45 protein-coding genes, 8 tRNA genes and 1 riboswitch (1 of these 54 running past the window's edge) are annotated in these 57,548 nt (G+C 72.1%); of the genes, 22 read left to right on the forward strand and 31 right to left on the reverse strand.

Going from position 1 to position 57,548, the window contains the following annotated elements:
• Positions 1 to 529: 529 nt before the first annotated feature.
• Complete coding sequence (locus tag AB0917_RS09360; protein ID WP_366818900.1) at positions 530 to 1,087, reverse strand: MarR family transcriptional regulator; 558 nt, start codon at positions 1,085 to 1,087, stop codon at positions 530 to 532.
• Positions 1,088 to 1,219: 132 nt separating this feature from the next.
• Between AB0917_RS09360 and AB0917_RS09365 the strand changes: the two genes are divergently transcribed.
• The gene (locus AB0917_RS09365) at positions 1,220 to 2,569 is read left to right on the forward strand and encodes an MFS transporter (protein WP_366818947.1); all 1,350 of its coding nucleotides are present in this window, start codon (positions 1,220 to 1,222) and stop codon (positions 2,567 to 2,569) included.
• A 240-nt stretch (positions 2,570 to 2,809) separates the two neighbouring features.
• Here AB0917_RS09365 and AB0917_RS09370 read toward each other — a convergent pair whose 3' ends face one another.
• Positions 2,810 to 4,609: an ATP-binding SpoIIE family protein phosphatase gene (locus AB0917_RS09370; protein ID WP_366818901.1), complete on the reverse strand. Its 1,800-nt coding sequence runs from the start codon at positions 4,607 to 4,609 to the stop codon at positions 2,810 to 2,812.
• A 205-nt stretch (positions 4,610 to 4,814) separates the two neighbouring features.
• Positions 4,815 to 6,302, reverse strand: coding sequence for an NAD(P)/FAD-dependent oxidoreductase (locus AB0917_RS09375; RefSeq protein WP_366818902.1), 1,488 nt, complete (start codon positions 6,300 to 6,302; stop codon positions 4,815 to 4,817).
• A 414-nt stretch (positions 6,303 to 6,716) separates the two neighbouring features.
• On the opposite strand from AB0917_RS09375, the gene AB0917_RS09380 reads away from it, so the two are divergent.
• Together AB0917_RS09380 and AB0917_RS09385 are read left to right on the forward strand one after the other, a co-directional pair.
• Positions 6,717 to 7,568, forward strand: a complete 852-nt coding sequence (locus AB0917_RS09380; RefSeq protein WP_366818948.1) for a helix-turn-helix domain-containing protein — start codon at positions 6,717 to 6,719, stop codon at positions 7,566 to 7,568.
• 339 nt (positions 7,569 to 7,907) lie between these two features.
• Positions 7,908 to 10,028 (forward strand): sigma-70 family RNA polymerase sigma factor, encoded by a 2,121-nt coding sequence (locus tag AB0917_RS09385; RefSeq protein WP_366818903.1) that lies wholly within the window; start codon positions 7,908 to 7,910, stop codon positions 10,026 to 10,028.
• A 53-nt stretch (positions 10,029 to 10,081) separates the two neighbouring features.
• Here AB0917_RS09385 and AB0917_RS09390 read toward each other — a convergent pair whose 3' ends face one another.
• A complete protein-coding gene (locus AB0917_RS09390; protein ID WP_366818904.1) occupies positions 10,082 to 12,193 on the reverse strand; it encodes an asparagine synthase-related protein in 2,112 nt (703 codons plus the stop codon).
• Positions 12,194 to 13,062: 869 nt separating this feature from the next.
• Here AB0917_RS09390 and AB0917_RS09395 point away from each other — a divergent pair.
• The 4 genes from AB0917_RS09395 to AB0917_RS09410 all read left to right on the forward strand — a co-directional run bounded on the left by AB0917_RS09395 (position 13,063) and on the right by AB0917_RS09410 (position 18,599).
• Positions 13,063 to 14,637, forward strand: coding sequence for a sporulation protein (locus tag AB0917_RS09395; protein WP_366818905.1), 1,575 nt, complete (start codon positions 13,063 to 13,065; stop codon positions 14,635 to 14,637).
• 114 nt (positions 14,638 to 14,751) lie between these two features.
• Positions 14,752 to 16,008, forward strand: a complete 1,257-nt coding sequence (lhgO, locus tag AB0917_RS09400) for an L-2-hydroxyglutarate oxidase (RefSeq protein ID WP_366818906.1) — start codon at positions 14,752 to 14,754, stop codon at positions 16,006 to 16,008.
• Positions 16,001 to 17,002: a tRNA (guanosine(46)-N7)-methyltransferase TrmB gene (gene trmB, locus AB0917_RS09405; RefSeq protein ID WP_366818908.1), complete on the forward strand. Its 1,002-nt coding sequence runs from the start codon at positions 16,001 to 16,003 to the stop codon at positions 17,000 to 17,002. Before lhgO ends, trmB begins: the two co-directional genes overlap by 8 nt.
• 73 nt (positions 17,003 to 17,075) lie before the next feature.
• The gene (locus AB0917_RS09410) at positions 17,076 to 18,599 is read left to right on the forward strand and encodes a PrsW family intramembrane metalloprotease (protein ID WP_366818909.1); all 1,524 of its coding nucleotides are present in this window, start codon (positions 17,076 to 17,078) and stop codon (positions 18,597 to 18,599) included.
• Between the two features lie 20 nt (positions 18,600 to 18,619).
• On the opposite strand, the gene AB0917_RS09415 is transcribed toward AB0917_RS09410, so the two are convergent.
• The 6 genes from AB0917_RS09415 to AB0917_RS09440 form a co-directional block, all read right to left on the reverse strand.
• Positions 18,620 to 19,564 carry an aldo/keto reductase gene (locus AB0917_RS09415; RefSeq protein ID WP_366818910.1) on the reverse strand — a complete coding sequence of 315 codons (945 nt, stop codon included), beginning with the start codon at positions 19,562 to 19,564 and terminating at the stop codon, positions 18,620 to 18,622.
• Positions 19,565 to 19,861: 297 nt separating this feature from the next.
• Complete coding sequence (locus AB0917_RS09420) at positions 19,862 to 20,911, reverse strand: M23 family metallopeptidase (RefSeq protein WP_366818911.1); 1,050 nt, start codon at positions 20,909 to 20,911, stop codon at positions 19,862 to 19,864.
• An 11-nt stretch (positions 20,912 to 20,922) separates the two neighbouring features.
• A riboswitch (cyclic di-AMP (ydaO/yuaA leader) is annotated at positions 20,923 to 21,075 on the reverse strand.
• Between the two features lie 210 nt (positions 21,076 to 21,285).
• Positions 21,286 to 22,494, reverse strand: coding sequence for a PP2C family protein-serine/threonine phosphatase (locus AB0917_RS09425; RefSeq protein WP_366818912.1), 1,209 nt, complete (start codon positions 22,492 to 22,494; stop codon positions 21,286 to 21,288).
• A 259-nt stretch (positions 22,495 to 22,753) separates the two neighbouring features.
• On the reverse strand, positions 22,754 to 23,500 hold the full coding sequence (locus tag AB0917_RS09430) for a MerR family transcriptional regulator (RefSeq protein WP_366818913.1): 747 nt from the start codon (positions 23,498 to 23,500) through the stop codon (positions 22,754 to 22,756).
• A 114-nt stretch (positions 23,501 to 23,614) separates the two neighbouring features.
• A tRNA-Met gene (locus AB0917_RS09435) sits at positions 23,615 to 23,688 on the reverse strand.
• 186 nt (positions 23,689 to 23,874) lie between these two features.
• Complete coding sequence (locus AB0917_RS09440; protein WP_366818914.1) at positions 23,875 to 24,450, reverse strand: CGNR zinc finger domain-containing protein; 576 nt, start codon at positions 24,448 to 24,450, stop codon at positions 23,875 to 23,877.
• A gap of 84 nt (positions 24,451 to 24,534) precedes the next feature.
• On the opposite strand from AB0917_RS09440, the gene AB0917_RS09445 reads away from it, so the two are divergent.
• On the forward strand, positions 24,535 to 25,545 hold the full coding sequence (locus tag AB0917_RS09445; protein WP_366818915.1) for an alpha/beta hydrolase: 1,011 nt from the start codon (positions 24,535 to 24,537) through the stop codon (positions 25,543 to 25,545).
• Between the two features lie 22 nt (positions 25,546 to 25,567).
• Here AB0917_RS09445 and AB0917_RS09450 read toward each other — a convergent pair whose 3' ends face one another.
• Positions 25,568 to 26,110 (reverse strand): DapH/DapD/GlmU-related protein, encoded by a 543-nt coding sequence (locus AB0917_RS09450; RefSeq protein ID WP_366818949.1) that lies wholly within the window; start codon positions 26,108 to 26,110, stop codon positions 25,568 to 25,570.
• Between the two features lie 431 nt (positions 26,111 to 26,541).
• On the opposite strand from AB0917_RS09450, the gene AB0917_RS09455 reads away from it, so the two are divergent.
• Entirely contained in the window at positions 26,542 to 27,180 is a 639-nt protein-coding gene (locus AB0917_RS09455; protein WP_366818916.1) for a class IV adenylate cyclase, read from the forward strand.
• 252 nt (positions 27,181 to 27,432) lie between these two features.
• Here the strand turns inward: AB0917_RS09455 and AB0917_RS09460 are convergent.
• From AB0917_RS09460 to AB0917_RS09485, 6 genes are all read right to left on the reverse strand, one after another.
• A tRNA-Lys gene (locus tag AB0917_RS09460) sits at positions 27,433 to 27,506 on the reverse strand.
• A 222-nt stretch (positions 27,507 to 27,728) separates the two neighbouring features.
• A complete protein-coding gene (locus tag AB0917_RS09465) occupies positions 27,729 to 29,843 on the reverse strand; it encodes a DEAD/DEAH box helicase (RefSeq protein WP_366818950.1) in 2,115 nt (704 codons plus the stop codon).
• Between the two features lie 239 nt (positions 29,844 to 30,082).
• Complete coding sequence (locus AB0917_RS09470; RefSeq protein ID WP_366818917.1) at positions 30,083 to 30,688, reverse strand: hypothetical protein; 606 nt, start codon at positions 30,686 to 30,688, stop codon at positions 30,083 to 30,085.
• 256 nt (positions 30,689 to 30,944) lie between these two features.
• Positions 30,945 to 31,319: a CrcB family protein gene (locus tag AB0917_RS09475; RefSeq protein ID WP_366818918.1), complete on the reverse strand. Its 375-nt coding sequence runs from the start codon at positions 31,317 to 31,319 to the stop codon at positions 30,945 to 30,947.
• Complete coding sequence (locus tag AB0917_RS09480; RefSeq protein ID WP_366818919.1) at positions 31,316 to 31,783, reverse strand: CrcB family protein; 468 nt, start codon at positions 31,781 to 31,783, stop codon at positions 31,316 to 31,318. The genes AB0917_RS09475 and AB0917_RS09480 overlap by 4 nt, the downstream gene beginning before the upstream one ends.
• Complete coding sequence (locus AB0917_RS09485) at positions 31,780 to 32,130, reverse strand: metallopeptidase family protein (RefSeq protein ID WP_366818920.1); 351 nt, start codon at positions 32,128 to 32,130, stop codon at positions 31,780 to 31,782. Before AB0917_RS09485 ends, AB0917_RS09480 begins: the two co-directional genes overlap by 4 nt.
• A 111-nt stretch (positions 32,131 to 32,241) precedes the next feature.
• On the opposite strand from AB0917_RS09485, the gene AB0917_RS09490 reads away from it, so the two are divergent.
• The 4 genes from AB0917_RS09490 (at position 32,242) to AB0917_RS09505 (ending at position 34,373) form a co-directional block, all read left to right on the forward strand.
• The gene (locus AB0917_RS09490; protein ID WP_366818921.1) at positions 32,242 to 34,011 is read left to right on the forward strand and encodes a metallophosphoesterase; all 1,770 of its coding nucleotides are present in this window, start codon (positions 32,242 to 32,244) and stop codon (positions 34,009 to 34,011) included.
• Between the two features lie 80 nt (positions 34,012 to 34,091).
• Positions 34,092 to 34,164: transfer RNA gene (locus AB0917_RS09495), tRNA-Glu, on the forward strand.
• 38 nt (positions 34,165 to 34,202) lie between these two features.
• Positions 34,203 to 34,277 (forward strand) — tRNA-Asp (locus AB0917_RS09500).
• Positions 34,278 to 34,299: 22 nt separating this feature from the next.
• A tRNA-Phe gene (locus AB0917_RS09505) sits at positions 34,300 to 34,373 on the forward strand.
• A gap of 42 nt (positions 34,374 to 34,415) precedes the next feature.
• Here the strand turns inward: AB0917_RS09505 and AB0917_RS09510 are convergent.
• The 3 genes from AB0917_RS09510 to AB0917_RS09520 all read right to left on the reverse strand — a co-directional run bounded on the left by AB0917_RS09510 (position 34,416) and on the right by AB0917_RS09520 (position 36,902).
• Complete coding sequence (locus tag AB0917_RS09510) at positions 34,416 to 35,282, reverse strand: cytochrome c biogenesis CcdA family protein (RefSeq protein WP_366818922.1); 867 nt, start codon at positions 35,280 to 35,282, stop codon at positions 34,416 to 34,418.
• Entirely contained in the window at positions 35,279 to 36,232 is a 954-nt protein-coding gene (locus AB0917_RS09515) for a thioredoxin domain-containing protein (protein ID WP_366818923.1), read from the reverse strand. The genes AB0917_RS09510 and AB0917_RS09515 overlap by 4 nt, the downstream gene beginning before the upstream one ends.
• A gap of 64 nt (positions 36,233 to 36,296) precedes the next feature.
• Positions 36,297 to 36,902: a hypothetical protein gene (locus tag AB0917_RS09520; protein WP_366818924.1), complete on the reverse strand. Its 606-nt coding sequence runs from the start codon at positions 36,900 to 36,902 to the stop codon at positions 36,297 to 36,299.
• A gap of 232 nt (positions 36,903 to 37,134) precedes the next feature.
• Between AB0917_RS09520 and hrpA the strand changes: the two genes are divergently transcribed.
• From hrpA to AB0917_RS09535, 3 genes are all read left to right on the forward strand, one after another.
• Positions 37,135 to 41,067 (forward strand): ATP-dependent RNA helicase HrpA, encoded by a 3,933-nt coding sequence (gene hrpA, locus AB0917_RS09525; RefSeq protein WP_366818926.1) that lies wholly within the window; start codon positions 37,135 to 37,137, stop codon positions 41,065 to 41,067.
• 127 nt (positions 41,068 to 41,194) lie between these two features.
• Positions 41,195 to 41,269: transfer RNA gene (locus tag AB0917_RS09530), tRNA-Asp, on the forward strand.
• 139 nt (positions 41,270 to 41,408) lie between these two features.
• Complete coding sequence (locus tag AB0917_RS09535) at positions 41,409 to 41,765, forward strand: DUF6274 family protein (RefSeq protein ID WP_366818927.1); 357 nt, start codon at positions 41,409 to 41,411, stop codon at positions 41,763 to 41,765.
• A gap of 603 nt (positions 41,766 to 42,368) precedes the next feature.
• Here the strand turns inward: AB0917_RS09535 and bldC are convergent.
• Positions 42,369 to 42,575: a developmental transcriptional regulator BldC gene (gene bldC, locus AB0917_RS09540; protein WP_003949541.1), complete on the reverse strand. Its 207-nt coding sequence runs from the start codon at positions 42,573 to 42,575 to the stop codon at positions 42,369 to 42,371.
• 798 nt (positions 42,576 to 43,373) lie between these two features.
• The gene (locus tag AB0917_RS09545; RefSeq protein ID WP_366818928.1) at positions 43,374 to 44,237 is read right to left on the reverse strand and encodes a hypothetical protein; all 864 of its coding nucleotides are present in this window, start codon (positions 44,235 to 44,237) and stop codon (positions 43,374 to 43,376) included.
• Positions 44,238 to 44,412: 175 nt separating this feature from the next.
• Here AB0917_RS09545 and AB0917_RS09550 point away from each other — a divergent pair, with 175 nt between their 5' ends.
• The gene (locus AB0917_RS09550) at positions 44,413 to 45,495 is read left to right on the forward strand and encodes a Glu/Leu/Phe/Val dehydrogenase dimerization domain-containing protein (protein ID WP_366818929.1); all 1,083 of its coding nucleotides are present in this window, start codon (positions 44,413 to 44,415) and stop codon (positions 45,493 to 45,495) included.
• 281 nt (positions 45,496 to 45,776) lie between these two features.
• On the forward strand, positions 45,777 to 46,034 hold the full coding sequence (locus AB0917_RS09555; RefSeq protein WP_366818930.1) for a DUF3073 domain-containing protein: 258 nt from the start codon (positions 45,777 to 45,779) through the stop codon (positions 46,032 to 46,034).
• 252 nt (positions 46,035 to 46,286) lie between these two features.
• Here the strand turns inward: AB0917_RS09555 and purM are convergent, their stop codons facing one another.
• From purM to purS, 9 genes are all read right to left on the reverse strand, one after another.
• Complete coding sequence (gene purM, locus AB0917_RS09560) at positions 46,287 to 47,360, reverse strand: phosphoribosylformylglycinamidine cyclo-ligase (protein WP_366818932.1); 1,074 nt, start codon at positions 47,358 to 47,360, stop codon at positions 46,287 to 46,289.
• Between the two features lie 60 nt (positions 47,361 to 47,420).
• Positions 47,421 to 48,947: an amidophosphoribosyltransferase gene (purF, locus tag AB0917_RS09565; RefSeq protein WP_366818934.1), complete on the reverse strand. Its 1,527-nt coding sequence runs from the start codon at positions 48,945 to 48,947 to the stop codon at positions 47,421 to 47,423.
• 466 nt (positions 48,948 to 49,413) lie between these two features.
• The gene (locus AB0917_RS09570) at positions 49,414 to 50,250 is read right to left on the reverse strand and encodes an META domain-containing protein (protein WP_366818935.1); all 837 of its coding nucleotides are present in this window, start codon (positions 50,248 to 50,250) and stop codon (positions 49,414 to 49,416) included.
• Positions 50,251 to 50,400: 150 nt separating this feature from the next.
• A complete protein-coding gene (locus AB0917_RS09575; protein ID WP_366818936.1) occupies positions 50,401 to 51,204 on the reverse strand; it encodes a sterol carrier family protein in 804 nt (267 codons plus the stop codon).
• 36 nt (positions 51,205 to 51,240) lie between these two features.
• Positions 51,241 to 52,080 carry a M23 family metallopeptidase gene (locus AB0917_RS09580; RefSeq protein WP_366818937.1) on the reverse strand — a complete coding sequence of 280 codons (840 nt, stop codon included), beginning with the start codon at positions 52,078 to 52,080 and terminating at the stop codon, positions 51,241 to 51,243.
• A 27-nt stretch (positions 52,081 to 52,107) separates the two neighbouring features.
• Entirely contained in the window at positions 52,108 to 52,680 is a 573-nt protein-coding gene (locus tag AB0917_RS09585; protein ID WP_366818938.1) for a winged helix-turn-helix domain-containing protein, read from the reverse strand.
• Between the two features lie 151 nt (positions 52,681 to 52,831).
• The gene (purL, locus tag AB0917_RS09590) at positions 52,832 to 55,081 is read right to left on the reverse strand and encodes a phosphoribosylformylglycinamidine synthase subunit PurL (protein ID WP_366818939.1); all 2,250 of its coding nucleotides are present in this window, start codon (positions 55,079 to 55,081) and stop codon (positions 52,832 to 52,834) included.
• The gene (gene purQ, locus AB0917_RS09595) at positions 55,078 to 55,758 is read right to left on the reverse strand and encodes a phosphoribosylformylglycinamidine synthase subunit PurQ (protein WP_366818940.1); all 681 of its coding nucleotides are present in this window, start codon (positions 55,756 to 55,758) and stop codon (positions 55,078 to 55,080) included. Before purQ ends, purL begins: the two co-directional genes overlap by 4 nt.
• Entirely contained in the window at positions 55,755 to 56,006 is a 252-nt protein-coding gene (gene purS / locus AB0917_RS09600; protein ID WP_366818941.1) for a phosphoribosylformylglycinamidine synthase subunit PurS, read from the reverse strand. Before purS ends, purQ begins: the two co-directional genes overlap by 4 nt.
• A 420-nt stretch (positions 56,007 to 56,426) precedes the next feature.
• Between purS and AB0917_RS09605 the strand changes: the two genes are divergently transcribed.
• The 4 genes from AB0917_RS09605 to AB0917_RS09620 all read left to right on the forward strand — a co-directional run.
• Complete coding sequence (locus AB0917_RS09605) at positions 56,427 to 56,762, forward strand: Lsr2 family protein (protein ID WP_366818942.1); 336 nt, start codon at positions 56,427 to 56,429, stop codon at positions 56,760 to 56,762.
• A gap of 394 nt (positions 56,763 to 57,156) precedes the next feature.
• Positions 57,157 to 57,228, forward strand: a tRNA-Gly gene (locus tag AB0917_RS09610).
• A 79-nt stretch (positions 57,229 to 57,307) separates the two neighbouring features.
• Positions 57,308 to 57,383 (forward strand) — tRNA-Gly (locus tag AB0917_RS09615).
• Between the two features lie 136 nt (positions 57,384 to 57,519).
• Positions 57,520 to 57,548: the 5' end (the start) of an ABC transporter ATP-binding protein gene (locus AB0917_RS09620; protein ID WP_366818943.1), read on the forward strand. The gene runs 1,027 nt beyond the window's last position; only the first 29 of its 1,056 coding nucleotides appear in the window; it begins with the start codon at positions 57,520 to 57,522; its stop codon lies off the right edge, out of view.

Raw genomic sequence — 57,548 nt, forward strand, 5'->3', positions numbered from 1 at the left:
TTTGGCACGCTGTTGAGTTCTCAAGGAACGGACGCTTCCTTCGGTCCCGTCTCACCGGGGCCCTCCGGGCGCTTCCCTTCGTTTTCTTCTTTCCTGCGTTTCCGACTCTATCAGACTCTTCCGTGTCCGATTCCCGGTCGAAGCGGGGCGCTTTCCAGGTTCTTCGCTTTCGCGTTTTCCCTTTCCGGCGAGTCCGACTCTATCAGATCCTTTCGGGCCTGACTCCCAGTCAGCGGGGCTTGTCTTCCCGGCCGTTGGGCCGTTCCGACGCTCAAACTCTAGCGGATTCTCCCGGCGGCTCATAATCGGGCCTTCGAAATGAATTCCGGCATGCCGAAATTCTCCCGACTGGGAGGTCGTGCTGAAGTTTGGTTGCCGCGTGTGCGGCGGGATCGGTTGTCGCAGAACCGTTCCGGCCCCGTGACAACTCGAAGAACCTTACGGATCGGGCGGGGGCGTGTCAACCCCACCCCGGGCCCGGACCTGAGCCGGGAGCCGGACCCGACTCCAAGCCCGGTTCCCGGCCCCTTCAGTCCAGGTCGGTGAGGCGGCCGCCGGCGTCCGGCTGGGCGTGCTCCACCCGGCGCAGGAGGCGGATCAGGAGCTCGCCGAGGACTCCGCGCTCCTCGCCGGAGAGGTCCTGGAGGAGGTCCTCCTCGAAGTCGGTGGCCATGCGCATCGCCTCCAGCCACTTCGCCCGGCCCTCGTCGGTCAGCTCGACGATGACGCGGACCCGGTTGTTCTCGTCGCGGTCCCGGGTGACCAGACCCTCGCCGGCCATCCGGTCGATGCGGTGGGTCATGGCGGCCGGCGTGAGGCCGAGGCGCTTCGCCAGTTCGCCAGGGCCCAGTCGATAGGGGGCTCCCGACAGGACAAGGGTCTTGAGGACCTCCCACTCGGCGTTGCTGATGCCGAGCGCGGCGACCTGTCTCCCGTACGCGACGTTCATCCGGCGGTTCAGGCGGCCCAGTGCGGAGACGACCTGTTCGACCTGGGGGTCGAGGTCGCGGAACTCGCGCTGGTAGGCGGCGATCTGTTCGTCGAGGCTCGGCTCGTGGGGGCCGGGCTCCTCGGTGCTCTCAGACATGGCGGGCAGTATGGCACGCCCCCAGCACCCTTGAAGTCCTTCAACCTGTAGTTTTCACCTTCTAACTTTAGTGCTAAAGTCTTCGAGTCTGATTTCTACGAGATCTTGAGGTAGGTGAGTGTGACCAGGGAGATGGGCGCAGCACTGCGGCGGATCCAGCTGGGCAGCGCGCTGAGCGCGTTCGGGCTCGGGTTCACCGTTCCGTATCTGTACGTCTACGTGGCGCAGGTGCGGGATCTGGGCGCCGGTACGGCGGGAGTCGTGCTGGCGGTCTTCGCGATGGCAGCGCTGGCCGTCCTGCCGTTCACCGGGCGGGCCATCGACCGGCGGGGCCCGCTGCCCGTGCTGGTGGTGGCCGCCGGCCTCGCCGCCGTGGGCGCCGCGGCCCTGGGGTACGCGAGCAGCGTGCCGGCCGCCGTGCTGTCGGCCGCGGTCCTCGGTGCGGGCACCGCCGTGATGCAGCCGGCCCTGGCCACGATGCTCGTCCGGTGCTCCGACGCCGCCACCCGTACGCGCGCCTTCGCCATGCAGTTCTTCTTGCAGAACCTGGGCCTCGGGCTCGGTGGCCTGGTCGGCGGGCAGATCGTGGACGTGAGCCGTCCGGCGAGCTTCACCCTGCTGTTCCTGATCGAGGCCGTGATGTTCGTGGTCCTCGGTGCCGTCGCGGTGAGCGTGCGGATGCCTCGTACGGCTCCGCTCGGGGACGCCCTGACGAAGGACGGTTCCGCCGCGCAGGGCGGCGGGATGCGGGCGCTGCTCTCGCACCGGGCCATGGTCCAGCTCTGCGTGCTGGGGTTCGTGCTCTTCTTCGCCTGCTACGGGCAGTTCGAGTCCGGCCTCGCCGCGTACGGCACCGAGGCCGCCGGGATCCAGCCCTCGACGCTCGGCTTCGCGCTGGCCGCCAACACCGCCGTCATCGTCATCGCCCAGTTCGTCGTGTTGCGGCTCGTCGAGCGCCGGCGGCGCTCCCGGGTCATCGCGGCGGTCGGCCTCATCTGGGCCTTCGCCTGGATCGTGGCAGGGTACGCGGGGCTCGGTCACGGCAGCCAGGCCATGGCGACGGCCGCGTTCATCTCGACGTACGCGCTGTTCGGGCTGGGCGAGGCGATGCTGTCGCCGACCGTGGCCCCGCTGGTCGCCGATCTGGCGCCGGAGTCGATGGTCGGGCAGTACAACTCGGCGTTCGCCCTGTGCAAGCAGCTCGCGCTCGCGGTCGGCCCCGCTGTCGGCGGGCCGATGGGGGCGGCGCTGCACGGCCCGTACATCGTGACGTTCGTGCTGTTCTCGCTGGGCATCACGGTGCTCGCGCTGCGGCTGGGGCGCCGGCTCACCCCCGTACAGGATCAGCCGTCGCTGGCCAACGTTCCCTCGCGGGTGGTGGCGGTGTCGCTGCCCGAGGGCGGGGAGAGCGCTGCGGAGGCGGCCGACCGGGCCGTGTCGGTCACCGCGCCGGCCGCCGCGGCCGCCACTGCCGGTCGCTGAGCCCGGCTCCGGCTCCCGGCTCCCGGCTCCCGGCTCCCGGCTCCCGGCTCCCGGCTCCCGGCTCCCGGTCAGAGACTCGCAGGGCCTTGGCCCCGCGGAGCCAAGCCACTGGGCCCGGGGCCCGGACCTGCGGAGCAACTGGGCCCGGGACCCGGATCCGCGGAATCACAGGGCCCGGAGCCCGGGTCCCGCCGAGTCACAGGGCCCCGAGCCCGCGCAGTCACAGAGCCCTGCTCCGCGTCAGCGGGGCAGGGCGAACTCGCACCAGACCGCCTTGCCGCCGCCCGGGGTGCGGCGGCTGCCCCAGGAGGTGGCGATCGACGCGATGATCTCGATACCGCGTCCCGCCTCGTCCGCCGGTTCGGCCTGGCGGCGGCGCGGCAGGTGGTCGTCGCCGTCGGTCACCTCGATGATCAGCCGCCGGTCCGTGCGGCGCAGCCCCAGGCGCATCGGCGGGGTGCCGTGCTGGAGCGAGTTGGCGACCAGCTCGCTGGCGGCGAGGACGCCGAGGTCGCGGAGCTCGTCGGGGAAGCGCCAGGAGGTCAGGACCCCGGTGGCGAAGGCGCGGGCGCGCGGGGTGGCCTCCATGCCTCCGAGGAGGTCGAGCGCCGCGTTGTGGAACAGCTCGGCGTTCGTCCCCGTACGGGCGGGGTGCTGGACCACCAGGACCGCCACGTCGTCGTCGTGCTCGGCGGTCACCCCCAGCGAGCGGATCAGCCGGTCGCAGACCACCTGCGGCGACCCCTTGGCGCCGGAGAGCGCGCGGGCGAGGGAGGCGACGCCCTCGTCGATGTCCTCGCTGCGCCGCTCGACCAGACCGTCGGTGTAGAGGACCGCGGTGGAACCGGGCGGTAGCGCGATCGTGCCCGAGGTGTGGATCCAGCCGCCGGTGCCGAGGGGTGGCCCCGTGGGGTCGGCGGCGCGGTCGACCGTGCCGTCCTCGTCGCGGACGAGGATCGGGAGGTGGCCGGCGGAGGCGTAGACGAGCTGTCCCTCGTTCGGGTCATGGACGGCGTAAACGCAGGTGGCGATCTGGCTGGCGTCGATCTCGGAGGCGAGGCCGTCGAGCAACTGGATCACCTCGTGCGGCGGGAGGTCGAGCCGGGCGTAGGCGCGGACCGCGGTACGGAGCTGGCCCATCACGGCGGCGGCCCGGACCCCGCGGCCCATGACGTCGCCGATCACCAGGGCGGTGCGGCCGGCGCCGAGGGTGATCACGTCGTACCAGTCGCCGCCGACGGCCGCGTCGGTGCCGCCGGGCTGGTAGGTGGCGGCGATCCGGAGGTCGTCGGGCTGCTCCAGCTCCTGCGGGAGCAGGGAGCGCTGGAGGGTGACGGCCGTTTCGCGGTGGCGGCGCTCGCTGGTGCGCAGGCGTTCGGCGGCTTCGGCGTGGTCGGTGACATCGGCCGCGTAGACGAGGACGCCGCCCTCTCCTCCTCTGCCGTCTCCCTTGTTCTCCTTGGTTCCTCTGCCGACCCTGCCGACCCTGCCGACCCTGCCGCTCTTGTCGGCCTTGTTGCTCGTGCCGCCCTCGGCCTCCGCAGCCTCCGCGCTGTTCCAGGCGGCGACCGGGGTGCAGGTCACCGTGTACGAACCGCCCTCGGCGGTCCTGCGGGACTTGACCGTACGGGCGGTGCCGCTGCGCAGGACCTGGTCCAGCAGGGGCAGCACGCTCAGCTCGGCGAGCTCGGGCAGGGCCTCGGCGGCGGGTACGCCGCAGGCGCGGGGGCCGAAGGCGGTCTCGTACGCCTCGTTGACGTACGCGACGCGGTGGTCCGGGCCGTGCAGCAGGGCGACGGCGACGGGGAGCCGGCCGAGGATCTCGCGGGCCGAGAGGTCGTCCAGGCCGGGGGCGGGGACGGCCGGAGCGGGGGCGGGGGTGGTTTCGGGTGGTACCGGAAGCGCGCCGTCCGGCAGGGTGGCCGCGGTCTGCGCCTGGGCGTACTCGGCGCGGGCCGCGGGCACGGGACTGCGGTCGTCCCGCGCGGCGGCTCGACGCTGCGTTCCGGGAAGGCGGGCGCTCCAACGCGTGAAGTTCACGGAATTTCTGGCCTCGTGTGTCGGTTCGGTGCGTCGCTGCTGGTCACTGTTGGTCACTGCCGGCCGGGTCACTCTGTGCAGGTGTGGGCCCACCTATGGTCACACGTCCAGTGTGACCGACCGTACTGACAGTTGCCGTCCGGTCGCTGTCCGGACGGGGTCCGAACGGTGTACGTCGGCGCCGAGGCGGTGGTCGGGCCGCCGGTCAGCGGGGGGTCTGCGGCGGCAGCCCGCCCGGCGGATCCTCCGGCCTCTCGTCGGCGCCGGGGCGTGGCGGAGTGCCGTCGGGGCGTGGCAGGGTGCCGGGGCGTTGCGGAGCCACCGAGCCACCACCGGCCGCGAGGGCGAACTCGGCCCGCGGGTGTTCGAGCGAGCCGAGGGAGACGATCTCCCGTTTGAAGAGTCCGGCCAGGGTCCATTCGGCAAGGACGCGCGCCTTCCGGTTGAACGTGGGCACCCGGCTGAGGTGGTACGTACGGTGCATCAGCCAGGCGGGGTAACCCTTGAGCTTGCGACCGTAGACGTGGGCGACGCCTTTGTGCAGGCCCAGGGAGGCGACCGATCCCGCGTACGTGTGCCGGTACTCCTTCAGGGGGCGCCCCGCGACCGTCGCGAGGACGTTGTCGGCGAGGACCCTCGCCTGGCGGACGGCGTGCTGGGCGTTGGGCGCGGTCTCCTTGCCCGGTTCGGCGGCGGTGAGGTCGGGGACGGCGGCGGCGTCGCCCGCGGCCCAGGCGTGCGGCATGCCCTCGACGCCGAGGGTGGCGGTGCAGCGGAGCCGGCCGCGCCCGGTGAGGGGCAGGTCGGTGTCGGCGAGGAGCGGCGCCGGCTTCACGCCCGCGGTCCACACGAGCGTGCGGGTGGGCAGGCGGGAACCGTCGCTCAGGACGGCGACGCGGTTCTCGCAGGTCTCCAGGCGTGTGTCGAGGCGTACGTCGACGCCGCGGCCGCGCAGCTCTCCGACGGCGTACCGGCCCATGGCCTCACCGACCTCGGGGAGGATGCGGTCGGAGGCCTCGACCAGGACCCATCTCAGGTCCGTGGGCTTGATGTTGTGGTGGTACCGCGCGGTGTAGCGGGCCATGTCCTCCAGCTCGGCGAGCGCCTCCACCCCCGCGTAACCGCCGCCGACGAAGACGAAGGTGAGTGCGGCGTCACGGATCTCGGGGTCGCGGGTGGCGGACGCGATGTCCATCTGTTCGATGACGTGGTTGCGCAGCCCGATGGCTTCCTCGACGGTCTTGAACCCGATGCCGAAGTCGGCGAGGCCGGGCACGGGGAGGGTGCGCGACACGGAGCCGGGGGCGATGACGATCTCGTCGTACCCGATCTCCAGGGCGCCGGTGCCGTCCTGTGCCGTGGCCAGGGTGGTGACGGTCGCCGTGCGCTTGGCGTGGTCGATGCGTTCGGCCCGGCCGATGACGATCGTGCAGCGGTTCAGGACGCGGCGCAGCGGCACGACCACGTGGCGCGGCGAGATCGAGCCGGCGGCCGCTTCGGGGAGGAAGGGCTGGTACGTCATGTACGGCTCGGGCGTGACGACCACGATCTCGGCGTCCCCGCTCCTGAGTCTCCGCTTCAACTTCCGCTGGAGACGCAGCGCTGTGTACATCCCGACGTAGCCGCCGCCGACGACGAGAATGCGCACACCTGGCCGGGTGCCGGGGGTCGTCCCCCGGGAATCTGGAGCCATCACCACCCCATGACGCAACGGAGTCGGTGGTTTGTCCACAGGCCCGGCAAATTGTGTGACCGGACGGTCCTGCGGGGCGGTCCCGTCCGGCAGGCCGGACGAGGGGGAAGCCATGCAGGTCAGGTGCTGTGCGGGGGACGAGCGGGCGGGGGCGGGCAGGGGATCGGCGCGCTCCTGCTCCGATCGGGGGGCTCACCATGCGGAACTACCCCCTTCTGAATTGACGCAGGCTCAACTATGTTCGTAACCCGTTGGGAGTCGGGTGCGGATTTCGTTGTGCTCACTCACCGACTGACACGGCGGGGAAGTCTCCGGGGGGAGACGCCATAACCGGGGGAAGTTATGCAGATTCAGGATTCACAGGGGCAGTCCACGCGCTCGCACACGTCCATGGACCACGGACGTCTGGGCTCCGTGGGAGCGCTCGGTCTCATGAGCTCGGCCGACGCGGTGCGCTCCGCGGCCGCGGTGAGCGCGGCGGCGATCGGAGCGGCCGCGACGGTATCGGCTCCGGCCGGTCCCGCTGCGAGCGGGCCGGCGCCCACTCCACCCGCGAGCGCTCCGCGTTCGGCTCCGCTGCGCGTCGACGCGCAGCGCAATCTGGAGCATGTGCTGCGGGCCGCGCGCGAGGTGTTCGGGGAGCTGGGGTACGGCGCCCCGATGGAGGACGTGGCACGCCGCGCCCGGGTCGGGGTCGGCACCGTCTACCGGCGGTTCCCCAGCAAGGACGTGCTGGTGCGGCGGATAGCCGAGGAGGAGACCTCCCGGCTGACCGAGCAGGCGCGTGCGGCTCTGGGGCAGGAGGAGGAGCCCTGGTCGGCGCTCTCCCGCTTCCTGCGGACGTCGGTGGCGTCGGGGGCGGGCAGGCTGCTGCCGCCGCAGGTGCTGCGGGTCGGGGTGGACGCGGAGGAGCCGGTTGCGGGTGAGGCGGGGGACGAGGCCCGTGTTCCGCAGCAGCGGCAGGGCGTGCCCCAGGCCGACTTCCGTGTCATCGGCCGGCGCACCGGGAGCGTGGACGGGAGCGGGGACGGGCTCGACGACCTCGGTGAGGATTCGGGCGCGGCCGAGCTGCTGGAGGTCGTGGGCCGGCTGGTGGACCGGGCGAGGGAGTCGGGTGAGCTGCGCGGGGATGTGACGGTGGCCGATGTGCTGCTGGTCATCGCCACGGCCGCCCCGTCGCTGCCGGACGCCGCCCAGCAGGCGGCGGCTTCGGCCCGGCTGCTGGACATCCTGCTGGAGGGACTGCGGTCCCGGCCCGCGGTCTGACGCTCTGTCGTCCTACCGCTCTGCCGTCCTACGCCGTTCTGCTGTCCTGCGCTGTTCTGCCGTCCTGCGCCGTTCCGCCGCTCCGGTGGACTGATGCCCTGCCGCTCCGGTGGACTGGCCCTCTGCCGGCCTGCCGCTGCCTGACGACCTGATGGCCTGTCTCATGTAGCGGTAGGAGAAACGGCGGGGAATCATTCCTCGAAAGGGGGAGGCTCTAGCACGCGCATTCGGAGAACACCCCGGATGAGTGGTTGGCAGGAGTGAGGGCCCATCGCGATTGAGCCATGTGGCACTCTTGGCCGGTATTCGGGTCCAAGGGTGTATACGGGGGCTTCCGCGATGGGCGGTAACGAGCAGCAGGAAGAGCCGCTCGGCGAGATCGCTGCGGCGGGCGGGGGCACGAAGGCCGACGGGACGCCGTCCGGGCAGGTGCCGGCCCAGGCAGGGCGTGGGCCGGCGGACGGTTCGGACGGTGGGGCCGAGGGCGGCACCGTACTGCCCGGTCCGTGGCCGGCCTTCGCCGAGGACGACGCCTCCGGTGGGGACGCACCCGGCGGAGGCGCGCCCGGCGGGCTCGGCGCGTACGCGGTGCCGTCCCAGCGTGAGGGCCGCGGCGGTCACCCCGACGCCGGGCAGTCCGACGCGGGACTGTCCGACGCCCAGCTGATCGAGGGCATGCGCAACGGGGACAACCTCGCCTACGAGGAGCTGTTCCGGCGCCACTCGGGCGCGGTTCGCCGGTATGCCCGCAGCTGCTGCCGGGACGGGCACACCGCCGACGACCTGACCGCCGAGGTGTTCGCGCGCACCCTCCAGGCCGTACGGGGCGGGAAGGGGCCGCAGGAGGCCGTCCGGGCCTACCTGATGACCGCCGTCCGCCATGTCGCCGCCGCCTGGACGAAGAGCGCCAGGCGGGAGCAACTCGTCGACGACTTCGCGGTGTTCGCCGCGCAGGCCTCCCGCACCTCGGAGCTCGCCGACGACGGCACCCTCGACCTGGGCGCCGATGTGCTGGCGATGCACGAGGCCGAGCAGTCGATGGCGATGGAGGCGTTCCGGAGCCTGCCGGAGCGCTGGCAGGCCGTGCTCTGGCACACCACGGTGGAGGAGGAGTCGCCCAGCGAGATCGCCCCGCTGTTCGGCCTGACCGCCAACGCCACCGCCGTACTGGCCAGTCGGGCCCGCGAAGGGCTCAAGCAGGCGTATCTCCAGGCCCATGTGAGCCAGGCGCTCACGTCCGGGGGCGACTGCGCGCGGTACGCCGACCGGCTCGGCGCCTATGCCCGGGGCGGGCTGCGGATACGGGCCGAGCGCGGGCTGCGCAAGCACCTCGACACGTGCGCGAAGTGCCGGGTGGCCGCGGGTGAGCTGGAGCATGTGAACGCCGGGATTCCGGCGCTGCTGCCGATCGCGGTCATCGGCTGGTTCGCCGCCGGGTACTCGCTCAAGGCCGCGGGCGTCGTGGCCGGCGGTGCCGTCGGCGCCGCCGGGGCGGGGGCCGCCGCCGCTGCCACCGGCCAGATCGCCGCCTCGGGTGGAGCCGCCACCGGATCGGGGTCCGCCGCGGGCTCCTCCGGGGGCGCCGCCGCCGCGGAAGGGCTCGGCGCGCCCGCCAAGGCCGGGATCGCGGCGGCCGTCGCCGTGGCCGCCGCCGCCGGTCTGGTGTGGGCGCTCGTCGGTGACGACCAGCCGGAGCCCAGGCCCGTCGCGAAGCCCCCGGTGGTGGCGCCCGCGATCCCGGCGCCGAAGCCGCCCGCGCCGAAGCCCGAGCCGGAGCCTCCGGTCGCGCCCGCCCCCGTACCCGTACCGCCCGCCTCACCCGCCCCGGAGCTCGCCCCGGAGCCGGAGCCGACGCCCCCCGAGGCGGAGCCGGCGCCGCCGCAGAGCCCCGCGCCCACGCGCTCCCCCGCGCCGCCGAGCCCCGCGCCCACGCCGTCCCCCGCGCCGCCGGAGCCCGCGCCGAGCCCGGAGCCCCCGCCGCCCGCGCCGAGCCCTGAGCCGCCGCCCCCGCCGCCGCCCGCCCCGACCGTCTACCAGGTCAGCGAGCTCGCGTACTCCCTGCTCGGCGACCACACCGAGCCGGAGGTGGTGGCGGGGCGGAGCAGCTGGGTCTGGCAGCGTACGAACCTGTCGATCGCCCAGACGCGGTACGCGCACGGGGTGACCGTGCACGCCCGGTCCTCCGTCACCATCCGGCTCAACCGCCCGTGCACCCGCTACGAGGCGATGGTCGGCGTGGACGACCTGACGATGGGGCTCGGAGCGGTGCGCTTCTCCGTGTTCGGCGGGGACAGGACGCGGTTGTGGCGCTCCCCCGTGATGGAGGGCGGGGCTCCCGCCGTGCCGGTCGGCGTCGACATCGGCGGTCAGGAGTCGATCCGGCTCGTGGTGGAGCCCGAGGGACCGTGGGGCACGGTGGCCCTGGCCGACTGGGCGGAGTCCCGGATCAGCTGTACCTGAGCCAGCTCGGGAGAGAGCGCCCTCCCGTCAGGGCTGGAGAGGGAACCCTCCCGTCAGGGCTGGAGTGTGCGCCGGGAGGGGACCACTCCGCCCGCCACCGCGCGCTGGCGCGGCGCCGCCGTCCCCGTCCAGCAGGTGCCCCGGCGGGCCAGCAGGCGGCGCAGCCACAGCTCGGTGGAGGCCAGCTCCGCCAGGCCGTCCAGCGGGAGCGGCTCGCCCTCGGAGGCCGCGCGCAGGGCCTTGCGGACCACCCGCGCCTCGACCAGGCCCGCGTCGGCGAGGAGCGGGGCGTCGAACAGGGCCATCAGGTCGGGCAGCGCGGTGCGCAGCCCGGTGCGGGTGACGGCGGTGGAGGTGGCCTGGGACGGGGCGCCCCAGCCGGGCGGCAGGTCGTGGATGCCCGCCCCGCCCAGCACCCGGCGCAGGATCGCGGCGCGGGCGCCCGGCTGGACCCGGAGCGACTCGGGCAGCGCACGGGCCGCCCGGACCACCTGGTTGTCCAGGAACGGGGCGTGCAGGCGCTGGCTGCGGATCTCGGCGGCCTGCTCCAGGATGCGGTGGTCGGCGGCGCTGCGGGCGAGGGCGGCGCGGGCGCGGGCCTCGCCGGGGCGCTGCACGGAGGTGGGCCGGATCGCCGCCTCCTGGAGGCGAACCGATACTTCGGCCAGCGCCTCGCCCGTCAGCCAGCGCGCCGCGGGCCCCGGACGCGACCAGGCGAGGGCGGCCAGCGAGGCGTCGGCGGGGGTGGCGAGGTCGGGGGCGTACCGGTTGGCGTCGGGCAGGAGTGCGGCGGCGGTCTCCAGGCCGGTGCGGTACGACGTACGGGCCAGGCGGCGGGCGGCGCGGTAGAGCGTCAGCGGGACGAACAGGGAGTGCGCCGTGGGGCCTTCGGCCTTGGTGAGGGCGGCGACGGGGCGCAGGAGGTGGCGCCTGCGCCGGTCCATCAGGAGGTCGGCGAGGCGGGCCGGGTGGGCGTCCAGGACCTGCCGGGCGCCGTGCCCCACCAGGTGGTCGGCGCTGCCCGCGGCGAGGCGGCGGCGGTGGCGTTCGGCGACGACGAGGGAGGGGCCCGGTTCGTCGGTGAGCGCGCCCGCCCCCAACGACGCGTACGGGAGGGCCTCTTCGCCGGCCGCGACCACCACGTGGTGCAGGCGCGGGTTGGCGGCGATGGCGCGGGCGCGCTCCAGCTCGTCCTCGTGGCCGCGGGTGGTGAGGTCGTTGAAGGTGACGGCGAGCAGCCGCTCCCCCGCCCCGGTGCCGTGGCCCAGGAGGGTGCCGGGCAGTCCGGGCAGCCCGGAGGCGAGCAGCGCGAGGGTGGCGGAGGCGCTGCCGCCGGAGAGGTCGGCGCCGATTCCGGCCACGGGGGCGCCCCGGGCCGCGCGGCGGTCGGCGGGCCCCATGCCGGGGACGGGCCCCGGGTCCGGCGGCAGGGTCTCGGGGGCGTGGCGGGGCGCGGTGAGCCGGGCGCGTACGGCTTCGACGAGCGCGTCCCGTACGCCCTCCACCGCGTGCACCGGGTCGGCCTGGGGCGCGGCGACGGCGAGGGAGGCGACGGCCTCGTACCCGGTGATCTCCCGGGAGCCCTCCCGCAGGATGAGCGCGTGGCCCGGCGGGACCCGCTTCACCCCGGCGTACGGGGTGCCGTCGCCGAGCGCCTCGGGCGTCTCCGGGCAGGCGAGCAGGGCGGCGAGGTGGCCGATGTCGAGCTGGGCCTCGATGAGGTCGGCGAGCGGCAGGGCGGCGGTGGCGTAGGCGGTGCCGTTGGCCCAGGGGGTGTGGAAGACGGGCCGGGCGCCCGCCAGGTCGCCGGCGACGGTGATGCGGCGGCCGATCTGGACGACGGCGGTGTAGCTGCCCGGCCAGGCGGTGAGGTGGCGCATCGCTCCGCCGCGCGCGGAGAGCAGCCCGACGCGCAGCTGCTCGTCGGTGGCCCCGCAGCAGCCGAGGACGGCGAGGCGGGCGGTGGGGGCGCCTTCGGGGGTCGCGACGCCGATGACCCGGATCTCGTCGGGGCGCCAGTCGCCGACCGCCCACAGCGGATCGGGGTCGCCCCACAGGAGTTGGGAGCCCACGGGGTGGACCGTGCGCCCCTCACCGCCGTTGCCGACCGCCCCGACGGTGCCGAAGCTCGCGGCGATACTGCTCCATCCCACCAACCAACGCATCGCCGCCTCCACAGGCTGTGGACAAGCGGCGCACTGTACCGAGCCGAATCGCCGCTGCGGGACATGCTGCCACGACGGGGCCGCAGGAGAGGGTGTACGGGCAGCGCACGCCGGATGAGCATGCGCCCCTGGCATGAGCCGGGCACCGTACCCGCCGTCGCCTTCACCTCACCACCGGCAACGGAAGTGCTGATTCCGGGAGTTAACGGCAGAAGCGCGGTCGTGGGCCGCGCGGCGGCCCGTCCCGGGCGGGAGAGCGGTAGGGGCGGGTAGCGCCCCGGGAGAGCGGTCGATATCCGGCCATAGTCGGACCGTTGGCCAGACCATCACCGGACAGTCGATATTCAGCCATTCTTATGAGGCTCCGCCGCCCGCGCACACCTGTCCGCGTCCCCGCGGCGGACCCTTCCACGCACAGTCCGGGAGGTGGGCCTCACCTCCCGGACCGGTCCGCCGCCCGCGGGGAATGGAGCGGCGGTATCCCCCAGCCCACTGAGTCCAGTGCAGTGAGCCGACCCACGCGGTACTCAGCCAAGCCCCTCCCGCACGCGCCGGGCCAGAGCGCACGGCCGGGCGCACGGCCACACACCAGGAGCACGCCCCGCCCCGGTACGCGCACCCCCGGAGCGCGGTCCCGGCCGCCCGCACGGACAACAATCCCGCCATAGGGACGTTGGCCCCTTAACGGTAGGGATGGGGAGAACTACGCTGTGTTTACTGGTGTTCTCAGCAGAGGGGCATATTCCTCGGGGCTCGGCCACGTGCGTGTGCAGGCGGAGTACGAGGGTTCGAACCTGGGGAGCATCGGTACGAATGCCGCGCGCCGTCCTCGGTGACGCGGCGGCTGTCTGTGTGTCGAGGGGTGGCGCATGTCCAGGGAGCAACGCGGGCCGAACGAGAAGCTCGGCACGGTTCTCGCCCTCGCGGGAATCAGTAACGCCGGGCTCGCCCGGCGGGTCAACGACCTCGGAGCACAGCGCGGGCTGACACTTCGCTACGACAAGACCTCGGTGGCCCGGTGGGTCGCCAAGGGGATGGTGCCGCAGGGCGCGGCGCCCCATCTGATCGCGGCGGCGATCGGGGCCAAGCTCGGCCGGCCGGTCCCGCTGCACGAGATCGGTCTCGCCGACGCGGACCCCGCGCCGGAGGTCGGCCTCGCCTTCCCCCGGGACGTGGGGGAGGCGGTCAGGTCGGCGACCGAGCTGTACCGGCTGGATCTGGCCGGGCGCAGGGGCGGCGGCGGGATCTGGCAGTCGCTGGCCGGTTCGTTCGCGGTGAGCGCCTACGCGACCCCCGCGTCCCGCTGGCTGATAACCCCCGCCGATCCGTCGGTCGCCCGCGACCCGACGGCGGCACAGGCGGCGATCCTCGGCGCCCGCCAGGGCTCCCCCGGCGCGCCCGGTCCCCGCGGACCGCAGGGCGCACCGGACGGCCGCGGCGCACACATCCCGCACACACCCGGGGGCACGCCGAGCACCTCCGTGCCCGTGCAGCCCGGCCCGGAGTCCGTCGCGGACGCCTCGCCGCTGCGGGTGGGGCACAGCGATGTGATGAAGCTGCGCGAGGCGGCCCAGGACGCCCGGCGCTGGGACTCCAAGTACGGCGGCGGCGACTGGCGTTCCTCCATGGTCCCCGAGTGCTTACGCGTCGACGCGGCACCCCTGCTGCTGGGCTCGTACACCGACGAGGTGGGCCGGGCCCTGTTCGGCGCGTCCGCCGAGCTGACCCGGCTCGCGGGCTGGATGGCGTTCGACACCGGCCAGCAGGAGGCCGCCCAGCGCTACTACATCCAGGCCCTGCGCCTGGCCCGCGCCGCCGCCGACGTACCGCTCGGCGGCTATGTCCTCGCCTCGATGTCCCTCCAGGCGACCTACCGCGGCTTCGCCGACGAGGGCGTCGACCTCGCCCAGGCCGCCGTGGAGCGCAACCGGGGCCTGGCCACCGCCCGCACCATGAGCTTCTTCCGGCTGGTGGAGGCCCGCGCCCATGCGAAGGCCGGCGACGCACCGGCCGCGGGGGCCGCGCTCAAGGGCGCCGAGAGCTGGCTGGAGCGGTCCCGGTCGGGCGACGCCGACCCGCCCTGGCTCGGCTTCTACAGCTACGACCGGTTCGCCGCGGACGCCGCCGAGTGCTACCGCGACCTCAAGGCGCCCCGGCAGGTGAGGCGCTTCACCGAGCAGGCGCTCTCCCGGCCGACCGACGAGTTCGTCCGCAGCCACGGACTGCGGCTCGTCGTCTCCGCCGTCGCCGAGCTGGAGTCGGGGAACCTGGACGCGGCCTGCGCGGCCGGCACCCGGGCGGTGGAGGTGGCCGGGCGGATCTCCTCGGCGCGCACCACGGAGTACGTACGCGACCTGCTCCACCGGCTCGAACCGTACGGGGACGAGCCGCGCGTCGCCGAGCTGCGGGAGCGGGCCCGCCCGCTGCTGGTGACCCAGGTCTGACCTGGCGGCCACGGCCCGAGCGGTGCCGGTCCGGGTGTGCGCCACGCCCCGGCCGGATCGGGTTTGAGCCCGTTGTCAGTGGGTCAGTGCACTATCGGGGTGGGAGGTGGCGTGATGATGACGCACGCGGCGTACGACTGCGATGTGCTGGTGATCGGCGGCGGGATCGTCGGTCTGTCGACCGCGTACGCCCTTCAGCGGTCCGCTCCGGGCACCCGGGTGACGGTCCTGGAGAAGGAGCACGGCCCCGCCCGCCACCAGACCGGACGCAACAGCGGAGTGGTCCACAGCGGGATCTACTACCGCCCCGGTTCGCTCAAGGCGCGGTACGCGCTGCGCGGCTCCGCCGAGCTGGCCGACTTCTGCGCCGAGCACGGGATCGCCCACGCCACCACCGGCAAACTGATCGTCGCCACCGACCGCTCCGAGCTGCCCCGCCTGCACAGCCTGGTCCAGCGCGGCCGCGAGCACGGACTGCCCGTGCGGGAGCTGGGCCCGGCGCAGATCGCCGAGTACGAGCCCGAGGTCCGGGGCCTGGCCGCGATCCGGGTCGCCACCACGGGCGTCTGCGACTTCACCGCCGTCGCCACCCGCCTCGCGACGGAGGTCACCGCAGCGGGCGGCGTCGTGCGGTACGGGGCGGAGGTCACCGCGATGGACCGGCGCCCCTGGGGCGTGGCGGTGCGCACGGCGGACGGCCTGGTCGTCCGCGCCCGGACCCTGGTCAACTGCGCGGGGCTGCACAGCGACCGGGTGGCCCGGCTGGCGGGCGACGACCCGGGGGTGCGGATCGTGCCGTTCCGGGGCGAGTACTACGAGCTGGCCCGCCCCGAGCTGGTGCGCGGCCTGGTCTACCCGGTGCCGGACCCGGCCTTCCCCTTCCTCGGCGTCCACCTGACCCGGGGGATCGACGGCTCGGTCCACGTCGGGCCGAACGCGGTCCCCGCCCTGGCCCGCGAGGGGTACGGCTGGCCGGTGGTGCGCCCCGGCGAACTGCTGTCCACGCTGAGCTGGCCGGGCACCTGGCGCATCGCCCGCAGGCACTGGCGGTACGGGGCGGGCGAGGTGCACCGCTCGCTCTCGAAGCCCGCCTTCACCCGGGCCGTCCGGCGGCTGCTCCCCGCGGTGCGGGAGGAGGACCTGCGCCCGTCGCCCGCCGGGGTCCGGGCCCAGGCGGTGCTGAAGGACGGCACGCTGGTCGACGACTTCCTGATCCGCGAGGCCCCGCACACCGTGCACGTGCTCAACGCCCCCTCGCCCGCCGCGACGGCCTCCCTGCCGATCGGGCGGGAGGTGGCGCGGCGGGCGCTGCACCGGGCTCAGGGGACGGGGTGGAGGCCGCCCGCCGTAGAATCGGGTCATTGTGTCTGAGCAGCCTCCGAACCCCACCACCGCACCGGCCCCCGAAGCGACCGACGCTACCGCGACGCCCGAGGCCGCCCCGGCACCGGGCACGGCCGACGCCGCGACCGTGTCCGGCTCCGCGACCGACGACGCCACCGTGGCCGACGCCGTGACCGTGACCGACGACGCCACCACGACCGTGACCGGCTCCGCGACCGGATCGACGGCCGCCGACGTCACGGCCGACGAAGCCGCCGCGCTGCGGGCCGCCTCCTTCGAGCGCCAGCGCCGGCTGCGCCAGGAGCCCCGCTTCCCCGGCGGCCCCGCCGCCGACCCGGCCGGCTCGCACCACGAGCGCCGCATCCGCAGCTTCCAGCCGCGCCGCAGCCGGGTCACCACCGGTCAGCAGGACGCCCTGGAGCGGCTGTGGCCCCGGTGGGGCCTGGACATCGACGGGAAGCGCGTCCTGGACCTGGACCAGCTCTTCGACGGCCTGCCGGTCGTCCTGGAGATCGGTTTCGGCATGGGCGAGGCCACCGCGCAGATGGCGGCCGACGACCCGGGCACCGGCATCCTCGCCGTCGACGTCCACACCCCCGGCCAGGGCAACCTGCTGGGCCTCGCGGACAAGGCGGGCTCGACCAACGTCCGGGTGGCCAACGGCGACGCGGTCATCCTGCTCCGCGAGATGCTGGCCCCCGAGTCGCTCGACGGCCTGCGGGTCTACTTCCCCGACCCGTGGCCCAAGGCCCGCCACCACAAGCGGCGGCTGATCCAGCCCGAGTTCCTGGACCTGGTGGCCCCGGTGCTGAAGCCCGGCGCGGTCGTCCACTGCGCGACGGACTGGGAGCCGTACGCGGAGCAGATGCTGGAGGTGCTGACCGCGCACCCCCGCTTCGAGAACACGGCGGCGGACGGCGGATACGCGCCGCGTCCGGCGTTCCGGCCGCTGACCCGCTTCGAGGGCCAGGGCCTGGACAAGGGCCACGTCGTCCACGACCTGCTGTTCGCCCGCGTCTGACGCGGCGGCGTACGCCAGGTCCTGGCCGGATGCGACGTCGCCGGGTGTCGGTGGTCCTCGTTAGGGTCGAGGAGTGTCCGACGGTTCCGTGCAGTACCAGCAGCGGCAGCCGGCGGTCCCGGTCCTCCACGAGCAGCGGTTCGAGGAGGTGCTGGGCGCCGTGCCGGAGCGCGGCCGGTGGACGTACCGGCCGCGCCGCGTCGGCATGGTGTGGCGCAGCAAGGTGTTCCGCGCCGGGGCGGTGATCGTGGCGCTCGCGCTGTGCGGGCTGCTGATCCTCGCCCTGGTCCGCGAGCAGACGGGCCCGGAGGGGTTCCTCGTCGGCCTCGGCCTGGCGGTGCTGCCGGTGCCGCTCCTGATGGCCGCCTTCCGCTGGCTGGACCGGGTCGAACCGGGCCCCTGGCGGAACCTGATCTTCTCCTTCGCCTGGGGCGCGTGCGCCGCCGCACTCGTCGCGATCATCGCCAACTCGTTCGCGATGCGCTGGGTGGCCACCGCGACGGCCGACCCGACGAGCGCCGACACCCTGGGGGCGACGGTGATCGCCCCGGTCGTGGAGGAGAGCGCCAAGGCCGTCTCCGTCCTGCTGATCTTCGTCTTCCGCAGACGCGAGTTCCGGGGCGTGGTCGACGGCGTCGTGGTCGCCGGCTTCACCGCGACCGGCTTCGCCTTCACCGAGAACATCCTCTACCTGGGCAACGCCTTCGACGAGGACCAGCAGCTGGGCAGCTCCGGGATCGTCTCGGTGACCGCCGGCACGTTCTTCGTACGGATCGTGATGTCACCGTTCGCGCATCCGCTGTTCACGGTCCTCACCGGCCTCGGCTTCGGCTTCGCGGCCATCAGCGCCCGCCACCACCGGGTCCGCCGCATCGCCCTGCCGCTGCTCGGTCTGCTGTGCGCGATGGGCCTGCACGCCCTGTGGAACGGCTCGTCGGCCTTCGGCCCGTACGGCTTCTACGCGGTGTACGCGGTGGTGATGGTCCCGGTGTTCGCGCTGGTGACCTGGCTGGCGATCTGGTGGCGCCGGCGGGAGCTGCGGACGCTCGCCGCCGAACTCCCCGCGTACGCCACGGCCGGCTGGCTGACCCCGGCCGAACCCCTGGCCCTCGCCTCGATGCGCACCCGGGGCGTGGCCCGCGACCTGGCCCGGCACTGGCACGGGAAGCAGGACCGCTCCCGGGGCCGGGCGGCGGCCCGCGCGGTCGCCGAGTACGAGTCGTTCGCGACCACCCTGGCCGGGCTGCGCCGCCGGGCCCGCCACGACGCGGCGGGCCCGGACTTCGCCGAGCGGGAGCGGGAGCTGCTGCACCACCTCTGGCAGCGCCGGGACATCGCGGCCCCGGCCCTCACCCACGCGGCCCGCATGACCGGCACGGGCCCGCGCCCCCGCCCGTACCTCGGACCGCCGATGCCGTACGGGCAGGGGCAGGGGCAGGGGTACGGCTACGGGCAGAGCCAGGGGTACGGGTACGGCCAGGGCTACGGAGCCGCGTACGGCAGCCCGCCCCCGCAGCCGTACCCGTACGGCCAACACAGCCACCACGGCCACCACGGCCACCACGGCCACCACGGCCCCACCCCGCCTCCCCCGTAAGGCGGTTCAGGCGGGCCGGCTCAGGCCGACGCCTCCGTGAGGGTCGCCAGCTCCGACTCCGTCAGCTCCAGCTCCGCGACGGCCAGCAAGGCCGGGAGCTGTTCGACCGTGCGGGCCGAGGCGATCGGGGCCGCGACCGTCGGGCGGGCGGCGAGCCAGGCGAGGGCGACCGTGGCGATCTCGGCACCCCGTTCCGTGGCGACCTTGTCGAGGGCGGCCAGCACCTTGCGGCCGCGCTCCGACTCCAGGTGCTCGCCCGCCTTCTCCGAGCGGGCGCTCTCCACGGTCGCACCGGGGCGGTACTTGCCGGTGAGGAAGCCGGAGGCCAGCGCGAAGTACGGGACGGCGGCGAGACCGGCGCGGGCGGCGGTCTCCTGGAGCGGGCCCTCGTAGGTGGTGCGGGAGACCAGGTTGTAGTGCGGCTGGAGCGCGACGTACCGGGCCAGGCCCTCCCGTTCGGAGAAGTCCAGGGAGGCCTGCAACCGCTCCGGGCTGATGTTGGAGGCGGCGATGTGGCGCACCTTCCCGTCCTTCACCAGCTGGTCGAGGGCGGTGATGATCTCCTCGACCGGGACGGTCTCGTCGTCGAAGTGCGTGTAGTAGAGGTCGATGTGGTCGGTGCCCAGGCGGCGCAGCGACTGCTCGGCCGCGGCCTTGATGGTGGCGGCGGAGAGCCCCTTGTAGTCGGGGTGGGCGCCGACCTTGGTGGCCACGACGATGTCGGAGCGGTTGGAGCGCGAGGCGAGCCACTTGCCGATGACGGTCTCCGACTCGCCGCCGTGGTTGCCCTCGATCCAGGCGCTGTAGGCGTCGGCGGTGTCGACGAAGTTGCCGCCGGCCGCGGCGTACGCGTCCAGGACGGCGAAGGACTGGTCCTCGTCGGCCGTCCAGCCGAAGACGTTGCCGCCGAGGGAGAGGGGGAAGACCTGGAGGCCGGAGCTGCCGAGTGTGCGCAGAGAAGTCATGTGCGTGTTCAACGGCGGTGGTGGAGCTGGGTATTCCACGTCCTGCCGCGGACCCGGGCAGACCGGCAGCCCTGACGTCGGGGGGTGAGCGTCAGGGCTGCCGGGGTTTCGGGGGCACGACCGCGCGCGGTTACCGTCTCGCGCGACGGCGGCGCGGCAACGCACGGACTCGGCAGTGCGGCAACGTACGCGCTCAGCGGTGCGGCAACGCACGCACTCTGCCGTGCGGCAACGCACACGCTCAGCCGTGCGGTCCCCGCGCCCGCGAACGAACGGGCGGGCGCGGGAGTGGGGACCTCAGACGGAGAGGCCCTTGCTGTTCAGCCAGGCGATCGGGTCCATGGCCGAGCCACCGGCGGTGCGGACCTCCAGGTGGAGGTGGACACCGGTCACGTTGCCGGTGGCGCCCATGCGGCCGATGGTGTCGCCGGTGCTGACCTGCTGGCCGACCGAGACGTCGATCGAGGACTGGTGGGCGTACCAGATCTCCGTGCCGTCCTCCAGCTGGAGGACCGTGCGGTAGCCGTACGACTGGGCCCAGCCGGCCGCCGTGATCGTGCCGCTGTGCACGGCCTTGAGCGGCGAACCGGCCGCCCCGGCGAAGTCCGTGCCGGTGTGCTGGCCGGAGGACCACAGCGCGCCGGACTGACCGTAGGTCGAGGTGATCGTGTACGAGGAGGCGGGCAGGGTGTAGCTGGCGCGGAGCTTGGCGAGGCGCTCTTCCTCGGCCTTCTTCTTCGCCGCTTCCTCGGCCGCCTTCTTCTCGGCGGCGATCTTGGCCTTGGCCTCGGCCTCCGCCGCGTCCTGCTGCTTCTTCGCCTCGGCGGCGGCCTTCTCGGCCGCGGCCTTCTCCTCGGCGGCCTTGGCCTCGGCGTCGGCGCTGGCCTGCTGCTGCTCGGCCTGCTGGAGGATGCGGGCGCGCAGGGCCTCGCCCGCATCGGTGGTGCCCTGCTCGGCCTCGGCGGTCGTGATGCCCGCGGAGGTCAGCGGTGCGGCGGCGACCGGCGCGGCCTCGGCGGTGTCGTCGCCGGACATGAACACGCCGACGCCGGGAAGGGACTTGGCGTCGGGGAGGTTGTCCGCGATGGAATCGGGAAGAGAGATGGAGACCGGCGGCTTGCTCTGGGCGGTGGCCATGCCACCCGCGCCGACGGCCGCTATGACGCCGACCCCGAGGACGGTGGAGCTACGGGCGAGGCCTCGCTGCTTGGCCACGCGGTGCTTGCCGCGCACGGGACGGATGGACTCCGCGGTGGGGTTCCACTCCTCCCAGGTGCGCTCCTCGTCACCGAAGGTATCGGCACTGAAGGGTGACGGGGCCTCAGGGGCAGGCTTGTTGGACGCCACGTGGGCGCACTCCTTTCCTTCCTTCTCGCCTACCGGGTTAGCTGACGGGTTCGGAGCAGGAAGGTCTCCTACGGGCCCCTCCGTCTCTCACGAGACACAGGCGTCCGATTCACCCCATGTAGGTGGTTCCCCGGTTCCCTTGCGGGATTCGGCGCTCGCGCACGGCGCCGTCTCTGACGACGGCTGTGACGACCGCGCTGCGTTATCGAACGTTAATAGACAGACGGGCCCGATTCCAAGCTGTTCCTGTTGATCATTAACGGCTACAGCAGGGACTTACCACCCACAAGCGGTCTGAATCGGGCGTCCTGACGGCCACTCGGCCACACCTCTTTTTCTGACGGTGTGTCAAATGTTATGCGGAGCGGCGCCCTTCAACTACGCACCGTGTCATCGCCCCGGCCGACGATCTTCACCGTCGTCCGTCGCGGCGGCTGTCCCTCCGCCGGCCGGCTGACCGCGAGCAGCGCCATGTCGTCCGTCGACCGCCCCCCGGTGTGCAGCCGTACGTCGTCGGTGAGCGCCGAGAGCAGCTCCTGGGGGCCGGGGAAGATCCGGCCGCGCAGCCGGGCCGCCGGGTCGTAGAAGGCCCCGTTCGCGTCCCGCGCCTCGGAGAGGCCGTCCGTGAAGGCGAGCAGCGTCGAACCGGCGGGCAGCTCCCACTCGTCGGCCCGGTCGGGCCACACGCCGAGGTCCATCCCCAGCGGCAGCGCGGGCTCGGACGGCGCGAGGACCTCCAGGGCCCCGTCCGCGTGGAGCAGGATCGGCTCGGGGTGGCCGCGGTTGACCAGCCGCAGCGAGGCCGAACCGGTCGGGATCTCGGCCAGTACGGCGGTGATGAACCCCTCCATGGCGTCCAGCCCGTACCGCCGGGTCCCCTCCCGCGCCAGCGCCCGCTCCAGCCGCTGCGCCACCCCCTCCAGGGACCGCTCCTGCTCGGCGGCCTCCCGGAACGCGCCGATGATCACCGCCACCGCCTCCACGGCGTCCAGCCCCTTGCCGCGCACGTCACCGACGACCAGGCGTACGCCGTACGGGGTGTCCGCCACCGCGAACAGGTCCCCGCCGACGAACTCGTCCGCCTGCGCCGCCTCGTACCGCGCGGCCACCTGGAGCCCGCCGATCCGCTCCGCCGGGGTCGGCAGCACGGCCCGCATGGCGGTCTCCGCGATGACCCGCGCCGAGGCCAGCTGCTCGTTGCTGCGGCGCACGACCCCGTTGATGACGAGGGCCAGGGCCGAGGCGGTGAGGACGGTGATCAGCTCGATGACCGGGACGACCTCGGTGGACGTCCCGTCGGAGAGCCGCATCGCGATGACGGAGAGGACCGCGGCCACGCCCGTACGGACCGTACTGGCCAGCGAGAAGAACGGCGCGGCGATCAGCGGCGCGGCCACGAACAGGGGCACGGCGGTGAAGTTGGGCGGGGCGAGCCAGTCGAAGAGGAGCCCGCCGAGGATCAGCAGCACCGGCAGCAGCCGGACGAACCGCCGGGTACCGACGCTCCGGGCCACCACCGGCTTCCCCCGCCCCGCGGAACCGGACGCCCCCCGCCCCGCGGAGCCGGACACTCCCCGCCCCATGGAGCCGGACACTCCCCGCCCCGCGGAAAGAGGCCCCCTCCGCCCCATGAAGCGGGACATGCCGCGCCCCGGGGCGCCGAAGCTCCCCGTCACGCGTCCGCGCCTCTTGTCCGCCATCCCCACCTGTGCACTCCTGCCCGGTCCGGCCACGGCTGCGGACGGTACCGCGCCCCGTCCAGGCTTCCCGGAGCCGCGCCGTGCGGCGACTCGTCATCGGCCAAATAGGGGGAAGCGGCCCGGAACGCCACGCCCTCCGTGGTCAGTCGGAGAGCCGGTGCTCGGCGTAGATCGTCAGTGCATCCCGTACGAAGGCGGCGGTGCCGTCCCCGTAGCGATCGTAGTTCTTTCCGAAGCGCGGATCGGCGACATACATCTCGCCCAGCCCGATGACGTACGACCGGCTCACGGCGGCCGTCGTGGCCAGCCAGGCGCAGTGCCGGCGCGCGATCTCCTGCGCCTGGCCACTGCCGGCACCGAGCCCGGCCTCCCTGGCCCGCCCCCAGTCCCGCGCGATGGCCTCGTGCTCGTCCTGGAACGCCTTCTTCTCCTCCGGCCCCAGCGAACGCCACCACCGGTCGCCCTTCTCGTACGCCTCGCTCCCCCAGCGCTCGGTCACCTCCCGCTCGTGGGCGGTGTGGTCGAAGCCGTCGAACACTTCATCGGCCATGAGTTCCATCCCCTCCTGCGTCTTGTGGAGAGTGGTCCGCACCGAGGCGATCTGCCGCCCGATGCGCGCCTGCTCCTGTTCGAGCAGGCGCAGATGCGCCCGCAGCGCCACGGCCGTGTCCCGCTGCCCCTCCAGTACGTCCTTGATGGCGGGCAACGAGAGCCCGAGCTCACGCAGCAGCAGGATGCGCTGCAGCCGGACGAGGGCGTCCTGGTCGTAGTAGCGGTAGCCGTTGCTCCCGAGCCGGCTCGGCGCCAGGAGACCGAGGTCTCCGTAGTGCCGGAGCGTGCGGCTCGTGGTGCCGGCCTTTCTGGCGATTTCCTGGATGGACCACTCCATGCCGGAAACGCTAGATCTTTACGTTGCGTCAAGGTCAAGCGTCTCCGGCCGGGCCTCGGATTCCGGAAACGACTCGGGCCCGGCACGCTGTGCGTGCCGGGCCCAGGCCTTCAGTAGCGGGGACAGGATTTGAACCTGCGACCTCTGGGTTATGAGCCCAGCGAGCTACCGAGCTGCTCCACCCCGCGTCGGTAAACACCACTCTACGCCATCCGGGCCGCCGCCCCGACCACTTTCCGACCGGGCCTCGCAGGTCAGCCGGTGAACGGGCCAGCCGGTCAGCCGGTCAGCCGGTGAACGGGGCAGTCGGTCAGCGGGTCAGCCGGTGAACCGGGCAGCCGACCAGCAGGTCAGCAGGTGAACGGGCCAGCAGGTCAGTCGGCCCGGTGGCGCTGGTAGTACCGGGCGACGCGCGCCCGGTTGCCGCAACGGGCGGGCGAGCACCAGCGGCGGCTGGGGTGCGCCGGCACGAACAGCATCACGCAGTCCTCGGCGGCGCAGGCCCGCACGCGGCTCCCCGCCGGACCGGACAGCAGCGCGGCGGCGTCCTCGGCGAAGAGCGCGGCCAGCCGCACCCCGGGCGGCCCCGCCCGCCGGGCGGCGAGCGCGAGACCCTCACCGTCCCGGACCAACTCGCGGACGAGCGGGGCGGCGGCGAGAGCCCGGTTGACGCCCGCGAGGGCCTCCTCAGGGGGCCGCTCGCCGTCCCGGGCGGCGTACAGGGCCGCGGCGATGTGCTCCCGTACGCGGTGGATCTCGGCCAGATCCTCCTCGCCGAGGCCGGCCGCGCCGCCCGCCGCACCTGCCAGGCGGTCCTGCTGGAGGGCCAGCCAGGACCGCAGCCCGGACACGTCCCCGACCAGGTCGGCCGGGCCGCTCGCGAGGTGCGGCCGGGTGTTGACCAGGTCGACGGCGAGGGGTTCACCGGTCAGTGGCACGAAATCGGTCATGCCACTAATGCTACAGACTCCCATTGACTCATTAGCAGCCCAGGACCCAAACTAATGACATACACGTCACAGGAGGCATGTGAAATGACACCCCCGACCATCACACCCACCACCCCGCACGCCACCGCTCCCCTCACCGCCACCACCCCGTTCACCGTCACCGCTCCCCCCACCACCACCGCTCCCCTCGCCGCCACCGCCCCGCTCACCATCGCCGCCCCGCTCACCATCGCCGTCCCGCACACGGTCCACCGCCACGTCGACGTCGAGGGCGTCCGGGTCTTCTACCGCGAGTCGGTCCCCGAACGCCCCGACGCCCCGGTCCTCCTGCTGCTGCACGGCTTCCCGTCGGCCTCGCACCAGTTCCGGCGCCTGATCGACGCGCTCGGCGCCCACTACCGGCTGATCGCGCCCGACTACCCGGGCTTCGGCCACACGGAGGCCCCCGCCGACTTCCCGTACACCTTCGACCGCCTCGCGGACATCACCGAGGGCTTCGTCGAACGGCTCGGCCTGACCCGCTTCGTGATGTACGTCTTCGACTTCGGCGCCCCGGTCGGCTTCCGGCTGGCCCTGCGCCACCCGGAGCGGATCGCGGGCCTGGTCGTCCAGAACGGCAACGCCTACGAGGAGGGCCTGTCACCGGATGCCCGCGCCTTCATCGCCCTGCGCCCGGGGACGGCCGGCGCCGAGGAGCGCGTACGGGACCTCCTGACCCTGCCGGCGACCCGCGGCCAGTACGAGGGCGGCACGACGGACCCCGAGGCGGTGGCCCCCGACGGCTGGACCCTGGACCAGCACTTCCTGGACCTGCCCGGCCGCAAGGAGGCGCAGGTGGCCCTGGCCTTCGACTACCACGGCAACGTGGAGCAGTACCCGCGCTGGCAGACCTGGCTGCGCGAGAACACCCCGCCCACCCTGATCACGTGGGGCCGCAACGACCCGTTCTTCCCGGAGCCCGGAGCCCGCGCCTACCTGCGCGACCTGCCCGACGCCGAACTCCACCTCTTCGACACGGGCCACTTCGCGCTGGAGGACCAACTCCCCGCCCTCGCACCGCTCATCGCCGACTTCCTCGACCGGACGTGGGGGTGAGGGCCCGCGACGGGTCAAGGCGTCACCACCGACGCCGAACGGCCGCCTTCCCACCGGTCACCAGGCTCGCCGGCGGCACGTCGTCGGCCACCACCGCCCCGGCGGCGACCACGGCATCACGTCCGATGCTGACGCCCGGAAGGATCGTCGCCCCCGCGCCGATCCACACGTTCTCCGCCACATCGATGGGCCCACCGCTCAGCCACCCCCGCCGCTCCTCGGGATCGACGGGATGGCCGACGGTGATGAACGTGGCCTTCGGCCCGACCATCACGCCTTCGCCGAGCCGGATGCCGGCGTAATCCAGGAACGTGCAGTTCTGGTTGATGAACACGCGCTCGGCGAGCTCCAGGTGGAGGCCGTGGTCCGTGTAGAAGGGCGGATAGACCGTGGCCCTCCTCGGCAGCGGCCTGCCGAGAATCCGCTCGAAGAGCTCCGCCTTCCCGGCCTCGTCCTCGAAGGGCAGAACGTTCAGCCGCGAGGTGAGCTCGGTGACCCGCAGCACCCGCTCGGCCATGGCCCGGAACTCGGGGCTGTGGATGCGCATGAGGCGGTCACCTGGCACACCCGGACCGCACTCCGGTCCGCCGTCATCTGACACAGGACTTCTCCTCCCCGAAATGTCGAATGCCGAAGCAAGACAGTGCAGACGCCCAGCATGTGGCGGCACGCCCCCACCTTCTTCCCTCAGTTCCTCGCCGTGCTGAAGGAGCGTACGGAACCTGACTCCACCGTGACCGTCGTCGGTGCGAGCGACGGCAGACTCGTCGTGCCACTGGCCGCGGCCGGCTACCGCGTCATCGCCATCGAGCGTGACGCGCTCGCCCTTCACGGTGGCGAGGCCCAACTTCCGGGTGACAGAACCGGTCACGCGACGGGGATGATCGAGCGGCTGAAGCAGGAAGGGCTGCAAGACCGCGTCCAGGTGGTGGAGGAGGACTTCCTCGCTTCTGAGGCCCCTCCCGCCTCCTGTGACGCTGTCTGGACGAGTTGCTCGTGGCATTACAGTGCCAATCACCACCGGCCGCTGGGCGAGTTCGTCGACCGCATGAGTACGAGGCGAAGTTCCTCGGCATCGACGTCTCCGGTCTCCAGGCGAAACTGACCGCGCTCGGAGCCGCCCAGGCGTTTCCGCGTACCCTCCTCACCCGGAAGATCTTCGAGAACGACTCCCTCGAACGCGGCACCTGGATTCGTCTGAGGGACGAGGCCACCCGCTCCACTCTCACGCTGAAGCAGGTCACCGACTCCACGACGATCGACGGCACCACCGAAATCGAGACCGAGGTGTCCGACCTGCACGCCATGGCCGAGATCCTTCGCCGTGTCGGTCTGCGCGAAGTCCGCTACCAGGAGAACTACCGCGAGGAGTGGCTCCTGGGCGAAGTCGCCTTCGACTTCGCCACCTGGCCGGGCCTCCCCACCTTCCTCGAGATCGAAGGACCCGACGAGGCGTCTGTCCGGCAGGCGGCAGACCTGCTCGGCCTCGACTACGCACAGGCACGGTTCGGCAGCGTCGACGAGATCTACAAGAGCCAATCCGGCCGGGACATCCTGGCCGAGCCCACTCTCCTCTTCGCCGACGCCGACAGACAGGAGCAGAAGCAGGCCAGGGCAGCTACCCCGAGTACGTGATCTTGAGGCCCGGACGGCGATGTCGCCGCCCTACCGACGCCGAAGCGGCCGTCGCGGAGAGGCCGTCGCGGAGGCCCTGGAAGCCTCTGCCGGCCCCGGCACGCACAGCAGCGCTGGGCGGCGCTCCATCGCGGAGCGCCCGCTCACGATCGCTCACGCCTGGCCCGGCAAACGGCTGAGCGCCCCTTCCGGTCGAAACCTGGAGGGGCGCTCAGCGCCTGGGCGGAAGGGGAGCCTTCCGCCTGTGATCGGTAGGCCGTGTGGGACTCGAACCCACAACCAACGGATTAAAAGTCCGCTGCTCTGACCAATTGAGCTAACGGCCCCCTGCTCACATCACCCACGAGCATATCCCGCCCGGTCCCCGCAGCCGATCCGGTATCGGTGTCGGGCCCTGTCACGCCCCCTGTTGCGTCCCTTTCACGCCGGTTCGCGCCCCGGGGGACAGCAACAGGGCCCGTACGTCACCGAGTCGGTTCGGTGGCGTACGGGCCCTGCCGGTCTGTCAGGCGGACGTGCTCAGCCGGTTGTCAGCGGCTGGGCGGTGGTCAGCCGTTGCGCTTCCAGCGCGGCTTGTCGTCGCGGCGGCCGAAAGAGCCGGTGTTGGTGCCGGTGTTGGCGCCGCGGTGGTCGTCACGACGGCCGGTCGGGCGGTCGCTGCCACCCGAGCGGGCGCCGCCCGTGGGGCGGTCGTCGCGGCGGTCGCGGTTGAACGGGCGGTCGCTGCCGCCGGAGCGGAAGCCGCCCGAGGGGCGCTCGTCGCGGCGGTCACGGTTGAACGACGGGCGGTCGTTGTCCCGACGCTCGAACGGACGGCCACCACGGTCGTCCCGACGGTCGCCACCACCCGAGCGGAAGCCACCGGAGGAGCGGTCGTCACGGCGGTCGTTGCCGCCGCGGTAGCCGCCACGGTCGCCACCGCGGTTGTCGCGGCGCTCGTAGTTGCCCCGCTCGTCGCGGCGCTGCTCGTCGCGGGCGGCCGGCTGCTCCGGTACGGACACGGCTGCCACGAGGGCGGCCTCGGCCTCGGCGGCCACCTCGGCCACCGCCGCCTCCGGGTCGTCGCCCCGCTCGCGCGCGGCACGGGCGACCAGGCGGTCGGCCTCCTCGCGCAGCTCGACGGCGCGGCGCTGGACGCGCTCCAGCTGCTTCGTCAGGTCGGCGGCCTCGCGCTCGGCCTGCTTGGCGGCGTTGTTCGCGGAGTCGGCCTGGACCTCGGTGAGCGAACGGGCGCCGGTGATCTCGGCGACCTCCGGCTCGAAGACGCCCGCGCCCTGGACGATGTGGCGCGAGGCGTCGACGCCCGCGTCCTCCATCAGGCGGAAGATCTGGCGGCGCTGGTGCGGAAGCGCCAGCGAGACGACCACACCGGACTTGCCGGCACGGGCAGTACGGCCCGAGCGGTGCAGGTAGTCCTTGTGGTCACCGGCCGGGTCCACGTTCAGGACCAGGTCGATGCCGTCCACGTGGATACCGCGGGCGGCCACGTCGGTCGCGACGAGCGCGTTGACGTAACCCTTCTTGAAGTCCTCCAGGACCCGCGTACGGGCGCCCTGGGTCATGCCGCCGTGCAGCGCGTCGGCCTTCACGCCGGACTCGATGAGCTGCTCGGCGATGCGGTCGGCGCCCAGCTGGGTGCGGACGAAGATGATCGTGCGGCCCTTGCGGGCGGCGATGGCGGAGGTGACCGGCGCCTTGTCCTTCGGCTTCACGACGAGGACGTGGTGCGACATGGTCGTGACGTTGCCCTGGGCGCTGTCGACCTCGTGCGTCACCGGGTTGGAGAGGTAGCGCTTGACCAGCGTGCCGATCTCGTTCTCCATGGTGGCGGAGAAGAGCATCCGCTGACCGCCACCGGGGATCTGGTCGAGCAGCTCGGTGACCTCGGGCAGGAAGCCCAGGTCGGACATCTGGTCGGCCTCGTCGAGGACGGCCACCTGGACGTTCTCGAGCGAGCAGGCGCCGCGGTTGATGATGTCGCGCAGACGGCCCGGGGTGGCGACGAGGACGTCGACACCGCGCTCCAGCGCGTAGATCTGGTTGCCCATCGACGTACCGCCGCAGACGACCTTCATCTTGAGGCCGAGCACGTCGCCGTACGGCTGGAGGGCGTCCGCGACCTGCATCGCGAGCTCACGGGTCGGGGTGAGGATGATGCCGCGCGGCTTCTTCTTCTCGGTGGTGCCACCGGAGAGCGTGGCCAGCAGCGGCAGGCCGAAGGAGAGCGTCTTGCCGGAGCCCGTACGGCCACGGCCGAGGATGTCCTTGCCGGCCAGGGCGTCCGGGATGGTCGCCGCCTGGATCGGGAAGGGGGCGGTCACACCGTTCTGCGCGAGCTTGCGGACGATGCCGTCGGGCAGGCCCAGCGAGCCGAAGGTGACGGTCGGCTCGGCGTCGGCCTCGGGGGCCGCGTCGGTCTCGTCGACCTCGTCGGCCTTCTCCGCGGAAACCTCGGTCCCGGTCTCGACCTCGGTCTCGGTCTCGACAGAGACCTCGGGGGTCTTGGCCGGCTTGGCCTCGGCGGACGGCTTGTCCTCGGCGAGGAAGTCGGCGACGGACTTCTCGGCCGCCTTCTCGGCCACGGCGGTGGCGCCGGCGGGGGCCTCGGTCACAGCGGCCTCGACCAGCTCGGTGAGCTCGGCGTTGTCGATGTTCTCGGGCATGACGGTGCGGTCAGAACTGGAAATTGACATGCGAAATGCGAAACCTTCCGGAGTCTCGGCACGCGCCCGTAACTCCGTGATTCGCAATTTCGACCGCCTCAATGCGGTCCAGCCACGGCAAGGGAGAGTACGCGCCACACGGCGCTCTTCTGTGTCGGCGCCGGGCAATGGGATCAAACGATCTACTAGCATACGCACTCTCACCCGTATTGCGCAACCCGGCCTCCTGGCACCCCTCGCTACACCGGCCCCACCTGCGGTGATGCCTCCGGCGTCCGCAACGGCCGGCCCTTCTCCCCTCCGCCCATCGCCTGGGTCCGCAGCTGCGCGGAGGGCGACGCGGAAGGGGGCGGTTCGGGGGGTTCGGTGGGCTCCGGCTCGGGTTCCGGGTCCGGCTCCGGGTCCCGGTCGGGGAGGGGGGCGGGAGGGGGCGGCGGGGCCGGCGGCTCCGGTACGGCCGGCGGCGGCTCCCCCGGGCCCGGCGTGGAGGGCGTCGGGGCCGGCGAATGGCCGGGGCGCGAGGGCTGCGGGGCGCCGGGCTCGGGGCGCGGGCCCTTCGGTGTGTCCGACGGCACAGCACCGGAGGCCTCCGGGCTCGGCGTGCCGCCGGGGTTCTTCCGGTCGGCGGCCTCGGAGTGGGTGTGGGCGTCGCCGCCACGGAGTCCGGCACCGCCGGAGCCGGGCACCGTCTCCCCGTTCGGCTCGACAGCCCGGCCCTCCGGGTCGATGGAGCCCGCGGGCCCCGGCCTGGCGCCGTCGTCGCCGACGCTCATACAGCCGGTGGACGCGGCGATCGTCAGCGCGGTGACGGCTGCCCAACGGGCAGGGACGGACAACTTGCGCACGGGTGGCACCTCCGGAGCGAGGGAGCGGCGGCAGAGAAGGGGAGCGGGAGCGGGAGCGGAGAAAGCGAGTGGGAGCGGAAGCGGGAGTGGAAAAGGGGAGCGGATATGGGGGGAGCCGGGGCGGAGAGAGGTAGCTGGGCGGAGAAGAGGGCGGGGTGAGCCGTACGGCACCGGGCACGCCGTACGCGGTGGCGGTTGCCGTGCCCAACTCCCCGGACCCCGCCGGAGACACGCCCGAAACGCCGACCGCCCCGCCCTACCCCCCGAACCCGCCCGCCAGCTCCGCCCCCAGGAACACCGCCCCCAGCCCCACCAGCAGCGACGCCACCACGTTGGCGGCGGCGAGGAAGGCCCGGCCCGTCTCGGCCAGGCGCAGGGTCTCGTAGGAGAACGTCGAGTACGTCGTCAGCGCCCCGCACAGCCCCGTGGCCAGCAGGGCGTGCACCGGCGCGGAGACCGCGGCCCCGATCAGCACCCCGAGGATCAGGCTGCCCGCCGCGTTGACCGTGAACGTGCCCCACGGGAAGACGTACGCGACACCCCGCCCCGGGTGCGCCCGGACCGCCCGGTCCGTCAGATGGCGCAGGGACGCGCCGACCGCCCCGCCGATCGCCACCAGCAGCCAGTTCACGCGGTCCGCTCCCCGTCCGGCGCGCCCCTGTCCAGCAGCCGCCGCGTGAGCACCGCCCCCGCCCGTACGGCCGCCAGGGCCACCACCACCGTCGCCGCCATGTACGCCACCGCCGTCAGCGGCTCCTGACGCACCAGCAGGCCCGATGCGTCGGCCGCGTACGTCGAGAAGGTCGTGAACCCGCCGAGGACGCCGACGCCCAGGAAGGGCCGGACCAGCGGGTGGGTCACCCGGCCGCGTTCGACGGTCAGCACCATCAGGACGCCGATGAGGGCACAGCCGCTCGCGTTGACCGCGAACACCGTCCACGGGAAGCCGCCGTCTCCGGCCGGGCCCAGCACGAGGGCCCCGTACCGTGCGAGAGCGCCGAGCGCGCCACCGGCCGCGACCGCCCCCAGCACCCGCGCCTGCGACGCGGCGGGCGGTCCGGGCTCCGGCAGCTCGGCCGGTGACTGCTCGCTCACCCGTAACCCAGGGCGTGCAGCCGTTCGTCGTCGATGCCGAAGTGGTGGGCGATCTCGTGGACCACGGTGATCTCCGTCTCGGCCACCACGTCCTCGTGGGACTCGCACATCCGCAGCGTGGGCCCCCGGTAGATGGTGATCCGGTCCGGCAGCACCCCGGCGTACCACTCACCGCGGTCGGTGAGCGGGGTGCCCTCGTAGAGCCCGAGCAGATCGGGGTCGTCGGCCTCCGGTTCGTCCTCGACGAAGACCGCCACGTTGTCCATCAGCCGCATCAGCTCCGGCGGAATCCGGTCAAGTGCCTGGCTCACCAGCTCTTCGAACTGTTCCCGCGTCATCTCCAGCACCCCGCCATTGTCACGTACCGGGTCCCGCCGCGGGCAGATGGCGGGCGCTCCTGATCCACTCCGCGGCCGACGTCCCGCATGGGTGTGGCCGTACCGGGGCATACGCGTCCAATGGTCCGCGTCCCGTTCCGTGCCGCAGCCGACCGCGTCCGGCACCGCCTCACCCAGCTCGCTCGCCGTAAGTCCCCCGGCACCGCCGAGACTCCCCCGGCCGCCGCACCCTCCACCCGCCCCGGCCCCCGCAAGGGCACCGGCGCCCGCACGGGCTCCAGCACCCGCACAGGCCCCGGACCCCGGAAGCGCCCCGGCTCCCGGAAGCGCCCCGGCCCGCACTCCGCCCCCGGCGACCTGACGAACACCGCGCCGAAGCCCTACGTCCGCGCCCTCGGCATGCTCGCCGTCGTCATGTTCGGGGCCTGGCTCGGGCTGCTCGCCGTGGGGTCCATCCGTACGCCGGTCGGCCCCATGGACACCAACATGACCCTGCGCCCGTCCCTCACCGGCGGCAGCAAGATCAACGTGTCCCCGCTCGGCGCGCTGGAGCTGGACTCGCACAGCGCCCCGCTCCGCCTCGACGTGGACGTGGACCGCCTCGACCCCGTGCGCTCCCAGGCCCTGGTGGACCAGCCGGAACGGTTCTCCGGCCTCCAGGACGAGGTCACCCGGGACGTCGCCGCCGGCACCCGGGAGCTGGCCGTGCGCTCCTGCGTCGCCGTGATCTCCGGGGCGACCGCGCTCGGCCTCGTCGTCTACCGCCGCCCGCGCCGCGCCCTGGCCGCCGGCGGGCTCGCCCTGACCGTGCTGGCCGCCTCGGGCGTCAGCGCGTACGCCACCTGGAACCCGAAGTCCGTCCTGGAGCCCAAGTTCTCCGGGCTGCTCTCCAGCGCCCCGTCCCTGGTCGGCGACGCCCGCTCGATCGTCACCGAGTTCGACATCTACCAGCAGGAGCTGGCCCGCCTGGTCACCAACGTCACCCGGCTGTACGACGCCACCTCCACGCTCCCCGTCTACCAGCCGGACCCCGGGACCATCCGCGCGCTGCACGTCTCCGACATCCACCTGAACCCGGCGGCCTGGCACATCATCGCCTCGCTCGTCGAGCAGTACGAGATCGACGTGATCATCGACTCAGGCGACACGATGGACCACGGCTCGGCCCCGGAGAACGGTTTCCTCGACCCCATCCGCGACCTCGGGGCGCCCTACGTCTGGGTGCGCGGCAACCACGACTCCAAGGTCACGCAGGCGTACCTGGAGAAGTTCAGGAACGTACGCGTCCTGGACAACGGCAGGGCCGTGAACGTGGCCGGGCTGCGGATCGCCGGCACCGGGGACGCCCAGTTCACCCCGGACCGCTCCAAGCCGGTCGGCGGCAAGGCGGCCGCCGAGCTGGAGGGGATGCGCCTGGCGTCGGCCCTCCGCGACCAGGAACAGGCCGGCACCCCGGTCGACATCGCGGTCGCCCACGACCCGGACACCGCCCGGCAGACGGACGGCACGGTTCCGCTGGTCCTCGCGGGCCACTTCCACAAGCGGATCAACGAACAGCTCAAGGGCGGTACGCGGCTCAAGGTCGAGGGCTCCACGGGCGGCGGCGGGCTGCGCGCGGTGCAGAACGACAAGCCGGAGAAGGTGCGCGCCTCGGTGCTCTACCTGGACCGCTCGACCCGCCGCCTCCAGGCCTGGGACGAGATCACGCTCGGCGGTCTCGGGCTGACGACGGCCGAGGTCAGCCGCCACCTCCCGGAGGAGAACCTGGAGCAGGACGCCCCCTCGCCCCCGGCCTCCCCCGGCGCTTCCCCGAGCACCTCCCCCGGCTCCTCGTCCTCGTCCACACCCTCCCCGACGCGCTCCCCGGCACGGCCGACGCCCTCGCCGTAAACCGTTTTGGCGATAGCTCCACCCATCCCATATGCTTCTCACGTCCCCGACGCGCTGCAAAGCGAACCGGCGGGCCAATAGCCCTCATCGTCTAGTGGCCCAGGACGCCGCCCTTTCAAGGCGGTAGCACGGGTTCGAATCCCGTTGGGGGCACGTTTCACCGTGTGCGAGACTTGTTTCGCACATTGCTTGGTCCTGTGGAGCAGTTTGGAGTGCTCGCCACCCTGTCAAGGTGGAGGCCGCGGGTTCAAATCCCGTCAGGACCGCTTGCAGCCCCAGCGGCTGCGTGGCTGGGTAGCTCAGTTGGTACGAGCGATCGCCTGAAAAGCGATAGGTCGCCGGTTCGATCCCGGCCCCAGCCACCTCTCGAAGGCCCCGTCCACTGGACGGGGCCTTCGCCGTTCTCACACCTTCTCGGTCTCCTTCTCCGCCGTCTCCTCCTGCGGCCGGCCCGCGCGTCGCCGCCAGGCCCGTACGCCCAGGGCCAGCAGCACCACCAGCACCACGGCCCCCAGCAGCACCGCGTCCGACACCCGCTCGCCCAGCTTCTGCGCCCACTGCTCGACCGCGAACGAGGCGTCGACCCCGAGGAGGCCGGGGAGCGCGGTCGTTCCGTCGTACGCGAGGAAGAGCGCCCCCAGGCCGACGAAGAACAGCCCCGAGAGCAGCGATGTGGTGTGCAGTTGGAAGCGGCCGAGCCGGACGGCCCTGCCGCGCAGCCAGCTACGGCGGCCGAGGTCGAAGCGCTCCCAGAGCAGGGCGAGCACGAAGAGCGGTACGGCCATCCCGAGCGCGTAGACCGCCAGCAGCAGCCCGCCGTAGACCGGGCTGCCGCTGACCGCCGCCACGGTGAGGACGCTGCCGAGGATCGGGCCCGCGCAGAAGCCGGCGAGGCCGTAGACCGCGCCCAGGGCGTAGACGGAGAACGCCGTGGTGGGGCGGATGCGGCCGCTGAGCGCGGCGATGCGCCGGGAGGCGAAGCCGAGGCCGACGATCTGCGCGACGCCGAGCGCGATGATCAGCCAGCCCGCGCCGGTGACCAGGGCGTCGCGGTGGCCGTAGAAGAGCCGGCCCGCGTACGAACCGGCGGCGCCGAGCGGGACGAGGGTGGTGGCGAGCCCGGCGTAGAAGATGCCGGTACGGGCCAGCAGGCGCGAGGTGGAGTCGATGGAGTACGCGAAGAAGGCCGGGAGCAGCAGCGCGCTGCACGGGCTGACCAGGGCGAGCAGTCCGCCGAGGAAGGCCGCGAAGTAGCCGATGTCCGCCGTCACTTGTCCGAGCCCCCGGAGGCGCCCGGGGCGGAGTTCCCGGAGGCGCCCTGGTCGGAGTTCCCGGAGACCCCCTGGCCGGAGCCCCTGGGGACGCCCTGGCCTGCGTCCCCGGAGGCGCCCGGCCCCGCCGTGGTCTTCGCGCGCTCGGCGGCGGCCTCGATGGCCCGGGTGAACGTCTCCTTGGGCTGGGCCCCCGCGAGCGGGCGGCCGTTGATCAGGAACGACGGGGTGGACGTGGCGCCGATCCCGTACGCCTGCTCCTGGTCCTTCGCGACGGCGGCGCGGGCTGCCTCGCCGTCCAGGTCCTTCATGAACCGGGCCAGGTCCTCGACTCCGGCCTCCTGCGCGAGGGCCTTGACCTGGTCCTTGCCGAACCCCTTCTCCTTCGCCCCCTCGGCGTAGGCGGCCGCGTGGAACTCCCAGAAGCGGTCCTGCTGCCCGGCGGCCCACGACGCGCGGGCGGCGTTCTCGGACTCCTCGCCGAAGATCGGGAAGTTGCGCCACTCGATGCGCAGGGTGCCGTCCTCCACGTACTCCTTGATCAGTTCGGGCTCGGTGTCCCGGGCGAACTTGCCGCAGTAGCCGCACTTGAAGTCGGCGTACTCGATCAGCACGACGGGGGCGTCCGCGCGGCCGACCGCCAGCTTGTCGTCGGCGTCGCGGCGGGCCAGCTTCGCCAGCTCGGGGTAGACGCCGGCCTGCGGGTCCGCGGAGACCTCGGCGGCCGGGGCGCCGGTGGAGGTGTCCCGGGAGGAGCCGTCGGGGGCGGTGGCCCGGTAGGAGGCGAAGCCGAGGAGGCCCGCGGCGACGACGACGGCGGCGCCGTAGACGAGGGGCTTCTTCGATCCGGACGCGGACTTCTTGGGCAGGGCCTTGCTGGACTGGGGCTTGCTGGACTGGTCCTTGTTGGACCGGGCCTTGCTGGGCGTGGACTTCTTGGGCGTGGGCATGCGGCGCTCCGTGCTGGTGGTGCGGAAGAAGGGGTGAAGGTGCGGGCCGGGCGGGCAGCCCGGCCTACACCCGCAGCACGGAGAGCTCGACGGGGGTCGGTGTGGCGGGGACCGGGGCCCGGACCCGTATCCCCGGCGGCGGCTCGGCCGGCAGGGCGCCCGTCGCGGCGGGCAGCCCCCACGCGGCGAGGCCGGGGGCCTGGTCGTACGCGGCGCGGGCCCGGGTCGGGACGGCGGGCTCGCCGTCGTGGTCGCCGGGCTGCCCGCAGCCGGGGACGGCAGGGATGCCCGCGCCGAAGGCCTCCACGACGGCGACCGGGCCGGCGACCGGAGCCACGTCCGGGGCGGCAGCCGGAGTCATGCCCGGGGCGGCGACCGGAGCCATGGCCGGGGCGGCGGCCGGGGTCACGGCGGGGGTGGCGACCGGAGTCACGGCCGGAGCAGCAACCAAGCCGGCGACCGGGCCGGCAGCCGGGCCGGCCGCCGAGGTCACGTCCGGGCCGGCAGCACGAGTCACGCCCGGGGCCGCGACCGAGGTCACCGGCGCGGAGACCCCGGGAACGGGCTCCAGAGCCATGGCCGTCCCCCGCGCCCCCGCCACCGGCCCGCACAGCAGCCCCATGACTACCGCGAGCAGCGCCGTCAGGCAGCACCACTGCGTACGGGACACGGGACCGGGCCTTTCTCACGAGGGTGCGAGGACACGAGGCACACACGAGGGCACATGGGCGCGGGAGCACATGGGCGCAAGGGGTGAGCGTTCGACTGCCCGAAATGGTACGTGCCGTGACCGCGCCCGCCACCTGGGTCACCGCCCGCCGTGCCCCGCCCTCACCGCGTGACACAGTCCGCGCGAAATGAGGTCGCCACTCCTCGGGCCCGGGTGAGATCCTGGGATCCGTATGTCTACTTCCTTTGCCGATCTCCAGTCCCAGCTCGGACAGCTCTCGCTCCGTGACGCGAACCGGCTCGGCCGGCGCCTCGAAGGAGCGCGCCGCATCCGCAAGCCCGAGGCCCGCCAGTCCGTGCTGGACGAGATCGCGGCCGAGGCGGGCAAGGCGGCCGAACGGCTCGCGGCGCGCGCGGCCCGGCTGCCGGCCCTGTCGTATCCGGAAGAGCTTCCGGTCAGCCAGAAGAAGGACGAGATCCTGGAGGCGATACGCGACCACCAGGTCGTGATCGTCGCCGGTGAGACCGGGTCCGGGAAGACCACGCAGATCCCCAAGATCTGTATGGAGCTGGGGCGCGGCGTCCGGGGCATGATCGGGCACACCCAGCCCCGCCGGATCGCCGCCCGTACGGTGGCGGAGCGGGTCGCGGACGAGCTGAAGACGCCGCTGGGCGAGACCGTCGGCTGGAAGGTCCGCTTCACCGACCAGGTGAACCCGGAGTCGACGTATCTGAAGCTGATGACGGACGGCATCCTGCTCGCCGAGATCCAGACGGACCGCGAGCTGCTGGCGTACGACACGATCATCATCGACGAGGCCCACGAGCGGTCCCTCAACATCGACTTCCTGCTCGGCTATCTGGCCCGGCTGCTGCCCAGGCGCCCGGACCTGAAGGTCGTCATCACCTCGGCGACCATCGACCCGGAGCGGTTCGCGCGCCACTTCGGCGAGGCGCCGATCGTGGAGGTCAGCGGGCGTACGTACCCGGTCGAGGTGCGGTATCGCCCCCTCCTGGAAGAGGACAGCGAGGACTCCGACCGCGACCAGATCACCGCGATCTGCGACGCCGTCGACGAGCTGGGCCACGAGGCCCCCGGTGACGTGCTGGTCTTCCTCTCCGGCGAGCGCGAGATCCGGGACACGGCGGACGCGCTGAACAAGCGCAACCTCAGACATACCGAGGTGCTCCCCCTCTACGCGCGCCTGTCGCACGCCGAGCAGCACCGCGTCTTCCAGCGCCATACGGGACGCCGCATCGTCCTCGCGACGAACGTCGCCGAGACCTCGCTGACCGTTCCCGGCATCAAGTACGTGATCGACCCCGGCAACGCCCGTATCTCCCGCTACAGCCACCGCACCAAGGTCCAGCGGCTGCCCATCGAGCGGATCTCGCAGGCCAGCGCCAACCAGCGCAAGGGCCGCTGCGGCCGTACGTCGGACGGCATCTGCATCCGGCTCTACTCGGAGGACGACTTCGTCACCCGGCCGGAGTTCACCGACCCGGAGATCCTGCGGACCAACCTGGCCTCCGTCATCCTCCAGATGACCGCCGCCGGGCTCGGCGACATCGAGAAGTTCCCCTTCATCGACCCGCCGGACCACCGCAACATCCGCGACGGCGTGCAGCTCCTCCAGGAGCTGGGGGCGCTCGATCCGGGCGAGAAGGATCCGAAGAAGCGCCTGACGCCGCTGGGCCGCAAGCTCTCCCAGCTGCCCGTCGACCCGCGCCTGGCCCGCATGGTCATCGAGGCCGACAAGAACGGCTGCGCCCGCGAGGTCATGGTCATCGCCGCCGCGCTCTCCATCCAGGACCCGCGTGAGCGGCCCTCGGAGAAGCAGACGCAGGCCGACCAGAACCACGCCCGGTTCAAGGACGAGACGTCCGACTTCCTGGCGTACCTGAACCTGTGGGCCTACATCCGCGAGCAGCAGAAGGAGCGTGGCTCGTCCTCGTTCCGCCGGATGTGCAAGCAGGAGTACCTGAACTTCCTGCGCATCCGCGAATGGCAGGACATCTACGCGCAGCTGCGTACGGTGGCCAAGCAGATGGGCATCGCCGTCGAGGAGCCCAAGGCCGAGGCGTCCATCCCCGAGCAGGCGGTGCACACCTCGCTGCTGGCCGGGCTGCTGTCGCACATCGGGCTGAAGGACACCGAGAAGAACGAGTACCTGGGCGCCCGCAGCGCCAAGTTCGCGATCTTCCCCGGCTCGGCGCTCTTCAAGAAGCAGCCGCGGTTCGTGATGTCGGCGGAGCTGGTGGAGACCTCCCGCCTCTGGGCGCGGGTCAACGCCAGGGTCGAGCCCGAGTGGATCGAGCCGCTGGCCCAGCACCTGCTGAAGCGCACCTACAGCGAGCCGCACTGGGAGAAGGACCAGGCCGCGGTGATGGCGTACGAGCGGGTCACGCTCTACGGGGTGCCGATCATCGCCCAGCGCAAGATCAATTTCGGCCGTATCGACCAGGAGGCCTCGCGGGATCTGTTCATCCGCAACGCCCTGGTCGAGGGCGACTGGCGCACCCATCACCAGTTCTTCCACGACAACCGCAAACTCCTCGGCGAGGTCGAGGAGTTGGAGCACCGCGCCCGGCGCCGCGACATCCTCGTGGACGACGAGACGCTCTTCGACTTCTACGACCAGCGCATTCCGGAGCACATCGTCTCCGGGGCGCACTTCGACTCGTGGTGGAAGCACAAGAAGCGCGAGGAGCCCGACGCGCTCGACTTCGAGCGCTCCATGCTGATCAACGAGAAGGCCGGGGCCGTCACCAAGGACGACTACCCGGACTCCTGGCGGCAGGGGAAGCTCAAGTTCAAGGTGACGTACCAGTTCGAGCCCGGCGCGGACGCGGACGGCGTGACCGTCCACGTCCCGCTCCAGGTCCTCAACCAGGTCACCTCCGAGGGCTTCGACTGGCAGATCCCGGGGCTGCGCGAGGAGGTCGTCACCGAGCTGATCCGCTCGCTGCCGAAGCCGATCCGCCGGCACTACGTCCCCGCGCCGAACTACGCCGACAAGTTCCTGGACCGGGCGGTCCCGCTCCAGGAGCCGCTGCCGCAGACCCTGGCGCGGGAGCTCCAGCGGATGGTCGGCGTGCCGGTCACGGCCGACGACTTCGACCTCTCCCGCGTCCCGGACCACCTGAAGATCACGTTCCGGATCGTCGACGAGCGGCGCCGCAAGGTCGCCGAGGACAAGGACCTGGAGGCGCTCAAGCTCCAGCTGCGCCCGAAGGCCCGCCAGGCGCTCTCCAAGGCGGCCGCGGCCACCGCAGGACCCTCCGGCGAGTCCATCGAGCGCTCGGGCCTCACCGACTGGACGATCGGCACGCTGAACAAGGTCTTCGAGACCCGGCGGGCCGGGCAGCCGGTGAAGGCGTACCCGGCCCTGGTCGACCAGGGCGACACCGTCGCCGTACGCCTCTTCGACACCGAGGCCGAGCAGCAGCAGGCCATGTGGCGCGGTACCCGGAAGCTGATCCTGCTGAACATCCCGGTCAACCCGGCGAAGTTCGCCTCGGACCGGCTCACCAACCAGCAGAAGCTCGCCCTCTCCCGCAATCCGCACGGCTCGGTCCAGGCCCTCTTCGAGGACTGCGCCACCGCCGCCGCCGACCGGCTGATCGCCGCGCACGGCGGCCCGGCGTGGGACGAGAAGGCGTTCCGGACGCTGTACGACAAGGTGCGCGCCGACCTGGTGGACCTCACCGTCCGCACGATCGACCAGGTGCAGCAGATCCTCGCCGCGTGGCAGGCCTGCGAGCGCCGGCTGAAGTCGACCAACAGCCTGACGCTGGTCGCCAACGTCGCCGACGTACGGGAGCAGCTGGCCCGTCTCGTACCGCCCGGTTTCGTTACGGCGACCGGGCTGCGCCGGCTGCCCGACCTGATGCGGTACCTGGTCGCGGCCGACCGGCGGCTCCAGCAGATGCCGACGGCCGTGCAGCGGGACACCACGCGGATGGCGAAGGTCCACGAGATGCAGGACGAGTACGCGTGGCTGCTCGAACAGCTCCCGCAGGGACGGCCCGTGCCCCAGGAGGTGCTGGACATCCGCTGGATGGTCGAGGAGCTGCGCGTCAGCTACTTCGCGCACGCGCTGGGCACCGCGTTCCCCGTCTCGGACAAGCGGATCGTGAAGGCGATCGACGCCGCCGCGCCCTGATCCGGGGCCGGTTCAGGGGCTGGTGAGGTGGTGACGGTGTCACCACCAGGAGTGAAGTCGACCTGGACCTCCCACCTCCTGTACAGTCTGGTTTCGCAGCAAGCCGCGAGGCAAGCGGCGAAAACCTGGTCCTGTGGAGCAGTTTGGAGTGCTCGCCACCCTGTCAAGGTGGAGGCCGCGGGTTCAAATCCCGTCAGGACCGCAGTGACGAAAGCCCGGATCGTTTCGATCCGGGCTTTCGTGTGTCTTGACGGCGCCTTCCGCCGCGGGTAACCCGTAGGGACGAGGCTGCCCCTGTTCCGTCGGCGAGGGGCGGCCGGGTCCACCGGGAGGTGGCTCGCATGTCCGCGTCCACAGCACGACACGAGACCCGCGCACTGCTCCGTGCCCATCTGGCGGCCGCTTACGGCTACGGGCACCTCACCCGCCACTGCCCGGTCTGCCACCGGCTGCTGCGCCTGGCCATGGAGCCGGGGGAAGGCGACCGGCAGACACAGGGGCCCAGGGAGTCCTCAGGGGCTCTGAGAGGCCCCGTGGAGCCCGGAGCGGCTCCGCAGACCCCGCGGTCCCCGCAGCCCCCACAGAAGCCGAACGAGCCGTACGAGCCGCAGGAAGGAGCGAGAGCGGGGACCGGGACGGGGACGAAAGGCCCTACGCCCGGTGACCATCGGCCGGATGCTTCCGCGTCCGGACAGTGACAGGCTCTGAGTTGGCAAGCGTCAGGGAGTGTGACGGGTGTCACCGAAAGAGTTTTCAGACCGGGGTACTTTACGCCTGTCCTACAACTGGCGAATTTAATATATGCAATTGCACCGGCCCGACCGTTCGGCCGGGCCGTTCCGTCCGGGGCTGTCCCACCGCGTCCGGGACGCTCACCCACACTCCCGCCCAGACCCGCCCACAGACCCACGAACGCCGCCGGGACGGACGGCGGGGCGGTCCGCCGGGCGGGGGCGCGGAAGGCGCAGAAGCCGACCGACCACCCGGTTATCGGTCATCCGTTCCAGGGCCCTTGAGGGGTGTGGGAACGGCTTACGGGGGCACGAGACGCCTCGGCGGGACGATGCCGACCCAGGGGCTCGGACAGGGACCACCCGAGGAGTTCAGGGCGTAAAAAAGATCGCGCTGGACCCGGCGGAGTCCAGCGCGATCGAAAACGACGCACCCGTACACAGGTATGACGCCCGTTGGGGCAGGCGTCCGTCGAGTGGAGCTATGTATGGGCGGCCTGGGGTTGGGGGACCTGGCGGCCGGCCCGGTTGTGATGCTGTGCTGCTGTTGAGCTGCGCGGCAGGGGTGTGTCAGGCCTCGCTGCGCTGCTGCGGAATACCCGCAAGCAGTGCGCGGACCTCTGCCTCGCGGTACCGGCGGTGTCCACCGAGCGTGCGGATGGACGTGAGCTTGCCAGCCTTGGCCCAACGGGTGACCGTCTTCGGGTCCACGCGGAACATCGTGGCAACCTCAGCCGGGGTCAGCAGCGGCTCGGCATCAGGGGTGCGAGCGGTCATGAGCGGCCTCCTCGGGAGAACCGAACCTTCTCGGTTCTTTCCTCTAAATTCTGCACCTTGACCCGCGTTGCCCGAAATGGCGGACGCGGGCCGAGTCGGTTATAGGACGAACGGCTTGTCCTCGGCACTACAACTACACCATCCGTCCAGCCGCGTCGGCCAAACCGATGGAATTGCCCTCCCAGGTGTTCATCAGCGACGGAAGCCGATGGACCATGCCATAGCGGACAGTCACACCACCGTGACGATCAGTCACAGAGCGATCAGGAGTCCTCAGACCCCCCATAGCGTGCAATGCTGAGCATTCCGCCCTTACTTGGACGGAAGGAGCCCTCCCCGGACTCCTTGTCCTATTTTGGCATGAGGAGTAGGGAAGGGCGCAAGGGCCCCGTTAGTGCTATCCATCACGCTTGAGGCAAAGGCCCGGTTCGGGACGTAGGTCCTGGGCCGGAAGGCGTACTCTCCCGCCCCACCCACCACACGTGCCACACGGGACGCAGGTTCACGGCCCGTCAGTTCCCCTTCACCGCCTCAGCCCAGGCGCTCCGGCCGGCTCCCTCGCCGGGCTCTCGCTCCTCCTCCTTCCCGCCCGCTCGTCTTCCGGTCCGTCCTGGATGAAGGATGCCCCGGTTCCATCCCGTTGATGCCGCTGTGGGTCTTTTCACGTCAATTGGTGAGCGGGACGGCCGGCGGGCCGGTCGGTCGGTGAGCGGGGCGGCCGGTGGGCGCCGATCGGCTGCCGTACGGGGTGGTCGGCGGGCGCCGATCAGCTGCCGTACGGGGCGGTCGGCGGGCCGGTCAGTTGGTGAACTGGCGGTCCCGTACCGCCCGCCAGCGCTCCGCGAGCCGCGCGTACGCCTCCCCGGCGCCCTCGCCGTCACCCATGCCCAGCGCCGCCAGCCCCTCCGCCACATCCGCCGCCGACCGGTCCCCGGCGAGCTGCTCGGCGGAGAGCGCGTGCACCAGGCCTCCGTAGTCCAGCTCCACGAGCGAGCGCGGATGGAACTCCTCCAGCCAGCGCCCCACATCCACGAGCCCCTCGGTGAGCGGGCCCTCGGCGACGTTCTCGCGCAGCGTCCGCAGCCCCCGGGCCAGCCGGCGCCGGGCCTCCACCATCGGCGTCCGGTAGCGCAGCACCGGCTCCCCGCCCTCGCCGTCCGCCGCCGCGTACTCCCGCTCCTCGTCCCGGAAGAGGACGAACCACCGCACCGGGACCTGCCACACCGTCGTACGGATCCACGGCCGCGCGTCCGGGTTCCGGCGCCGCCAGCGCTCGCGGTCCGCCCGCGCCTGCCCCCGCACCACCTCGGGCAGCAGGGCGTCCAGCACGTTGGCCGGAAACATTCCCCCCTGTTCCCCGGGCCCCTCCAGCTCCTCCAGCGCGAGCCACCCCCGCAGCCGGGTCCGCCACGGGCAGACGCACACCACCCCGTCCAGCTCCGCCACGAACGCGTCGCCGCTCTCGTGCACGGGCACCCCGACCGGTGGCGTAGGCACCAAGTCGGCCAGGGAGCGGCGCAGTTCGTCCTGGGCGGTGGGCAGCACCGGGCGCTGGGCGTACCGGGCCCAGTGGCTGCGCTCGGGCTCCGCGAAGGCGGCGAGCGGCTCGTACACCCGGAGGTAGGACGTGTAAGGGACGAGCACTGAAGACACCACCGACATGCAGCGCATCGTGCCACGCGCCCGCACCCCCTTGGGGTGATCCTCGGCACGGGGGGCGATCCGCGCCGCCGGAGGACTTACGCTCTTGCCCATCGGACCGGCCGTGCCGGTCGGTCCGGGGCCCTCCCCACCCCTAGGAGGGCCTCCGCCGCTTCGTTGTTTGGGAGTCACCACAGTGACCGATGTGACTGACGGCGTCCTGCACACCCTGTTCCACTCGGATCAGGGGGGCCACGAGCAAGTCGTGATCTGCCAGGACCGTGCCACCGGCCTCAAGGCCGTCATCGCCCTCCACTCCACCGCCCTGGGCCCGGCCCTCGGCGGCACCCGCTTCTACCCGTACGCGAACGAGGCCGAGGCCGTCGCCGACGCGCTGAACCTCTCGCGCGGGATGTCGTACAAGAACGCCCTGGCCGGGCTCGACCACGGTGGCGGCAAGGCCGTCATCATCGGCGACCCGGCGAAGATCAAGACGGACGAACTCCTCCTGGCCTACGGCCGGTTCGTCGCCTCCCTCGGCGGCCGTTACGTCACCGCCTGCGACGTCGGCACCTACGTCGCCGACATGGACGTCGTCGCCCGGGAGTGCCGCTGGACCACCGGCCGCTCCCCCGAGAACGGCGGCGCGGGCGACTCCTCCGTCCTCACCGCCTTCGGCGTCTTCCAGGGCATGCGGGCCTCGGCCCAGCACCTGTGGGGCGACCCGACGCTGCGCGGCCGCAAGGTCGGCGTCGCCGGGGTCGGCAAGGTGGGCCACCACCTCGTCGAGCACCTGCTCTCCGACGGGGCCGAGGTCGTGATCACCGACGTCCGCGAGGAGTCGGTGCGCCGGATCACCGATCTGCACCCCGAGGTCACCGTGGTCGCGGACACCGACGCGCTGATCCGCACCGAGGGCCTGGACGTCTACGCGCCCTGCGCGCTCGGCGGCGCCCTGAACGACGAGACCGTGCCGGTGCTCACGGCCAAGGTGGTGTGCGGCGCGGCCAACAACCAGCTGGCCCACCCGGGCGTCGAGAAGGACCTGGCCGACCGGTCGGTTCTCTACGCACCCGACTACGTGGTCAACGCCGGCGGCGTGATCCAGGTCGCCGACGAGCTGCACGGGTTCGACTTCGACCGGTGCAAGGCGAAGGCGACGAAGATCTTCGACACCACGCTGGAAATATTCGCACGTGCGAAGAAGGACGGGATTCCGCCCGCCGCGGCGGCCGACCGGATCGCCGAGCAGCGGATGGCCGAGGCGCGCGGTCACTGACGCGCACACGCACGACCCGCAGGCCGGCAGGAGACAAGACTCACGCCGGTCGGCGGGTCGTGCGCCCGAATGAGGTTAAAATCGCAGTTGACCAGCGGGGACGGAGCTCCCCACTGGACCTGCCTCACGGCGCAAGACACGGGCGGCGTACCGTATGGCCACGGAAGCAGGTACCGTTGAAGCTCTACGGGCGCGGTCTCTCTGTCGAGAGTCCGTCCCGAAACATGAACGCGTGTCAAGACTCTGGGGCCGTCGAGCCCCGTCACCGAGGGGGTCGAGCCATGGGGCGCGGCCGGGCAAAGGCCAAGCAGACCAAGGTCGCCCGCCAGCTGAAGTACAGCACCGGCGGGACGGACCTGTCGCGTCTGGCCAATGAGCTGGGCGCATCGCCTTCGAGTCAGCCACCGAACGCCGAGCCGTTCGAGGGTGACGACGAGGAGGATGACCCGTACGCACAGTACGCGGATCGCTACAACAAGGATGATGACGAGGATCAGGACGACCAGTCCGGTCCGTCGTCACAGCGCCGCGGCGCTTGACCTCGCGCTGACACATCAACCCGGTCCGGGCCTGCCCCGGGCCGGGTTCTGTGTGTCCCGATCCGGTCCGGTCCGGGGCGGGCCGACCTGGCCTGGCCCAGTCCGATCCAGTCCGGCCCGGTCCGATCCAGTCCGGCCCGGTCCGATCCAGTCTGGTCCGGTGCAACCCGGTCCAGGGCGGGCTTCTCCGTGGTGCGCGGGCGGGCCGCCGGAACAGGTCGGCCGGCCCGCCCGCGCACGACGGCGTACGGTCTAGCGCGCGTAGCTGCCGGTCAGCGCGGCGCCCGTGGTGTGGTCACCGCGGTCGGTGATCTCACCGGCGACCCAGGAGTCGACCCCGCGGTCGGACAGGGTCGTCAGCGCGGCGTCCACCGACTCCGCCGGGACGATCGCGATCATGCCGACGCCCATGTTCAGCGTCTTCTCCAGCTCCAGCCGCTCCACGTTCCCGGCCTTGCCGACCAGGTCGAAGACCGCGCCGGGCGTCCACGTGGAGCGGTCCACCGTGGCGTGCAGCCCCTCCGGGACGACCCGGGCCAGGTTGTTCGCCAGACCGCCTCCGGTGACGTGGCTGAAGCCGTGCACCTCGGTCGTACGGGTGAGCGCCAGGCAGTCCAGCGAGTAGATCCGGGTGGGCTCCAGGAGCTCCTCGCCGAGCGTCCGGCCGAACTCCTCGACCTCGCGGTCCAGCGCCCAGCCGGCCCGGTCGAAGACCACGTGGCGGACGAGCGAGTACCCGTTCGAGTGAAGACCGGAGGACGCCATCGCGATGACGGCGTCACCCTTGCGGATACGGTCCGGGCCGAGCAGCAGGTCGGCCTCGACCACGCCCGTACCGGCACCGGCGACGTCGAAGTCGTCCGGGCCGAGCAGACCCGGGTGCTCGGCGGTCTCGCCGCCGACCAGGGCGCAGCCCGCGAGGACACAGCCTTCGGCGATGCCCTTCACGATCGCCGCGACACGCTCGGGGTGCACCTTGCCGACACAGATGTAGTCGGTCATGAACAGCGGCTCGGCACCGCAGACGACGAGGTCGTCCACGACCATGCCGACGAGGTCGTGGCCGATGGTGTCGTACACGCCCATCTGACGCGCCAGGTCCACCTTGGTCCCGACACCGTCGGTGGCGGAGGCGAGCAGCGGACGCTCGTAACGCTTGAGCGCGGAGGCGTCGAAGAGGCCGGCGAAGCCGCCGAGCCCGCCGAGGCCCGCGACCTCGGGGCGCTGGGTCTTCTTCACCCACTCCTTCATCAGCTCGACAGCACGGTCACCGGCTTCGATGTCGACGCCGGCCGCTGCGTAGGAGGCACCTGTTGTCTCAGACATGGCCTGGGATCTTTCGTGTGGAGATACGGGGCTGGTGGGAGGGGCGGCGGCGCGTCCGGGTCACGGACGGCGCAGCGCGTCGGCCGCGGCGGTGGCCGCGGGCCCTGCCGCCAGCTCGGTCTCCAGCAGCTGCTTGCCGAGCAGCTCCGGGTCCGGGAGCTCCATCGGGTACTCACCGTCGAAGCAGGCGCGGCACAGGTTGGGCTTGTCGATCGTCGTCGCCTCGATCATGGAGTCGATCGAGATGTACGCGAGGGAGTCGGCCCCCATCGAGGTGCAGATCTCGTCGACGGTCATGCCGTTGGCGATCAGCTCGGCGCGGGTCGCGAAGTCGATCCCGAAGAAGCAGGGCCACTTCACCGGCGGCGAGGAGATCCGGATGTGGATCTCGGCGGCACCGGCCTCGCGGAGCATCCGGACCAGGGCGCGCTGGGTGTTGCCGCGGACGATCGAGTCGTCGACGACCACCAGGCGCTTGCCCTTGATGACTTCCTTCAGCGGGTTCAGCTTGAGCCGGATACCGAGCTGGCGGATGGTCTGCGAGGGCTGGATGAAGGTCCGGCCGACGTAGGCGTTCTTCACCAGTCCGGCGCCGAAGGGGATGCCGCTGGCCTCCGCGTACCCGATCGCGGCGGGGGTGCCGGATTCCGGGGTCGCTATGACCAGATCGGCCTCGGCGGGGGCTTCGGCGGCCAGCTTGCGGCCCATCTCCACGCGGGAGAGGTAGACGTTCCGCCCGGCGATGTCGGTGTCGGGACGGGCCAGGTAGACGTACTCGAAGACACAGCCCTTGGGCTTCGCTTCTGCGAATCGGGAGGTGCGCAGGCCGTTCTCGTCGATGGCGACGAGCTCGCCCGGCTCGATCTCGCGTACGTAGCTGGCGCCGCAGATGTCGAGCGCGGCGGACTCCGAGGCGACCACCCAGCCGCGCTCCAGCCGGCCCAGCACCAGCGGGCGGATGCCCTGCGGGTCACGGGCGGCGTAGAGGGTGTGCTCGTCCATGAAGACGAGCGAGAACGCGCCCTTGACGTCGGGGAGCACCTTGGCGGCGGCTTCCTCGACGGTCAGCGGCTTGTCGTCCTCGTCGCGCTGCCCGGCGAGCAGCGCGGTCACCAGGTCGGTGTCGTTGGTCGCGGCGACCTGGGTGGCGCGGCCGTCCTTGCGGGGGAGGTCGGCGACCATCTCCGCGAGCTGGGCCGTGTTGACCAGGTTCCCGTTGTGACCGAGGGCGATCGAGCCGTGCGCGGTGGCACGGAACGTCGGCTGCGCGTTCTCCCACACCGAGGCACCGGTGGTGGAGTAGCGGGCATGACCGACCGCGATGTGGCCCTGGAGGGAACCCAGAGACGTTTCGTCGAAGACCTGCGAGACCAGTCCCATGTCCTTGAAGACCAGGATCTGGGACCCGTTGCTCACTGCGATGCCCGCGGATTCCTGTCCGCGGTGCTGCAGGGCATACAGTCCGAAATAGGTGAGCTTGGCGACCTCTTCACCCGGAGCCCAGACACCGAAGACGCCACAAGCGTCCTGGGGGCCTTTCTCTCCGGGGAGCAGGTCGTGGTTGAGTCGTCCATCACCACGGGGCACGCCACCGAGTGTAGGGGAGATCGACCACTGGTCCGAACTGGGGACCGGTCGGCAAAGCCGGTGCGGAACACGGGGAACGGCTCCGTCCGCGGTGCCGGGCGGGCGTTTCGCGGGACTTCGAGCGGTCACGGTGAGTGATCGCCGGATGGGTCCCGCAGGCGCCGAGGAGCGGGGCGCGGGGCTCACTTCCGGGCTGAGAGGCCGGTTACCGACCGGTAGGCGTGGTGGGCGACGACCCGGCGGCGGCCGTTCGGCCGTGGCGCTCGGTGAACCTGCCCCGAACCCGCCGCGGCCGCCGGCCGAACGCCTGTCGCGTGGTGAGCCTCACACCGGCGTCTCACGCGGGAGGGGGCTCAGCCCCGTTCGTGGGGGCCTTCGGGGGGTGGGTTTCGGTCCCGCCCCGGGTCCGGGTCCCGTCGGGGTCCTGGGTCCCCGTCGGGTCCTGGGTCCCCCTCGTGCCCTGGGTTCACTCCGGGTTCTGGGTCCCCTCCGGTGCGGCCGTCGCGCCGAGGCCCTTGCCGTCGTCCGACGTGAGGGTGAGCCGGCTGCCCTTGATCGTGTACGTCGCCGGGCCGTCCAGGGCCGCGAGGACCGCGCGCTCCACCTCCATCTCGGCCTCCGGGCACATCTTCCGGGTGGCGGCCGGCGGGCCGAAGGTGATCGTGGAGCCCTTGACCTCCGCCGTGCCGTGGAAGGAGTTGCAGCCGGAGTTGCCCTGCACGGTGCCGTCCTCGCCGAAGGTCAGGTGGGGCACCCGCTCCTGCGGGAGATCGGCGGGCACGGAGGTCGCCGTCTCGCCGCTGAGCAGCGTGTTCACCGCCCACCGGGTTCCGACCAGATCGGCCGGCTTCTCCTCACTGAGCGCAAGGGTGTCGCCGCCCTCGGTGGTGAGGGTCAGCTTCTCGCCGGAGAGCTTCGCGGTGAGTTCGCCGTCGAGCGCACGGGTGGCCGCCTTCTCGAACCTCTCGGTCCTCTCGTCGCACGCCATCTGGGTGGAGACGGGCTTGCCGAGGGTGATGCGGTCGCCCTTCACCTGGGCGTCCGCGCTGATGTGGTTGCAGCCGAACACGGCCTTGGCCCGGCCCTGCGGGTCGATCTCCAGCCGGGAGCCCTCCGGGGCCTCGGTCTTCTTCCCGCCGACGGTGAGGGAGTCGACGCTCCACGCCACCCCCGTGACCGGCACATCGCTCGGCGCGGTGTCGCCGCCGCCGTCGCCGGAGCCGGAACCCGGCTCCGTACCGCAGGCGGCGAGGGTGAGGAGGGCCAGGACGCTGACGCTGACTGCCATACGTTGTGTGTGCATGGCGATGGGACGGAGCGGGGCCCCGATCCGGTTCCGTCCGTTCCGCCTCAGGGCCCGCGCCCGGGGCCGGTCCTCAGGGCCGCGCCCGGGGCCGGTCCTCAGGGCCGCGCCCGGGGCCGGTCCTCAGGGCCGCGCCCGGGGCCGGTCGCCTCAGCCCATCAGCGGCAGCAGCTCCGCCAGGTCGGCGCGCTCGCCGCTCGCGCTGACCTCGGCGTCCGCCAGGGCGCGCGCCCACTCCGTACGCCCGGTGGCGAGCCGGACCCAGGTCAGCGCGCCGGTCTCCACGACATTGGGCGGGGTGCCCCGGGTGTGCTTCGGGCCGCCGATGCACTGCACCACCGCGAACGGCGGGACGCGCACCTCCACCGAACCGCCGGGCGCCCGGTCGGCGAGGGCGTCCGCCAGCAGCCGGGTGCAGGCCGCCAGCGCCTGCCGGTCGTACGGGATCTGTGAACCGAGCGCCTCGTTCAGGTCGTCCGTGTGGACGATCAGCTCGACGGTCCGGGTGACCAGGAAGTCGGCCAGCCGCATGGAGCCGACCCGGGTGGGCAGCAGCCGGTCCCCCGTGCCGGTGGCCGGGACGTCCGCGAGGAAACCCGCCTCCACCTCCCCGTACAGCGCGGTGAGATCGGGGCGGCCGGCCGCCAGCTCCTCGACGTCCTCCGCGATCCGGGCGGCGTACGCGGCGGTGGCCGGCGGCCACTCCAGCAGGGTGAGCCCAGGCCTCGGTCCGGGCGGCTCGGGCAGCGCCAGGGACCGGCTCACACTGCCGAGGACCATCGCCACATGCGCGGCGAGCTCCCGCACCGTCCAGTCGCCGAGCCGGGTCGGCCGGGCGAGCTGCTCGGGCGTCAACGTGGCGACCGCGTCGCGCACATGGGCGAACTGGGCGAGGACCGCGGTCCGGGTCCTGAGGTGGTCGTAGGCACGCGGGCGCTTCTTGGCCGGGGGCATGAGGGCGAGACTAACCGGCGCCACCGACATCGCCCCTCAGGCCCGTGCGACCTGCTCCCCGACGGTGAACGCCTCGCCGCCCGCCGGGACCCCGACGCCCCGCCAGGTGAACGGGACGCCCCGGGCGGAGTCGGGGTCCGGGCCGTCCATCAGGTGGAAGTGGAGGTGGGGTTCGGTGGTGTTGCCGGAGTTGCCGACGCGCGCGATCTGCTGCCCGGCCCGGACGGTGTCGCCGGCCTTCACCTGGAGCGAGCCGCGCTGGGCGTGGGCGTAGACGGCGTACGTGCCCTCCCCGAGGTCCAGGGTCACGTGGTTGCCGATGATCCGGCCCGCGCCGAACATCTCCCGTACGCCGCCCTCGAACACCATCAGGTAGAGCAGCGCCAGGAGCGAGTTGCGGCTCAGGTGGTCCCGCTGCCCGTCGCTCGCCCGGACCACCGTGGCGTCGGCCACCGCCAGCAGCGGGGCACCGAAGGCCGGGAAGTCGCGGTTGCGGCGGACGATCGGCCAGAGCCAGCGGAACGGCGGGCGGGCCGGGGGCTCGCCGGCACCGGTCTCCGGTTCGGCCACGATGTCGATCGCGTACGCCTGTCCGTACGCGTGCGTCCCATGGCTCGGCACCTTGTCCGCCGGGCTGTTCAGCGCCGACCAGCGGCCGGTCACCGGCGGCTCGACCTCCACGGCGGGGCGGTCCTTCAGCGCACCCCTCGGGCCGCTGCGGCTCAGCGTGAACCCGATGACCATGGCCGCGACCGCGGGCACGAAGGTCAGGCCGAAAGGCAGCAGCGGCTCGGAGAACACCCCGATAAGCACCAGCGCCATAAAGACGAGCCAGCACACGCGGTAGAGCACCATCATGGTTTTGCGGACGGACATGGTCATTTCCCCCTGTTTCCCGTTGGTTTACGGCGTCGCCGCCGTCAGCACCACCAGCAGCGGCACCACCCGGGCGCCCGGCACCTCGTAACGGCCCCGGCCGGTCGTGCGCAGCCAGCCCGTGCCGGTCAGCTGGCGCAGGTGGTGGTAGATCTGGCCGGTGGTGCCGACCGCGTCGAGCGCGGCCAGTTCGGCGGCGGTACGGCGGCCGCCGAGGATCTCGCGGAGCAGGCGCAGCCGTACCGGGTGGCCGAGCGCGGCGAGCGATTCCGCCGTCGCCGATGTGTCGTCCGGCAGGCCCCCACCGTCCTCACTCTCCTCACCCTCCGCGTCCTCCTCGTTCTCCTCTTCGCCGTTGCCCAGCAGGGCGCCGGTGAGGGCGCCGTACTGCCACTCGTACTGCTCGCCGGTGGGCAGCCGGACCGCTCCGGTGAAGATCACTCCCCCGTCGGCGGCGGCCTCCCCGACGTCGGCGAGCTGCTGTTTCAGCCCGTTGAGCGCCCAGAAGTCGCCGTCGCCCAGGCGGGGGGACTCACGGTCCTGCCGCTCCAGCGCCGTGAGCCGCCGCTCCAGCTCGGCGACCCGCTGCTCCAGCTCCATGACACCAACCTTACGTAATTACGTAATTTCCATCAAGAGGATCCGGGGAAAGCCCCGGAGAACGAAAGCCCCGGAGAACGCCGGAGCCCCCGCCCGGAGAACCCGGACGGGGGCTTCAGACGTACCGGTCGACGCGCGACCCGGCGTCCGCTCAGGCGAGCAGCGCGGGGATCGTCGCCTCGTGCGCCGTACGGAGCTCGCTCAGCGGGATGCTGAACTCGCCCTGGATCTCGATCTCCTCGCCGTCCACGACACCGATACGGGCGACGGGCAGACCCCGTGCGCCGCACATGTCGTTGAAGCGGAGCTCCTCGCTGCGCGGGATCGAGACGACCGCGCGCCCCGCCGACTCGGAGAAGAGGAACGTGAACGTGTCCAGGCCGTCCGGCACGACCAGCCGGGCGCCCTTCCCGCCGCGCAGGCAGGACTCGGTGACCGCCTGGATCAGGCCGCCGTCGCTCAGGTCGTGCGCGGCGTCGATCATGCCGTCGCGCGAGGCCGAGATGAGGATCTCGGCGAGCAGCTTCTCGCGGCCGAGGTCCACCTTGGGCGGCAGGCCGCCGAGGTGGTTGTGGACGACCTCGGACCAGGCCGAGCCGCCGAACTCCTCACGGGTGTCGCCCAGCAGGTAGAGGAGCTGGCCCTCCTCCGCGAAGGCGACCGGCGTACGCCGGGTGACGTCGTCGATCACACCGAGCACGGCCACGACCGGCGTCGGGTGGATCGCCGTCTCACCGGTCTGGTTGTAGAGCGAGACGTTGCCACCGGTGACCGGGGTGCCCAGCTCCAGGCAGCCGTCCGCGAGACCACGGGTGGCCTCGGCGAACTGCCACATGACGTCCGGGTCCTCGGGGGAGCCGAAGTTCAGGCAGTCCGAGATGGCGAGCGGCTTGGCGCCGGAGGCGGCGACGTTGCGGTACGACTCCGCCAGCGCGAGCTGCGCGCCGGTGTACGGGTCGAGCTTGGCGTACCGGCCGTTGCCGTCGGTCGCCATGGCCACGCCCAGGTTGGACTCGGCGTCGATGCGGACCATGCCCGCGTCCTCGGGCATCGCCAGGACGGTGTTGCCCTGCACGAAGCGGTCGTACTGGTCGGTGATCCACGCCTTGGAGGCCTGGTTCGGGGAGGCGACCAGCTTGAGGACCTGCTCGCGCAGCTCGGCCGCGTTCGCCGGGCGGGCGAGCTTGCCGGCGTCGTCCGCCTGGAGCGCGTCCTGCCAGGACGGGCGGGCGAACGGGCGGTGGTAGACCGGGCCTTCGTGCGCGACCGTGCGCGGCGGCACGTCCACGATCTGCTCGCCGTGCCAGAAGATCTCCAGCTGCGAGCCCTCGGTCACCTCACCGATGACGGTGGCGATGACGTCCCACTTCTCGCAGATCTCCAGGAAGCGGTCCACGTGCTGCGGCTCGACGATCGCGCACATGCGCTCCTGCGACTCGCTCATGAGGATTTCCTCGGGCGAGAGGGAGGAGTCGCGCAGCGGCACGGTGTCCAGCTCGACGCGCATGCCACCGGAACCGGCGGAGGCCAGCTCGCTGGTGGCGCAGGAGAGCCCGGCGCCGCCGAGGTCCTGGATGCCCGCGACGAGCCTCTCCTTGAAGATCTCCAGGGTGCACTCGATGAGGAGCTTCTCCTGGAACGGGTCGCCGACCTGGACGGCCGGCCGCTTGGCGGGGCCGGTCGACTCGAAGGTCTCGCTCGCCAGCACGGAGACGCCGCCGATGCCGTCGCCGCCGGTGCGGGCGCCGTACAGGATGACCTTGTTGCCGGGGCCCGAGGCCTGCGCGAGGTGGATGTCCTCGTGCTTCATCACGCCGATGCAGCCGGCGTTGACGAGCGGGTTGCCCTGGTAGCAGGCGTCGAAGACGACCTCGCCGCCGATGTTGGGCAGGCCCAGGCAGTTGCCGTAGCCGCCGATGCCCGCGACGACGCCCGGCAGGACGCGCTTGGTGTCGGGGTGGTCGGCGGCGCCGAAGCGCAGCGGGTCGACGACCGCGATCGGGCGGGCACCCATGGCAAGGATGTCGCGGACGATGCCGCCGATGCCGGTGGCCGCGCCCTGGTAGGGCTCGATGTACGAGGGGTGGTTGTGCGACTCGACCTTGAAGGTGACCGCGTACCCCTGGCCGACGTCGACGACGCCCGCGTTCTCGCCGATGCCGACGAGCATCGCGTCGTTGGCGGGGACCTTCTCGCCGAACTGCTTGAGGTGGACCTTGCTGCTCTTGTACGAACAGTGCTCCGACCACATCACCGAGTACATGGCGAGCTCGGCGCCGGTGGGACGGCGGCCCAGGATCTCGCGGATCCGGGCGTACTCGTCCTCCTTGAGGCCGAGCTCCTTCCAGGGCTGCTCGGCGTCCGGGGTCTCGGCCGCGTGCTTGACCGTATCCAGGCTCATGCGTTGACCAGCTTCTTGATGATCGAGGTGAAGAAACCGAGGCCGTCGGTGCGGCCGGTGCCGATGAGCGGCTCCACGGCGTGCTCCGGGTGCGGCATCAGGCCGACGATGTTGCCCGCGGCGTTGGTGATGCCCGCGATGTCGCGGAGCGAGCCGTTGGGGTTGCCGTCCAGGTAGCGGAAGGCGACGCGTCCCTCGGCCTCCAGCTCGTCGAGCGTGTGCTCGTCGGCGGTGTACCGGCCGTCCATGTTCTTGAGCGGGATGCTGATCTCCTGGCCGGCGCTGTAGTCCGAGGTCCAGGCGGTCTCCGCGTTCTCCACCCGCAGCTTCTGGTCGCGGCAGATGAAGTGCAGGTGGTTGTTGCGCAGCATGGCGCCGGGCAGCAGGTGCGCCTCGGTCAGGACCTGGAAGCCGTTGCAGATGCCGAGGACCGGCATGCCGGCCTTCGCCTGCTCGATGAGCGGCTCCATCACCGGCGAGAAGCGCGAGATCGCACCGGCCCGGAGGTAGTCCCCGTAGGAGAAACCGCCGGCCAGGACGACCGCGTCGACCTGATGCAGGTCCTTGTCACGGTGCCAGAGCGATACGGGCTCCGCGCCCGCGATCCGCACGGCGCGCAGGGCGTCCTGATCGTCGAGGGTGCCGGGAAAAGTGACGACGCCGATACGGGTGGTCACTTCTCCTCCTCCACCTTCACGACGAAGTCCTCGATGACGGTGTTGGCGAGGAAGGTCTCGGCCATCTCGTTAATACGCGCGAGGGCGGCGTCGTCCACCGGCCCCGCGACCTCCAGCTCGAAACGCTTTCCCTGACGAACGTCCGCGATTCCCTCAAAGCCGAGACGGGGCAGCGCACGCTGCACCGCCTGTCCCTGCGGGTCGAGGATCTCCGGCTTGAGCATGACGTCGACTACGACGCGTGCCACTGGCACTCCCGATGTGGTGGTGTGGTGCGGCTGTCTCTCCGGGGGGTTCCCCAGACCCCCGCGGGTCCACTCAGCGTACCTGGCCGAAAATTCTACGCGGGTAGATATCGGACGGAACGGACGCGGCGCGCAGCCACCGGGGGCGCGACGCGGATCACTCCGGGATATCGGCCACGACAACGGGCGGGAAAAGTCCTGGGAAAAAATCATGGCCCGGATTGCGCACGGACACGCGGATGCAATTGGCTGGGCTTCACAATGCGGTACCCACCGCTGTACAAATGATTACCGGGGAAAGCAACATTGCCCCGGAACACCGGAACGGCCGACATCAGTCGCCCCGTATCCGCCTAACAGCCGGAAGGCCGGCCCACCGGCGCACGCCCGACGCGCCGACGCCGTAGGAAAGGACCGATATCCGTGGCCCAGCGCGTAGTGGTTACGCTCTCCGACGACATCGACGGGGGAACAGCGGCGGAAACGGTCTCCTTCGCCCTGGACGGGAAGACGTACGAGATCGACCTCAATCCCGCCAACGCGAAGAAACTGCGGAAGGCCCTGGCTCCTTACATGGCGGCCGGCCGAAAGCAGACAAATGCCAGTAAGCACGGCAGGACCCCCGCGACGTACCACCACACCTCCCTCGCCCCGGACCCCGCGGCCGTCCGCGCCTGGGCCCGCTCGCACCGGATGGAGGTGCCGGCCCGCGGCCGCATCCCGAAGAAGGTCTACGAGGCGTTCAACGCGGCCGACTGAGCGGCGGCCGGGACCGGGCGGGGCTTTCCGGAGGCGGGGCATCCCGAGGACTGCGACTCCGACTCCGACTCCGGGATGTGGCCTCCGCCTGCCGGGAGGTGCCCTCCGCCCGTCGGGAGGTGTCCGGCGTCAGTCGGGAGGTGCCCTCCGTCCGCCGGGAGGCGGGCGCCACCTCCGGGAGGCAGACGCCCACCCCCGGGAGACGGACGCCACCCCGGGAGGCGGACGCTCCGTCAGGCGGGGCGCACAGGAGTGCGACCGCCCCTTCGGGAGCCTCCCGGAGGCCCGCTCCGCGAGACCCGCCGGGAGCCGACTTGCGCGACACCCCCGCAGGTCGGCTAGAGTCTGGAGCACGCCGAGGGGCGAGGCCGAAAGGCCGGATCCCAAGCAGCGTGCGGGTGTAGTTCAGTAGTAGAACATCCCCCTTCCAGGGGGAAGGCGCAGTGTGCAATTCCTGTCACCCGCTCTGCACGACTCTTCAGACCAATCCGTTGGATCAGGTAGAGTGGTGCTCGCTCCACCGGTGAAAGCCGAGTGGCTGCACTGCGGACGTAGCTCAGTTGGTAGAGCGCAACCTTGCCAAGGTTGAGGTCGCCAGTTCGAACCTGGTCGTCCGCTCCATAGAGTCAAAGGCCCTGACCGATTTCGGTCAGGGTCTTTGTCGTTCCTTCCCCCCCGTCGCCCTCATGACGTTTGTCATGGGGAGTGGTGACAGCGCGCACTGCTCTCGGGCCCGGTCCGGCGGAAAACTCGAAGCATGACCATCGACGACTTTCTCAGCGACCG

It is taken from the genome of Streptomyces sp. NPDC007346, assembly GCF_040703535.1.
GTDB lineage: Bacteria > Actinomycetota > Actinomycetes > Streptomycetales > Streptomycetaceae > Streptomyces.

Coding starts and splice junctions, on each gene's coding strand:
- AB0917_RS09360 (WP_366818900.1), bottom strand. CDS start 1,087: ATGTCTGAGAGCACCGAGGAGCCCGGCCCCCACGAGCCGAGCCTCGAC.
- AB0917_RS09365 (WP_366818947.1), top strand. CDS start 1,220: ATGGGCGCAGCACTGCGGCGGATCCAGCTGGGCAGCGCGCTGAGCGCG.
- AB0917_RS09375 (WP_366818902.1), bottom strand. CDS start 6,302: ATGGCTCCAGATTCCCGGGGGACGACCCCCGGCACCCGGCCAGGTGTG.
- AB0917_RS09385 (WP_366818903.1), top strand. CDS start 7,908: ATGGGCGGTAACGAGCAGCAGGAAGAGCCGCTCGGCGAGATCGCTGCG.
- AB0917_RS09390 (WP_366818904.1), bottom strand. CDS start 12,193: ATGCGTTGGTTGGTGGGATGGAGCAGTATCGCCGCGAGCTTCGGCACC.
- AB0917_RS09395 (WP_366818905.1), top strand. CDS start 13,063: ATGTCCAGGGAGCAACGCGGGCCGAACGAGAAGCTCGGCACGGTTCTC.
- lhgO (WP_366818906.1), top strand. CDS start 14,752: ATGATGACGCACGCGGCGTACGACTGCGATGTGCTGGTGATCGGCGGC.
- AB0917_RS09415 (WP_366818910.1), bottom strand. CDS start 19,564: ATGACTTCTCTGCGCACACTCGGCAGCTCCGGCCTCCAGGTCTTCCCC.
- AB0917_RS09425 (WP_366818912.1), bottom strand. CDS start 22,494: ATGGGGCGGGGAGTGTCCGGCTCCGCGGGGCGGGGGGCGTCCGGTTCC.
- AB0917_RS09430 (WP_366818913.1), bottom strand. CDS start 23,500: ATGGAGTGGTCCATCCAGGAAATCGCCAGAAAGGCCGGCACCACGAGC.
- AB0917_RS09440 (WP_366818914.1), bottom strand. CDS start 24,450: ATGACCGATTTCGTGCCACTGACCGGTGAACCCCTCGCCGTCGACCTG.
- AB0917_RS09445 (WP_366818915.1), top strand. CDS start 24,535: ATGACACCCCCGACCATCACACCCACCACCCCGCACGCCACCGCTCCC.
- AB0917_RS09465 (WP_366818950.1), bottom strand. CDS start 29,843: ATGCCCGAGAACATCGACAACGCCGAGCTCACCGAGCTGGTCGAGGCC.
- AB0917_RS09490 (WP_366818921.1), top strand. CDS start 32,242: ATGGTCCGCGTCCCGTTCCGTGCCGCAGCCGACCGCGTCCGGCACCGC.
- AB0917_RS09515 (WP_366818923.1), bottom strand. CDS start 36,232: ATGCCCACGCCCAAGAAGTCCACGCCCAGCAAGGCCCGGTCCAACAAG.
- hrpA (WP_366818926.1), top strand. CDS start 37,135: ATGTCTACTTCCTTTGCCGATCTCCAGTCCCAGCTCGGACAGCTCTCG.
- AB0917_RS09535 (WP_366818927.1), top strand. CDS start 41,409: ATGTCCGCGTCCACAGCACGACACGAGACCCGCGCACTGCTCCGTGCC.
- bldC (WP_003949541.1), bottom strand. CDS start 42,575: ATGACCGCTCGCACCCCTGATGCCGAGCCGCTGCTGACCCCGGCTGAG.
- AB0917_RS09545 (WP_366818928.1), bottom strand. CDS start 44,237: ATGTCGGTGGTGTCTTCAGTGCTCGTCCCTTACACGTCCTACCTCCGG.
- AB0917_RS09555 (WP_366818930.1), top strand. CDS start 45,777: ATGGGGCGCGGCCGGGCAAAGGCCAAGCAGACCAAGGTCGCCCGCCAG.
- purM (WP_366818932.1), bottom strand. CDS start 47,360: ATGTCTGAGACAACAGGTGCCTCCTACGCAGCGGCCGGCGTCGACATC.
- AB0917_RS09570 (WP_366818935.1), bottom strand. CDS start 50,250: ATGCACACACAACGTATGGCAGTCAGCGTCAGCGTCCTGGCCCTCCTC.
- AB0917_RS09575 (WP_366818936.1), bottom strand. CDS start 51,204: ATGCCCCCGGCCAAGAAGCGCCCGCGTGCCTACGACCACCTCAGGACC.
- AB0917_RS09580 (WP_366818937.1), bottom strand. CDS start 52,080: ATGTCCGTCCGCAAAACCATGATGGTGCTCTACCGCGTGTGCTGGCTC.
- AB0917_RS09585 (WP_366818938.1), bottom strand. CDS start 52,680: ATGGAGCTGGAGCAGCGGGTCGCCGAGCTGGAGCGGCGGCTCACGGCG.
- purL (WP_366818939.1), bottom strand. CDS start 55,081: ATGAGCCTGGATACGGTCAAGCACGCGGCCGAGACCCCGGACGCCGAG.